The sequence below is a fragment of the Paraburkholderia sp. MPAMCS5 genome, from assembly GCF_036016995.1.
Lineage (GTDB): Bacteria > Pseudomonadota > Gammaproteobacteria > Burkholderiales > Burkholderiaceae > Paraburkholderia.
This window is the reverse complement of the sequence record NZ_JAYXBK010000005.1, coordinates 285681-342778: the sequence shown is the minus strand read 5'-3', so window position 1 is coordinate 342778 and position 57098 is coordinate 285681. Positions and strand designations below refer to the sequence as shown.

General features: G+C 64.4%; 48 protein-coding genes, 1 other RNA gene and 1 pseudogene (1 of these 50 only partly in view). 15 read left to right on the top strand and 35 right to left on the bottom strand.

Annotated elements, in window-relative coordinates:
- Positions 1 to 1321: the 5' portion of an AsmA family protein gene (locus VOM14_RS14430; RefSeq protein WP_327629386.1), read on the bottom strand. It extends 1289 nt beyond the left edge of the window; only the first 1321 of its 2610 coding nucleotides appear in the window; its start codon is at positions 1319 to 1321; its stop codon lies beyond the left edge, outside the window.
- A gap of 153 nt (positions 1322 to 1474) precedes the next feature.
- Between VOM14_RS14430 and VOM14_RS14425 the strand changes: the two genes are divergently transcribed.
- Both VOM14_RS14425 and VOM14_RS14420 read left to right on the top strand, forming a co-directional pair.
- Positions 1475 to 2185, top strand: a complete 711-nt coding sequence (locus VOM14_RS14425; RefSeq protein ID WP_327629385.1) for an ABC transporter ATP-binding protein — start codon at positions 1475 to 1477, stop codon at positions 2183 to 2185.
- Entirely contained in the window at positions 2182 to 2988 is an 807-nt protein-coding gene (locus VOM14_RS14420; protein WP_327629384.1) for an ABC transporter permease, read from the top strand. Before VOM14_RS14425 ends, VOM14_RS14420 begins: the two co-directional genes overlap by 4 nt.
- Before the next feature lie 56 nt (positions 2989 to 3044).
- On the opposite strand, the gene VOM14_RS14415 is transcribed toward VOM14_RS14420, so the two are convergent.
- Together VOM14_RS14415 and VOM14_RS14410 are read right to left on the bottom strand one after the other, a co-directional pair.
- Positions 3045 to 3608, bottom strand: coding sequence for a DUF6013 family protein (locus VOM14_RS14415; protein WP_327629383.1), 564 nt, complete (start codon positions 3606 to 3608; stop codon positions 3045 to 3047).
- Positions 3609 to 3862: 254 nt separating this feature from the next.
- A complete protein-coding gene (locus tag VOM14_RS14410) occupies positions 3863 to 4879 on the bottom strand; it encodes a zinc-binding alcohol dehydrogenase family protein (protein WP_327629382.1) in 1017 nt (338 codons plus the stop codon).
- 131 nt (positions 4880 to 5010) lie between these two features.
- Between VOM14_RS14410 and VOM14_RS14405 the strand changes: the two genes are divergently transcribed.
- A complete protein-coding gene (locus tag VOM14_RS14405; RefSeq protein WP_327629381.1) occupies positions 5011 to 5964 on the top strand; it encodes a LysR family transcriptional regulator in 954 nt (317 codons plus the stop codon).
- A gap of 33 nt (positions 5965 to 5997) precedes the next feature.
- On the opposite strand, the gene VOM14_RS14400 is transcribed toward VOM14_RS14405, so the two are convergent.
- The 4 genes from VOM14_RS14400 to VOM14_RS14385 form a co-directional block, all read right to left on the bottom strand.
- The gene (locus VOM14_RS14400; RefSeq protein ID WP_327629380.1) at positions 5998 to 6324 is read right to left on the bottom strand and encodes a hypothetical protein; all 327 of its coding nucleotides are present in this window, start codon (positions 6322 to 6324) and stop codon (positions 5998 to 6000) included.
- Between the two features lie 38 nt (positions 6325 to 6362).
- Entirely contained in the window at positions 6363 to 9182 is a 2820-nt protein-coding gene (gene ligD, locus VOM14_RS14395; protein ID WP_327629379.1) for a DNA ligase D, read from the bottom strand.
- 170 nt (positions 9183 to 9352) lie between these two features.
- Positions 9353 to 10375, bottom strand: a complete 1023-nt coding sequence (ku, locus tag VOM14_RS14390; RefSeq protein ID WP_327629378.1) for a non-homologous end joining protein Ku — start codon at positions 10373 to 10375, stop codon at positions 9353 to 9355.
- A gap of 794 nt (positions 10376 to 11169) precedes the next feature.
- The gene (locus tag VOM14_RS14385) at positions 11170 to 12402 is read right to left on the bottom strand and encodes a cytochrome P450 (protein ID WP_327629377.1); all 1233 of its coding nucleotides are present in this window, start codon (positions 12400 to 12402) and stop codon (positions 11170 to 11172) included.
- A 322-nt stretch (positions 12403 to 12724) separates the two neighbouring features.
- Here VOM14_RS14385 and serB point away from each other — a divergent pair, with 322 nt between their 5' ends.
- Complete coding sequence (serB, locus tag VOM14_RS14380; RefSeq protein WP_327629376.1) at positions 12725 to 13564, top strand: phosphoserine phosphatase SerB; 840 nt, start codon at positions 12725 to 12727, stop codon at positions 13562 to 13564.
- Between the two features lie 76 nt (positions 13565 to 13640).
- Here serB and VOM14_RS14375 read toward each other — a convergent pair whose 3' ends face one another.
- From VOM14_RS14375 to VOM14_RS14325, 11 genes are all read right to left on the bottom strand, one after another.
- Positions 13641 to 14825, bottom strand: coding sequence for a cystathionine beta-lyase (locus VOM14_RS14375; protein ID WP_327629375.1), 1185 nt, complete (start codon positions 14823 to 14825; stop codon positions 13641 to 13643).
- A 127-nt stretch (positions 14826 to 14952) separates the two neighbouring features.
- Complete coding sequence (locus VOM14_RS14370; protein WP_327629374.1) at positions 14953 to 15612, bottom strand: hypothetical protein; 660 nt, start codon at positions 15610 to 15612, stop codon at positions 14953 to 14955.
- Positions 15613 to 15651: 39 nt separating this feature from the next.
- Entirely contained in the window at positions 15652 to 16836 is a 1185-nt protein-coding gene (bktB, locus tag VOM14_RS14365) for a beta-ketothiolase BktB (RefSeq protein ID WP_327629373.1), read from the bottom strand.
- A 71-nt stretch (positions 16837 to 16907) separates the two neighbouring features.
- Entirely contained in the window at positions 16908 to 17843 is a 936-nt protein-coding gene (locus VOM14_RS14360) for a sugar kinase (protein WP_327629372.1), read from the bottom strand.
- Positions 17844 to 17846: 3 nt separating this feature from the next.
- Positions 17847 to 19238: a 30S ribosomal protein S12 methylthiotransferase RimO gene (gene rimO, locus VOM14_RS14355; RefSeq protein ID WP_327629371.1), complete on the bottom strand. Its 1392-nt coding sequence runs from the start codon at positions 19236 to 19238 to the stop codon at positions 17847 to 17849.
- Between the two features lie 181 nt (positions 19239 to 19419).
- On the bottom strand, positions 19420 to 20043 hold the full coding sequence (phaR, locus tag VOM14_RS14350; protein ID WP_327629370.1) for a polyhydroxyalkanoate synthesis repressor PhaR: 624 nt from the start codon (positions 20041 to 20043) through the stop codon (positions 19420 to 19422).
- Positions 20044 to 20170: 127 nt separating this feature from the next.
- Positions 20171 to 20911 (bottom strand): 3-ketoacyl-ACP reductase, encoded by a 741-nt coding sequence (locus tag VOM14_RS14345; protein ID WP_327629369.1) that lies wholly within the window; start codon positions 20909 to 20911, stop codon positions 20171 to 20173.
- 204 nt (positions 20912 to 21115) lie between these two features.
- Positions 21116 to 22297 (bottom strand): acetyl-CoA C-acetyltransferase, encoded by a 1182-nt coding sequence (locus tag VOM14_RS14340; protein ID WP_327629368.1) that lies wholly within the window; start codon positions 22295 to 22297, stop codon positions 21116 to 21118.
- A gap of 144 nt (positions 22298 to 22441) precedes the next feature.
- A complete protein-coding gene (gene phaC / locus VOM14_RS14335) occupies positions 22442 to 24313 on the bottom strand; it encodes a class I poly(R)-hydroxyalkanoic acid synthase (RefSeq protein WP_327629525.1) in 1872 nt (623 codons plus the stop codon).
- Between the two features lie 553 nt (positions 24314 to 24866).
- The gene (gene pgeF / locus VOM14_RS14330; protein ID WP_327629367.1) at positions 24867 to 25733 is read right to left on the bottom strand and encodes a peptidoglycan editing factor PgeF; all 867 of its coding nucleotides are present in this window, start codon (positions 25731 to 25733) and stop codon (positions 24867 to 24869) included.
- Complete coding sequence (locus VOM14_RS14325) at positions 25730 to 26968, bottom strand: RluA family pseudouridine synthase (protein ID WP_327629366.1); 1239 nt, start codon at positions 26966 to 26968, stop codon at positions 25730 to 25732. The genes pgeF and VOM14_RS14325 overlap by 4 nt, the downstream gene beginning before the upstream one ends.
- A gap of 38 nt (positions 26969 to 27006) precedes the next feature.
- Between VOM14_RS14325 and VOM14_RS14320 the strand changes: the two genes are divergently transcribed.
- Positions 27007 to 27867 (top strand): outer membrane protein assembly factor BamD, encoded by an 861-nt coding sequence (locus VOM14_RS14320; protein WP_327629365.1) that lies wholly within the window; start codon positions 27007 to 27009, stop codon positions 27865 to 27867.
- A 111-nt stretch (positions 27868 to 27978) separates the two neighbouring features.
- Here VOM14_RS14320 and rlmD read toward each other — a convergent pair whose 3' ends face one another.
- The 6 genes from rlmD to surE form a co-directional block, all read right to left on the bottom strand.
- Positions 27979 to 29409, bottom strand: a complete 1431-nt coding sequence (gene rlmD, locus VOM14_RS14315) for a 23S rRNA (uracil(1939)-C(5))-methyltransferase RlmD (RefSeq protein WP_327629364.1) — start codon at positions 29407 to 29409, stop codon at positions 27979 to 27981.
- Between the two features lie 67 nt (positions 29410 to 29476).
- Positions 29477 to 30253 (bottom strand): 3'-5' exonuclease, encoded by a 777-nt coding sequence (locus VOM14_RS14310; RefSeq protein ID WP_327629363.1) that lies wholly within the window; start codon positions 30251 to 30253, stop codon positions 29477 to 29479.
- A gap of 4 nt (positions 30254 to 30257) precedes the next feature.
- Complete coding sequence (rpoS, locus tag VOM14_RS14305) at positions 30258 to 31337, bottom strand: RNA polymerase sigma factor RpoS (RefSeq protein WP_327629362.1); 1080 nt, start codon at positions 31335 to 31337, stop codon at positions 30258 to 30260.
- An 11-nt stretch (positions 31338 to 31348) separates the two neighbouring features.
- On the bottom strand, positions 31349 to 32284 hold the full coding sequence (locus tag VOM14_RS14300) for a peptidoglycan DD-metalloendopeptidase family protein (RefSeq protein ID WP_327629361.1): 936 nt from the start codon (positions 32282 to 32284) through the stop codon (positions 31349 to 31351).
- A gap of 5 nt (positions 32285 to 32289) precedes the next feature.
- Positions 32290 to 33411 (bottom strand): protein-L-isoaspartate(D-aspartate) O-methyltransferase, encoded by a 1122-nt coding sequence (locus VOM14_RS14295; RefSeq protein ID WP_327629360.1) that lies wholly within the window; start codon positions 33409 to 33411, stop codon positions 32290 to 32292.
- Positions 33408 to 34166 (bottom strand): 5'/3'-nucleotidase SurE, encoded by a 759-nt coding sequence (gene surE, locus VOM14_RS14290; protein WP_327629359.1) that lies wholly within the window; start codon positions 34164 to 34166, stop codon positions 33408 to 33410. Before surE ends, VOM14_RS14295 begins: the two co-directional genes overlap by 4 nt.
- 221 nt (positions 34167 to 34387) lie before the next feature.
- Between surE and VOM14_RS14285 the strand changes: the two genes are divergently transcribed.
- A complete protein-coding gene (locus VOM14_RS14285) occupies positions 34388 to 35362 on the top strand; it encodes an NADPH:quinone oxidoreductase family protein (protein ID WP_327629358.1) in 975 nt (324 codons plus the stop codon).
- Positions 35363 to 35514: 152 nt separating this feature from the next.
- On the opposite strand, the gene VOM14_RS14280 is transcribed toward VOM14_RS14285, so the two are convergent.
- The 8 genes from VOM14_RS14280 to ffs form a co-directional block, all read right to left on the bottom strand.
- Positions 35515 to 36339 (bottom strand): ABC transporter permease, encoded by an 825-nt coding sequence (locus VOM14_RS14280; RefSeq protein ID WP_327629357.1) that lies wholly within the window; start codon positions 36337 to 36339, stop codon positions 35515 to 35517.
- Positions 36340 to 36396: 57 nt separating this feature from the next.
- Positions 36397 to 37209, bottom strand: coding sequence for an ABC transporter ATP-binding protein (locus VOM14_RS14275; protein ID WP_327629356.1), 813 nt, complete (start codon positions 37207 to 37209; stop codon positions 36397 to 36399).
- Positions 37210 to 37264: 55 nt separating this feature from the next.
- Positions 37265 to 38302 (bottom strand): ABC transporter substrate-binding protein, encoded by a 1038-nt coding sequence (locus VOM14_RS14270; RefSeq protein ID WP_327629355.1) that lies wholly within the window; start codon positions 38300 to 38302, stop codon positions 37265 to 37267.
- A 116-nt stretch (positions 38303 to 38418) separates the two neighbouring features.
- Complete coding sequence (locus VOM14_RS14265) at positions 38419 to 39687, bottom strand: CaiB/BaiF CoA transferase family protein (RefSeq protein WP_327629354.1); 1269 nt, start codon at positions 39685 to 39687, stop codon at positions 38419 to 38421.
- A gap of 87 nt (positions 39688 to 39774) precedes the next feature.
- Positions 39775 to 40371 (bottom strand): recombination mediator RecR, encoded by a 597-nt coding sequence (recR, locus tag VOM14_RS14260; protein WP_327629353.1) that lies wholly within the window; start codon positions 40369 to 40371, stop codon positions 39775 to 39777.
- Between the two features lie 175 nt (positions 40372 to 40546).
- The gene (locus VOM14_RS14255) at positions 40547 to 40873 is read right to left on the bottom strand and encodes a YbaB/EbfC family nucleoid-associated protein (RefSeq protein WP_006048866.1); all 327 of its coding nucleotides are present in this window, start codon (positions 40871 to 40873) and stop codon (positions 40547 to 40549) included.
- Between the two features lie 81 nt (positions 40874 to 40954).
- On the bottom strand, positions 40955 to 43729 hold the full coding sequence (gene dnaX, locus VOM14_RS14250; protein ID WP_327629352.1) for a DNA polymerase III subunit gamma/tau: 2775 nt from the start codon (positions 43727 to 43729) through the stop codon (positions 40955 to 40957).
- Between the two features lie 287 nt (positions 43730 to 44016).
- Positions 44017 to 44115, bottom strand: an RNA gene (gene ffs / locus VOM14_RS14245) — signal recognition particle sRNA small type.
- 426 nt (positions 44116 to 44541) lie between these two features.
- Between ffs and trxA the strand changes: the two genes are divergently transcribed.
- From trxA to VOM14_RS14210, 7 genes and pseudogenes are all read left to right on the top strand, one after another.
- The gene (gene trxA / locus VOM14_RS14240; RefSeq protein ID WP_006048864.1) at positions 44542 to 44868 is read left to right on the top strand and encodes a thioredoxin TrxA; all 327 of its coding nucleotides are present in this window, start codon (positions 44542 to 44544) and stop codon (positions 44866 to 44868) included.
- 235 nt (positions 44869 to 45103) lie between these two features.
- Positions 45104 to 46372: a transcription termination factor Rho gene (rho, locus tag VOM14_RS14235; protein WP_327629351.1), complete on the top strand. Its 1269-nt coding sequence runs from the start codon at positions 45104 to 45106 to the stop codon at positions 46370 to 46372.
- A 149-nt stretch (positions 46373 to 46521) separates the two neighbouring features.
- Positions 46522 to 47032, top strand: a pseudogene (locus VOM14_RS14230) (MFS transporter); the annotation flags it as partial.
- Positions 47033 to 47047: 15 nt separating this feature from the next.
- Positions 47048 to 47884, top strand: a complete 837-nt coding sequence (locus VOM14_RS14225) for a M90 family metallopeptidase (RefSeq protein ID WP_327629350.1) — start codon at positions 47048 to 47050, stop codon at positions 47882 to 47884.
- A 177-nt stretch (positions 47885 to 48061) separates the two neighbouring features.
- Positions 48062 to 48328 carry a type B 50S ribosomal protein L31 gene (locus tag VOM14_RS14220; protein WP_149673157.1) on the top strand — a complete coding sequence of 89 codons (267 nt, stop codon included), beginning with the start codon at positions 48062 to 48064 and terminating at the stop codon, positions 48326 to 48328.
- Between the two features lie 310 nt (positions 48329 to 48638).
- Entirely contained in the window at positions 48639 to 50396 is a 1758-nt protein-coding gene (locus VOM14_RS14215; protein ID WP_327629349.1) for an ArnT family glycosyltransferase, read from the top strand.
- A gap of 2 nt (positions 50397 to 50398) precedes the next feature.
- Complete coding sequence (locus VOM14_RS14210) at positions 50399 to 51778, top strand: MATE family efflux transporter (protein WP_327629348.1); 1380 nt, start codon at positions 50399 to 50401, stop codon at positions 51776 to 51778.
- 84 nt (positions 51779 to 51862) lie between these two features.
- On the opposite strand, the gene VOM14_RS14205 is transcribed toward VOM14_RS14210, so the two are convergent.
- On the bottom strand, positions 51863 to 52300 hold the full coding sequence (locus VOM14_RS14205) for a carboxymuconolactone decarboxylase family protein (RefSeq protein ID WP_327629347.1): 438 nt from the start codon (positions 52298 to 52300) through the stop codon (positions 51863 to 51865).
- The gene (locus VOM14_RS14200) at positions 52252 to 52764 is read right to left on the bottom strand and encodes a MerR family transcriptional regulator (protein ID WP_327629346.1); all 513 of its coding nucleotides are present in this window, start codon (positions 52762 to 52764) and stop codon (positions 52252 to 52254) included. The genes VOM14_RS14205 and VOM14_RS14200 overlap by 49 nt, the downstream gene beginning before the upstream one ends.
- 320 nt (positions 52765 to 53084) lie before the next feature.
- Between VOM14_RS14200 and VOM14_RS14195 the strand changes: the two genes are divergently transcribed.
- Positions 53085 to 53693: a ComEA family DNA-binding protein gene (locus VOM14_RS14195; RefSeq protein ID WP_327629345.1), complete on the top strand. Its 609-nt coding sequence runs from the start codon at positions 53085 to 53087 to the stop codon at positions 53691 to 53693.
- 59 nt (positions 53694 to 53752) lie between these two features.
- Complete coding sequence (locus tag VOM14_RS14190) at positions 53753 to 54322, top strand: YidB family protein (RefSeq protein ID WP_442955542.1); 570 nt, start codon at positions 53753 to 53755, stop codon at positions 54320 to 54322.
- Between the two features lie 152 nt (positions 54323 to 54474).
- Here VOM14_RS14190 and clpB read toward each other — a convergent pair whose 3' ends face one another.
- Positions 54475 to 57072 (bottom strand): ATP-dependent chaperone ClpB, encoded by a 2598-nt coding sequence (clpB, locus tag VOM14_RS14185; RefSeq protein WP_327629343.1) that lies wholly within the window; start codon positions 57070 to 57072, stop codon positions 54475 to 54477.
- Positions 57073 to 57098: the final 26 nt, after the last annotated feature.

Genomic DNA, 57098 nt, shown 5'->3' with positions numbered 1-57098 from the left:
GACGGCCTTCCGTGGCATACGGCGGCGTCTCGGGCAAGGTCACGCCCGTCAGCGAATAAAGCTTCGCCATGCTGCTGCCCTGCACCCACAGACGCAGATCCACGGCGGCGAGATGCGCCGGGTCCGTGATCGTGCCCACGAGGCCCACGTGCAGATCGCCGGCCTTGACGTCGGCCTGGACCGGGAACGGCCGGTTCGCGTCCTGCAACGCGAGCACGCCGCCCACTTTGCCGCTGCCCGACACCGGCGTCTTGTTGTAGGTGCCCTTCAAGGTCCAGCCGATTGCGTAAAGTGGAATCGGGCGTTGCGCGGCGCTTGCATTACTTGCATTACTTGCACCACTTGCACCACTTGCGCCACTTGCAGTGCCCGCACCATTCGCGCCGCTCGCGCCCGATGCCACCACTGCATCACGCGCGGCTTCGCTTGCGGTGCCGCTCGCGTTGCCCGTTGCGCTGTTGCTCGCGGCGCTGCCCGCGCTCCCGCTCGCGCTCGCGGCCTTCGATCCGCCCGCGACGAGCCCGCCCGAGGCACCCGTGGCCGGCGTCGTGCCGGAGGCCTGGATGTCGGTCGCGGACGCGCCGGAAGCCGCCGCCGCCGATGCCGCGGAAGCCGCCGAGGCGGCCTGCGCGTCGGCCTGGGCGCCGAGCTTCTGCGCGCCGGCCTTGCCGACCGCTTCCGCCGATGCCTTGCGCGACGCCTCTTCCTGCTGCTTCATCGCCTCGCCGATCGGAATCGGCTGGCCGAGCGTATCGACGGCCATTTGCACGTCGACCTTCTTCTGCTGGTCCGACAGCGCGATGTCGCCCTTCGCGAACACGATGTCGTGCAGATCGAGTTTCCACTGCGACGGCGTTTTCGACGACGGCAACTGGAACGTCCAGTTATTGCGTCCATCGAGCATGCGTTCGAGGTCGACGGAAGGATTGACGAGGTTGATCGCCGGAATCACGATATCGTGCGCGAGAAGCGGCAGCACCTCCACCTGGAAGTCGATTTCATCGAGCGTGGCGAACTGCGGGCGCTTCGCCCAGTCGGGATTCGCAATCGTAATGTTGGCCGCCGAGAAACGCGGCCAGGGCACCCAGCTTCGCCAGCCCGTTTCGCCGACCGAATGCCGCCAGCCCACCTTCAGATCGCCGTTGATCGTGAACTGCCGCCCGATAGCCTGCGTGACCTTGTCGTCGACGTACGGCCGGGCGCGGTTCCAGTCGAAGGTCAGAATGAAAATCGTCAGCGCCGCAATGAGAATGACGATGATCGCCACGATCCACGCAACTATCTTTCCGATCCGTCTTCCGATTGTGCTCGACCCTGCCATCAGGAAGCTCCCGCATTGTTCTTCATTGCCGGTAGGGCAGCAGATATTGTGCCCGCGAGCCGGTTGCCGGGACCGCGTTGGTGACTGCTTCGGATCCGCCTCAGACTTTATGATGCTGCATCGCTCAACACGTTCCTCACGCATCTCATCTTCATGACCGACGTTCCTCTCGTTCTCGCCGACAGCATCGTCCGGCGCGATGCCTCGCGTGGCCAGACGCTCCTCGAACCCACCACCTTCGCGCTCGACGCGGGCGACCGTGTCGCGATCACCGGGCCGTCCGGCTCCGGCAAGAGCGTGTTCCTGCGCTCGCTCGCGCTGCTCGATCCGCTCGATGCCGGACGCATCGTCTGGCGCGGCGCGCCGCTCGAGCGTGCCGCGATTCCGCGCTACCGGCGCAACGTCGCGTATATCAGGCAGCGGCCGGCGCTGCTCGACGGCACCGTCGAAGACAATCTGCGCTACCCGTTCGAATTGCACGCGTATCGCGACGTACGCTTTGACCGCGCGCATGCGGCGGGCCTGGCTGCGCGGGCGGGCCGCGGCGGCGACTTTCTCGACAAGCGCGCAAGCGAACTGTCAGGCGGCGAAGCGCAAATCACCGCGTTGATCCGCGTGCTGCAACTCTCGCCGCACGTGCTGCTGCTCGACGAGCCGACCGCCTCGCTCGACCCCGAGTCGTCGCGCGCCATTGAAGCACTGGTGCATGCGTGGTTCGATGCCGAGCCTCGCGCTCATGCGTCTATCTGGGTATCGCACGATCCGGCACAAGCCGCGCGCATGAGCGCGCGCCATCTGACCATGCGCGCGGGCGTGCTCGACGAGCGCCCGCTCGCGACCGTCCACGGAGAATCCCGCCCATGACACTGCAAAACCTGAGTCTCTGGGACGTCGCGATCGCCGCGTTGCTGATCGTCGTGAACGGCGCGGTGTCGGTCGCGCTCAAGCTCGATCTCGAACGCAAGCTCGCGTGGGCCGCGGTGCGCACCGTCGTGCAACTGCTCGCGATCGGCTACGTGCTCGGCTGGGTGTTCCGCTACGACCACTGGTTCGTCGTGCTGCCGCTGATGATCGTGATGACGCTGATCGCGGGCTTCGCGGGCGCGCAACGCGGCAGCCGCACCTACGCGGGACAGCGCGCGGACAGCGTGCTGTCGATCTGGGTCAGTTCGTGGCTCGTGGCGGCGATCGGGCTCTTCGTCGTGATCCGCATTCACCCGTGGTATGCGCCGCAATATGCGATTCCGATTCTCGGCATGATTCTCGGCAACACGCTCACGGGCGTCTCGCTCGGTATCGAGCGGATGACCGAGGAGTTGACCGCGCGCCGCGACCGCGTGGACATGGCGCTCGCGCTCGGCGCGACCCGCTGGGAAGCCGCGCAGGCGCCCGCGCGTCAGGCGGTGCGCGCGGGCATGATGCCGACGCTCAACCAGATGGCCGTGGTCGGCGTGGTGAGTCTGCCCGGCATGATGACGGGCCAGGTGCTGGCCGGCCAGTCGCCGTTGCAGGCGGTGCGCTATCAGATCGTGATCATGTTTCTGATCGCCGCGTCATCGGCACTCGGGACCGTGGGCGCGGTGCTGCTCACGTACCGGCGCCTGTTCTCAGCGGAGCATCGGTTTCTGTCGGCGCGGCTTATCGAGCGGACCGGCGCGCGGCGGTGACGCGCGCCGGCTGCGTTCATCGGTTCCGGTTCCGGCGATCGAAGCGTGTCAGCGCTTCAACGCTTCGCGCTGACCGTCACGACCGTGCCGTCGCTCAGCGTCAGCGTTTTCGTGCTGCCGTTCACCGGCATCGTAAAACGTAGCACCTGGCTTATGCTGACATCGTTCGGACACTTGATCGATTTACCGGCCGCCGTGACCGTTTTGGCGCCATCCGGCTTGTGCGCCTGGAAGCTCAATTGCACGGTCGCCGTGCCGTCTTCGCCGACCACCGGCGCGAGGCGGATCTGCGTCTGGCGGATCATCGCGCCGTTGGCGTCGAGCGGCAGCGACGCGTAGTTCGGGCACGTTTCCGTGGCCGGCACCGCGCCGCCGGGCGGCACGGTCTTCCAGGTGAAATCGTCCGACTGCCCCGAGCGGATCGTGCGGGTTTCCTGCGAATTGCCGAACTGTTTCGACGTGACGCGGACCGTGTAGCGAATCGGTCCGTCGAGAGCGGATTGCGACGTCACGGTGATCGGCGTTGCCGCGTGAGCGGCCGGCGTGACGAGGCCCGCAGCAAGCGCGCAAGCAAGAGAAGCGACAACTGAAACGGCGGAGAGTTTGAAGCTGGAGCTCATACTGTCACCTCGTTGTTGTGCCGCTGCGTGCCCGCTTCAGCGCGATTGCCCGCGCAAGGTCCACGCGGGTTCCTCACGGGTTCCTCACGGGTTCCGCGCAGGTTTCACGCGGCTTCGATACGGTCCGCTGGAGCCGTTCGCGGACGCGGGACACGCAACCGTTTTTGCATGATGCGCCACCAGTCTACCGCCAAGCGATGCCGCGCGCGCTGTCCGCGCATCGGGTGTTACCCCGCTTGCGCCGAGGCGCTTTATCAGAAGCCGCTCAGCACGAGCTTGCCGATCGCGTGTCCTTCTTCGAGCAGGCGATGCGCGCGGCGCAGATTCGCGGCGTTGATCGCGCCGAGGTGCTGCCCGACGGTCGTGCGCAATGTGCCTGCGTCGACGAGACGCGCCACTTCGGTCAGCAGCTTGTGTTGCTCGATCATGTCGGGCGTGCCGAACATCGAACGCGTGAACATGAATTCCCAGTGAAAGGCGGCGCTTTTCGCCTTCAGCAATTCGACGGGCACCGGCTTTTTGTTCTCCACGATCGTGCAGATGCCGCCTTGCGGTTTGACAAGCTCGGCGGCGGCCGGGAAATTCCGGTCGGTGTCGTTGAACATCAGCACGTAGTCCACTTGCGCGATGCCGAGCTTCTTCAATTGCGCGGGCATGTCGCCGAAGTGATCGACGATATGATCCGCGCCCAGCTCCGTCGCCCACTTCGCCGACTCGGGGCGCGACGCCGTCGCGATGACTTTCAGCTTCGCGAGCTGCTTCGCCAGTTGAATGCCGATCGAGCCGACCCCGCCCGCGCCGCCGAAAATCAGCAAGGTGCGGCCTTCGTGCGCGCCTTGCGGCGACACGCCGAGGCGGTCGAACAGCGCTTCCCACGCTGTGATCGCCGTCAGCGGCAACGCGGCGGCCTGCGTGAAATCGAGCGAGGCCGGCTTGCGCCCGACGATGCGCTCATCGACCAGATGAAACTCGCTGTTCGCGCCCGGCCGCGTGATGCTGCCCGCATAGAAGACCGGATCGCCGACCTTGAACAGCGTTACGTCCGGACCCGCCCCGACCACGGTGCCCGCCGCGTCCCAGCCGAGCACGCGCGGTTCTTTTTCGACGGCGTCTTTCGGCCCGCGCACTTTGGTGTCGACTGGATTCACGGAGATCGCTTCGACTTTCACGAGCAGATCGCGACCCGTGGCTTCGGGTTGCGCAATCTCGACGTCGATCAAGGCTTCGTCGTGATCGGCGGGCAAATAGCGGTGGAGACCGACGGCTTTCATATGCGCTCCTGTTGGTTGGGCGAGGTTGAAGTTCAAGCTGGGTTCGAAACCCGTTGACGTGATCGTAAGCCGCCTCTTTACTGTGAGAAAAGCAGCATAATCGCTGAAACATCTTTTTGATTTTCCGAAGAATGGACCTTCCGGCTTCCCCAGCGCGTGCTGCTTCCAACGAACGCGAGCGGCTCGATCTGCTCGACGTCGCGCTCTTCGTGCGGGCCGCGCTGCTCGCCAACGTGTCGGCGGCGGGCCGCGAATTCGGTTTGTCGGCGGCGGTGGCGAGCGCGCGACTCGCCCAACTGGAGAAGCTGCTCGGCGCCCGGCTGCTGCATCGGACCACGCGGCGCATCAGTCTCACGCAGGACGGCGAAGTGTTCATGGCGCGCGCCGAGGCGCTGCTCGATGCGGCCGCCGCCGCGCGCGCGTCGGTGGGTCGCGCAAAGGCCGAGCCGCAAGGCCGCTTGCGCGTGTCGATGCCGTCGTCGTTCGGGCGGCAGCATGTGTCGCCTGTCATCAGCGAATTCTTGCGCCGTTATCCGGGCGTGAGCGTCGATTTGCGCCTGACCGACCAACTGGTCGATCTCGTCGATGCCGGTATCGACGTGGCGATCCGCGTCGGCACGCTGAAGGATTCGTCGCTGGTCGCGCGGCGGCTCGCCGTGAACCGGCGTGTGTTGTGCGCGGCGCCCTCCTATCTCGCCGAGCGCGGCACGCCGCATCATCCGTCCGATCTGGCCGAGCACGAATGCATGATTCTGTCGGACCAGCGCGACTGGGCGTTCGACACGCCGGCGGGTCCGCTCGCCGTGCGCGTGAGCGGGCGCATCGTCGCCGATAACGGCGAAGTGATCCGCGACGCGCTGCTCGCCGGCTTCGGCATCGCCCTCAAATCGACGTGGGACGTGGCGCCGTTTCTGCGCAGCGGCGAACTGGTCAGCGTGCTGGACAGCTATCCGCTCGCCGGGAACGTGGCGATCTGGGCCGTGTATCCGAGCCGCGCGTTCGTGCCGCCGAAGACCCTCGCCTTCATGGATTTTCTCGCCGGCCATTTCGGCGACCCGCCTTACTGGGATGCCGAGCCGGCCTGAAGCACGCGCAAGCGGCTCTTGAAACGCCGCGAGTCAGCGCTTGCCGCTTCCCGCTCCGGGCGCCGTGTTGCCCGACTTCTTGCCCGGGTTCTTGCCCGAGTTGGCGTCGGCGTGCGCGTCGTTCTGCGTCTTTTCCTGATATTCGTCGCCACCGCGGCGGTCGGTGTCCTGCAATCCGCGCTCGAGGTCGCTATGCGCCTGCTTGCCCACCTGCCGCGCATCGTCCTCGTGTTGCGATTCCACGTCCTGGTCGCTCTCGTGCGGCAGCGGCGCGGCCGCTTCCTGCAACGAGCGCGGGTCTTTGTGTCCATGCGGATCGGCCTCTTTGCCGCCATCGGACGATTGCGGGGTGCTCTTCATAGCGCGCTCCTTTTCCGGTATTGAAGATTGCCGCGCGATCACGCTCCGCCGAGGCGCTTTCTCATTGCCGCGGTGATGCGTTGGCGCGTTTTGGGATAGTCGGCCCACGGATCGCGCTTCAGATTCGCGAGCCGCTCATGCAGGTTCTCGATATTCCACTGATCGCCGCCCGTGGTCGTCGCGACTTCGTCCCACGCGAGCGGCACCGAGACGCCCAAACCCGGCCGCGCGCGCAACGAAAACGCGGCGACTGTGCTGGAGCCGCGGTTATTGCGCAAATAATCGACGAAGATCTTCTGCTTGCGGTTCTGCGCGCCCATCTTCGCGCTGAAGTATTTGGGCAGTGTGCTCGCCATGTGCTGCGCGACGGCTTGCGAGAATTCCTTCACTTCGTCCCAGCCCGCGTGTTTGGCGAGCGGCACCACGACATGCAGGCCCTTGCCGCCGCTCGTTTTGCAAAACGACGTGAGACCGAGTTCGTCGAGCAGCGAACGCGTCAGTTGGGCGGCCTCGATCATCCGCTCCCAGCCGAGCGACGCGTCCGGGTCGAGATCGAACACGACGCGGTCGGGCTTCTCGATATTCGACGCCACGCCGTTCCACGTGTGGAATTCGATCGTGCCCATTTGCGCGGCGCCGACCAGCGCCTCGACGCTCTCGACGGTGATGAGCGGCGGATGACCCGGATCGAGCCCGGGATGTTGCGTGATATTCGGGATCGACAGCTTCTGGCTGTGCTTCTGAAAAAACAGCTCCCCGCCGATGTCCTCGGGCGCGCGCACGAGCGAGACGGGCCGGTCGGCCAGATGCGGCAACATCCATGGCGCGACCGACTCGTAGTACTGCACGAGGTCGATCTTGCGCGCGCCGGTGCTCCTGTCGATCACGCGATCGGGATGCGAGATGCGAACGCTGGCGATTTCCGCGGGCGAGGCGGCTTTTTTCGAGCTTGTCGCAGCGCTTTTGCTGGCGGCCCGCGTTTTTGCCCGCGCGGGTTCTTCCGCCGAGGTGCTCGCTGCGGATGCCGCTTGGTCTGTCTCGCTGGCCGCCTTTTTCGCAGCACGCTTCTTCGGGCTCGCGACAGACGCCGCGGCCTCGCTATCGGTTTGCTGTTGCACGTCGTCTCCTTTGCGGGGTGCTTCCTTGACGATCTGACGCGCCGGCTTGTCGCTGCGCAGACTCACGAACGATGCCTGGCGCACGATACCGTCGCTCGTCCATTCGGCGAAATTGCATTCCGCGACGAGCACCGGCTCGACCCAATGCACCGGCGTGCGGCTGCGCTCGCGCGGCGCGCTCGCGAACGGCATGCGCTGCGTTTCGTGCGCGTCGAGCGCCTGCTTCACCGAGCGCAGCAGCGCGGCGTCGAAACCGGTGCCGACGCGGCCGGCATATTGCAGCTTGCCCGTGCTGTCATGCACGCCGAGCAGAAGCGCGCCGAACGCCGCGCGGCTGCCCGACGGTTCCGAATATCCGCCGATCACGAACTCCTGGCGCCGCCGGCATTTGAGCTTGATCCACGTGGCCGAGCGGCCCGACAGATAGCCGCTGTCGCGCCGTTTGCCGATGATGCCTTCGAGCGCCATGTCGCATGCGCTTTTGAGCAGGTCGTCGGCGCTGAACTCGAAGTCGTTGGAAAAGCGCAGTACGCTGTCGTCGATGGGTTCGAGCAGCGCGCGCAGAATCGCGCGGCGCTGCTGAAGCGGCACGGCGCGCAGGTCGTAGCCGTTCAGATACGGCAAGTCGAACAAATAGATGACGATATCTTGCGGGCGGTTCGAGTCGAACGCGTTTTGCAGCGCCTGAAAGCTCGGCACGCCGTGCTCGTCCAGCACGACCGCTTCGCCGTCGAGCCACGCGCTCTCGACGCCGAATTGCCCGAACGCCTTGACCTGCTTCGAGAACTTGGTGGTCCAGTCATTACCGGCTCGCGTGAAGACATGCACGCCGCGGCTCTTTGCGCTCGCGTCGATACGCACGAGCACGCGGTAGCCGTCGAACTTGATCTCGTACGACCAGTCGTCGCCGGGCGGCGTGGCATCGACGAGCGTCGCCAGTTGCGGCTTGAGCGCGGCGGGCAGTCTGGCCTTCACCGCGCCTTCGATGGCGGGCCCGGCCGCGAGTTCGCGCAGCGACTCGCCGCTGCGCGTGGCGACGATGTCCGGACGCTTCGGGTCGCCGCGCGCCGATGCGGTTTTGCTCCTTGTCGCGGCAGCCGGCTTGTCCGCCGGCTTCTTCAGCTTCCGCTTGCCGGCCGGCGACGCGCCGTCGGCCAGCACGCTGCCGGGCCGCTCTGCGAGGATGTCGTACTCGCTTTCGTCGCGCGCTTCGTCGTCGCGCTCCTTGATGAGCAGCCACTGCTCCTTGTCGGCGTTGCCGCGCATGTGGCTGCGCACGAGCGTCCAGCCGCCGTGCAGCTTCTCGCCGTGCAGGTGGAATTTCAGCTTGCCCGCCCGATAGGCGCGCGCCGCCTCGGCCGCGCCGCCGACCGGCTCCCACGTGCCGCGATCCCACACGATCACGCTGCCCGCGCCGTAATTGCCGGGCGGAATCTCGCCTTCGAACGAGCCGTATTCGACCGGATGATCTTCCACGTGCACGGCCAGCCGCTTGACCGACGGATCGAGGCACGGCCCCTTCGGCACCGCCCACGAAAGCAGCGCGCCGTTCAATTCGAGCCGGAAGTCGTAATGCAGGCGGCGCGCGTGGTGTTCCTGAATGACGTACGACAGCCCCGCTTCCGCTTCGCGGCTCGCCGCGCCGCGAGCGCCGCGCTTGCGAGCCGCGCCGGTGCCCGCTGGCTCGGGCGTTTCGTCGAAGCGGCGCTTGCGGTTGTAGAGGTCGAGTCTGTCTGTCATGGCGAGGACTTCGTCGGGCTTCGAATGCAGTGTGTGATGGCGGTTTGGCGGTTTGGCGGTTTGGCGGTTTGGCGGTTTGGCGGTTTGGCGGTTTGGCGGTTTGGCGGTTTGGCGGTTTGGCGGTTTGGCGCGGCGATGCCGGGTGGCTCATGCCATGGCGCGCCGCTTCATTACGCCGCCGCGCGGCGCTTGCGCGCCGCCGTCGTGGACTTTGCCGCTGCTCGGCTCGCGCCGCCGCTGCCAGCTGAGCGCGGCGAGGACGTCGAACGCGTGGCGCGCGGCGCGCGGGGCTTCTTGCGCGGCGCCGTCGAGCCGCTGTCGTCGGCGGTATCGGTGTCTTCTTCCGCGGCCTCGTCGTCCGCGGCGCGTTTGCGCGTGCCGGCGGCGGGCCTGGTCTTGCCGCGCCCGAGGCTGCGTTTGAGCAGGTCGGAGAGATCGAGAATATCGGCCGATTGACGCGATTCGCGCGGAGCTTCGACTTCGGTGATTTCCTCCGTCTTGCCCTCGCGAACCTTGCGCTCGACGAGCGCCATGATGTCGTCGCGGAACGTGTCGTGATAATTCGACGGGTCCCACACGTCGCTCATGTCGTCGATCAGCTTTTTGGCCATGTCGAGTTCGCGCGCGCTGACGCCTGCTGCTTTCGTGCCCTCGGCGGGCAGCTTGAATTCGTCGAAATCGCGCACCTCGTCGGCCCAGCGCAGCGTATTCAGCGCGAGCACCGGGCCCACCGGAATCAGCGCCGCGAGATGCTGCTTGTTGTGCAGGACGACGCTCGCCACACCGACCTTGCCCGACGATTTCATCGCCTCGCGCAAGAGCGCGTAGACCTTTTCGCCTTTCCGGTCGGGCGCGAGAAAATACGGCGTGTCGAGATAGAGGAAGGAGATTTCGGGAGCATCGACGAACGCGAGGATATCGACCGTTTGCGTGGATTCGGGATTCGCCGCGCGAATTTCGTCGTCGGTCAGGACGACGTACTTGTCTTTCTCGTACTCGAAGCCGCGCACGATGTTCTCGCGTGCCACGTCTTTGCCGGTGCGCTTGTTGATCTGCTTGTAGCCGACCGGGTCGATCGTGCGCTTGTCGAGCAGATTGAAGCCGACTTTTTCCGACTTCGTCGCCGGATATAACTGCACCGGTACGTGGACGAGTCCGAAGCTGATCGCGCCTTTCCAGATCATATGTGCCATCGTGCGCTCCGCGTGGGGCTAGGACTTACAGGTTTACGCTGAAGCAGCAAGCGTGCCCATGGGGTGTGGCAATGCGCGGCATTGAGGGCGTTTTGCGGGCGCCCGCGGTGCGGTGTAAGTCTTGCATCGTGGTGGCAAAAAATACGGGTGGGCCCGGCGCGGAGGCCGGGGTTTCTGGTTTTGGTTTCTGGTTTTGGTTTGTTCGTTGGGTGTTACTGCTTTTGCTTGCGGTCTATTAGCGTTGCCCCTTTGCGGGGCGGCACTCACTTTCTTTGCGGCTGCAAAGAAAGTAAGCAAAGAAAGCGGCTCACACCGCCAGCTCATAAGCGGGCACCCTGGCTTGGAGTGGCCCATGGCTCATCTGGAATCGGTGTCGTCGCACACTCCGCACCTGTGACAAAGCCGTCATCCTTCCGGCGGCGCTGCCGCGCGCCGCCGCGGTCATTCTTAAAACCATGGGCAAACCAAGCGCACGGCGTTATGCAGGCCCTTCCGATGAGCACGCAGTGCGAGGCGGGAAGCATGACTGCCTTGTCACCAGGGCGGAATGTGCGAGGACACCGGTTCCAGATGATCCACTGCCCACTCCAAGCCCGGGGAGCCGCTTATGGGCTGGCGGTGTGAGCCGCTTTCTTTGCTTACTTTCTTTGCTTACTTTCTTTGCTTACTTTCTTTGCGGCCGCAAAAGTGAGTGCCGCCCAGCAAAGGGGCAACGCTAATAGACCGCAAGCAAAAGCAGTAACACCCAAACCCCGAAAAAAAACACCCCGCAACGCGGCCAATCCCCGCAAGCACTAAGCACACACAACCGGCACCGCTGCAAACCCCCGAAATCGCACGCGACCTCCCCGCACCGGCTCGCCGTCCAGGCGATAAACCGGAAAGCGCCGCACGAAACGGCCGATCGCAACGCGCGCTTCGAGCCGCGCGAGCGACAAACCCGCGCACTGATGGATGCCGAAGCCAAAAGCGAGATGCCGGTTCGGCGCACGGCGAATATCGAAGCGGTCAGGCTCGGCAAACTGCTCAGGGTCGCGATTGGCCGCGCCGATGCACAGCGTAATGGGCGTGCCGCGCGCCACCGGCGCACCGCCAATTTCGGTATCGACCGTGGTCATGCGGTTGCCGAGCTGGTTCGAACTCTCGAAGCGCAAACATTCCTCGACGGCCGATTCGATCAGCGCGGGCGCCTCCAGCAATGCCGCGCGCTGCTCCGGCCACTCGCATAGCGTGACGAGGCCGTTGCCGATCAGATTCGTGGTGGTTTCGTGACCCGCATTCAGAATGAAGATGCAGTTTTGCAGCAGCTCCGCTTCGGACAACTGCTCACCGCCGGCCTCGCCTTGAATCAGCCGCGTGAGGACATCGTGTTGCGGGTCGCCCGGTTCGCGCCGGCGCCGTGCGACCAGATCGCGCAAATAGTCGATGAAGTCGCTCACGGCGCGATTGCCGCGCTCCAGTTGCGCGAAGGTCAGCGACGGTTCGAGCGCGCCCAGAATGGCGAGCGACCAGTCACGCAACGGCGCGCGCTCCGCGTGCGGCACGTCGAGCAGATTACCGATGATCTCCACCGGAATCGCCGAGGCGAACTCGCTGATCAGATCGATGCGTCCGCGTTCGGCTGCGGCGTCCAGCAAGCCGTCGACGAGACGGACCAGTCCCGGCTCCATGGCCGCGATCGCGCGCGCGGTCAACGCGCCTGCGATCAGTTTGCGCACCCGCGTATGACGCGGCGGGTCGTTGAACACGAGACTCGTCGTGTGATGCGCGTAGAGCGGCGAGTCGCCGTACTTCGGCCCGAACTCGACGGTCTTGTCGGAACTGAAGGTTTTCGGGTCGCGGTAGACGGCCTGCACGTCGCGAAAACGCGTGAGAAAGAGTGAACCGTCGGGCATGTGTTTGATCGGCTCGTGTGTGCGCAGCGCGTGGTAAGCCGGATACGGATTCGCGTAGAACCCGGGGCTCAGATCGCGCAGATCGAAGTCGCGCGCGAGGGTGGCTGCGTCGCCGGCGGTCGCCGTGGGCATGTGTTGTCTCCAATGTTGTGATTCTTATTGTTCGGCGTGTCTTGCTTTTCAAGGCTCGTTATTCAAGCCCCCTTCGCCAAAGCCCGTTGTTCGGCGCGTCTCGCGAGCGAACTCCTCGCCATGCCCCTCCCGCGCGACAGCAACGCGCATTAAGGCGTCGTTCGATGCGTCAGTATGAACCGGGCGCGCTGGCATTGCACTGCCGCTCAACTGCGCTTTGCGTTTCTCCGGCGCAGCGCCGGCGCGTGCCCTCGACCCGTTACAATAGCGGGATTTTCCGCGCGAGCCGCGCGCCCGCCCTTTCCTGGTCAATGCGTCGTTCATGAACCTCGTCATCCAAAGCTCTGCGCCGATTTCCGCCGATCACCACAAAACGCTCGTCGCGCTCGCGCGCGGCTCGCACGTCACCCTTGTCGACGAGACCGCGATTCGCATTGCGGGCGCCGATCTCGCGCAGCGCGCCGACCTCGACGTCTATTGCGGCACGCATCGGCTGGACTACGCTTTTGTCGAAGCCAGCCGCCAGTTGCGCGACTTCGGGCTTGTCGCCATGGACATGGATTCGACGCTGATCACGATCGAATGTATCGATGAAATCGCCGACTTCTGCGGCCTGAAAGCCGAAGTTGCCGCGATCACCGAGGCTTCGATGCGCGGCGAAATCAAGGACTTCAACGAAAGCCTGACGCGCCGCGTCGCGCTGCTCAAGGGTCTGGACGCAAGCGCGCTCGAACGCGTCTACGAAGAACGCCTGCAACTCTCGCCGGGCGCCGAGCGAATGCTGGCGGGCGCGAAAGAAGCGGGACTGAAAACGCTGCTCGTCTCCGGCGGATTCAACTTCTTCACCGAAAAACTCAAGGCGCGGCTCGGCCTCGATTACACGCGCGCCAATACGCTCGAGATCGTCGACGGCAAGCTGACCGGCAAGGTGCTCGGCGAAATCGTCAACGCCGATGTCAAGGCGCGCACGCTGCGCGAGACCTGCGCGCAACTGCACATCGAGCCCTCCCGCGCGATTGCGATGGGCGACGGTTCCAACGACCTGAAAATGATGGCCGAAGCAGGACTTTCAATCGCGTTCCGCGCGAAGCCGGTCGTGCGCGAAGCGGCCAGCGTGTCGTTTAACTACGTGGGCCTCGACGGGCTGCTGCGGTTGTTCTAAATCTATCGGATAAAAAAAGCCCGCCGGGAATGCATCCCGGCGGGCTTTTTTTCACTGCGCCGACGGCAATATCAAATCACGCCAGCGCCGCGAGACATTGCTCGATATCGGCGCGCAGATCCGCTTCATCTTCGAGGCCGATGTAGAAGCGCACCAGCGTGCCGCGATGTGGCCACTCGCCTTCGGTGCGCATCGCGGCGACGTTGTACGGCATCACGAGGCTGTGCGCGCCGCCCCAGCTCCAGCCAATCGAGAAGAGCGCCAGCGACTCGCAGAACGTGTCAATTTGTCCGGCGCCGTAGCGCCCGTCGAACACGACTGAAAACAATCCGCCCGCGCCCGTGAAGTCGCGCTTGAAAAACTCATGGCCGGGACAGTCGGCCACGGCCGGATGCAACACCGCGGCAATTTCCGGCCGCGTCTTCAACCACTGCGCGAGCGCGAGCGCCGAACGGTCATGTTGCTCGAATCGCAGTTGCATGCTCGGCAGGCTGCGCAAAATCAGCGAACAATCATCCGACGACACGCCGATGCCCATGCGCATGCGCGCCGCTTTCAGCTTCAGATGCAATTCGCGATCGACCGTGATGGTCGCGCCCATCAGCACGTCGCCGCCGCCGGACTGATACTTGGTCAGCGCCTGCACCGAAATGTCGACGCCGTGATCGAACGGCCGGAAACCCAGACCGGCGGACCACGTGTTGTCGATCGCCGTCACGACGTTGCGCGCGCGGGCCGCGGCCGTGATCGCCGGAATGTCGGCCACTTCCATGGTCACGGAACCGGGCGCTTCGAGCCAGATGAGGCGCGTGTTCGGCTGGATCAGATCGGCGATGCCCGCGCCGATCATCGGGTCGTAGTAACGCGCGGTCACGCCGAAGTCGCGCGCCAGCCAGTCGCCGTGATCGCGGTTCGGGGAATAGACGTTGTCGGGAATCAGCACGTCGTCGCCGGATTTGACGAGCCCGAAGTACACATTCGAGATCGACGACAGCCCCGACGGCTGCAACAGCGCGTGATTGCCGCCTTCGATCGCGGCCAGGCGCTGCGCGAGAGCGAGCGACGTGGGCGTGGCATGCAGGCCGTAGCGCCACTGGGCGTCGTTTTTCCAGTCGAGCGCGCGCATCGTCGCGAGGTCGGGAAACACGACGGTCGAGGCGCGCGTGACCGGCGGCGAAAACGATTCGAAGCCCGGCGTGAGCTTGTCTTCCGCGTGCACGATGCGCGTTTGCAGCGCGCGTTTGGGTTTGGCTTGGGTCATGGTGAATTCGCTGAAAGCAGACGGAGCGGCGCACGGGGAACGCGGCGCCGCTCACGCAAGAGTAAACGAGCCGGCGAAATGCCGCCGTGCGCGGCGCAAGAACGGGGAAGGCTCGCGGCGGGCAGACTCACTCGCCGGTTTGCAGGTTGCTAACGCCGCCGACCGGATGCCCGCCGCCCTTCGCGGACGTGGAAGCCGACGTGGATGCCGGTGCGGGCGTGCCCGCCGCCGTGCCGCCCGCGCCGGCTTCCCCGCTTTTCGCGGATTTCCCGCCCGAGGCTGTCGGCACCGCTTGCCCGGCCGCCAACGGCTTCAGATCGAACGGCTGCGGCTCGGAATCGTCGACGTTCATGCGGTCGCCGGCCACGGAGCCATCGGCGGCGAACTTGCCGACCCAATTGCCGGTGATGTGCGTGCCGTCGTTCGATTCCTCGACTTCGAGCGTATCGCCGTCGCGGTCGCCCGCGATCAGGATCACTTCGCCCGTGTCCGTGAACTGATACTCGCCGTGCACGCCGGACGGATCGTCCTTCTTGGCTCCGAGCCGCAGCACGATCTGACGCGGCCCGAGCATGCCGCTATAGCGCGGGAATTTCGCGAATTCGGGGCTCGGCTTGAGCGGCAACTGGATCGGCGGCGGCGCCGCCAGCTCCTTGACGGCGTCGCTCTGCGCCCACGCTTGCGCGGGAAGCGAAGCCGCCGCGGCCATACACAGCAAAGCGGCGATGCTCAAGACTGTGGCGCCGCGCCGACGCGCCGCGCCCTTCACCGATTTCGATTCCTGCATCCTTTGATTCCTTATTGCCTGATACGGCTCGTTGCGGCTTCAGATCCGTTCGAAGATCGCCGCGATGCCCTGCCCGCCGCCGATGCACATCGTGACCAGCGCATAGCGCCCGCCGATGCGCTGGAGTTCGTACAGCGCCTTCACGGTGATCAGCGCGCCGGTCGCGCCGATTGGATGCCCGAGCGAAATGCCCGAGCCGTTCGGATTCACTTTGGCCGGGTCGAAGCCCAGTTCCTTGCTGACCGCGCAGGCCTGGGCGGCAAACGCCTCGTTGGCCTCGATCACGTCGAGATCGGCGACGGTCAGGCCGGCGCGCTCCAGCGCCTTGCGGCTCGCCGGCACCGGACCGATGCCCATGTAAGCCGGATCGACGCCCGCGTGCGCGTACGACACGAGCCGCGCCAACGGCTTGATGCCGCGCTGCTGCGCGACACTGCGCTCCATCAGCACGACGGCGGCGGCGGCGTCGTTGATGCCCGACGCGTTGCCCGCCGTGACCGTGCCGTTTTCCTTCGCGAACACGGGCTTGAGCTTCGAGAAATCTTCCGCCGATGCGTTCATGCGCGTGTGCTCGTCCGTGTCGAACACCACGTCGCCTTTCTTCGACGGGATCGTGACCGGCAGGATCTGATCCTTGAAATAGCCGCTCGTGATCGCGTGGGCCGCGCGGCGATGCGATTCGAGCGCGAGCGCGTCCTGGGCTTCGCGCGAAATGTCGTATTGCCGTGCGACGTTTTCGGCGGTCACGCCCATGTGGATCGACTGGAACGGGTCGTTCAGCGCGCCGACCATCATGTCGACGAGGCGCGCGTCGCCCATGCGCAGGCCGAAGCGCGCGGCGGGCATCGAGTACGGCGCGCGGCTCATGTTCTCCGCGCCGCCGCCGATCGCGATGTCCGCGTCGCCGAGCAACACGCTTTGCGCGGCGGAAACGATCGCCTGCAAGCCCGAGCCGCACAGGCGGTTCACGGTCAGCGCGGGCGTGTGCTGCGCGACGCCGCCGTTGATCGCCGCCACGCGCGCGAGGTACATGTCTTTCGGCTCGGTATGCACGACGTTGCCGAACACTACGTGGCCGACTTCGTCGCCGGACACCTGCGCGCGCGCGAGCGCCTCGCGCACGACGCGCGCGCCGAGATCGGTCGGCGGAAAATCCTTCAGACTGCCGCCGAATCCGCCGATTGCCGTCCGCACACCGCTCACCACCACTACGTCCCGTTGCATAGCTCGCTCCTCTTCTAGTTTCTCAAGATGATGTAGCCCGGCAAACACGCGCAGCGCGCGGCGCGCGGCGCTCAGCCCGCCAGAATCTGTTCGACCGCCGCGCGCGACGGGATCGGCGCGACCGCGCCGTAGCCTTGCGTGGACAGCGCGGCGGCCACGTTTGCGTAACGCGCCGCGGCAAAGGGATCGTCGCCCGCCACCATGCGCGCGATGAAGGCGCCGCCGAAGCAGTCGCCGGCGCCGGTTGCATCGACCGCATTGACCGTGTGACCCGGCACGACGCGCCGCTCGTCGGGCGTCGCGATATAGGAGCCTTCCTTGCCGAGCTTCAGCGCGACGACCCGAGGCCCGTGCGACAGCAGGAAATCGACGATCTCATCGCGGCCCGTCAAGCCGGTCAGTTCGGTGACGTCATCCCAGCTCGGCAAACAGATGTCGGTCTGACGGATCGCCTCCAGCATCACCGCGCGCGCCCGGTTGAGCGGCCACAGCTTCAGGCGCAGATTGGTGTCGAAACTCACGCGCACGCCGCTGGCGCGGGCATGCGCCATGGCTTCGAGCGCTGCGTCGCATGCGCTCAAGCTAATCGCGAGGCTGATGCCCGACAGATGGACGACCTTGGCCGCCGCGATCGCGTCGAGCGGCAGGTCATGCGGCGCATAACGGCTCGCCGCTGAGCCGGCGCGCAGATAGTCGAACGCGTGGCCGTGCGGACCGTGCGACACGAAATAAACACCCGTGGACGCGCCCGGATCGATCCGCACGAGCGCCGTCTCCACGCGCTCGCGCTCCCACAGATCAATCAGCAGCCGCCCGAAATGATCGGCGCCGACCGCCGACACGAAGCCGGTGCACGCGCCCTGCCGCGCCGCCGCGATGCAGAAATTCGACGTGTCGCCGCCAAAGCCCTGCAGATAGTTCGGCGCGTCTTTCGCCGACTGGTTGAACTCGATCATCGCCTCGCCGAGCGCGAGGATGTCCGGGCTAGCGAAGCGCTCTGCCGTCATTGCTCAGACCTCGCCCCACAGGTCGTGACCGTCGGCGCCGGTGATCTTCACCGACACGAAATCGCCGACCTTGTAACGCCTGGACGCCTTGGTCGCGGGCGCGATATACACGACACCGTCGATCTCCGGCGCGTCCGCCGCCGTGCGGCCGATGCCGCCGTCGGCATTGATTTCGTCGACCAGCACTTTGAGCGTCTTGCCGACTTTCTTCGCGATGCGTTTGGCCGACACTTGCTCGGCCACTTCCATGAAGCGCGCGCGGCGCTCCTCGCGCACTTCGTCGGGCAACGCGCCGTCGAGTTCGTTCGCCGTTGCGCCTTCCACCGGCGAATAGGCAAAGCAGCCGACGCGATCCAGTTCTGCCTCGCGGATGAAGTCGAGCAGCGTCTCGAACTGTTCCTCGGTCTCGCCGGGGAAGCCCGCGATAAACGTGCTGCGGATCGTCAGGTCCGGGCACATCTCGCGCCACGCCTTCACGCGCTCCATCACTTTTTCGGCGTTGGCCGGGCGCTTCATGCGCTTCAGCACTTCCGGATGCGCGTGCTGGAACGGCACGTCGAGATAGGGCAGCACGTGGCCCTTGTACGGGCCTTGAGCCATCATGGGAATGACTTCGTCGACGCTCGGGTACGGATACACGTAATGCAGACGCACCCATGCGCCATGTTGCGCGGCGAGCTCGCCGAGCGCGCCGACCAGATCGGTCATGCGCGTCTTGATCGGCTTGCCGTTCCAGAAGCCGGTGCGATATTTGACGTCGACGCCGTATGCGCTCGTGTCCTGCGAAATGACGAGCAACTCCTTCACGCCGGATTTGAAGAGGTTTTCTGCTTCGAGCATCACTTCCGCGACCGGACGCGACACGAGATCGCCGCGCATGGACGGGATGATGCAGAACGTGCAACGGTGGTTGCAGCCCTCGGAAATCTTCAGGTACGCGTAGTGACGCGGCGTGAGCTTCACGCCCGCGGCCGGCACCAGATCGACGAACGGATCGTGCGGCTTCGGCAGATGCGTGTGGACGTGCTGCATCACTTCGCCCAGCGCGTGCGGGCCGGTGACAGCCAGCACTTTGGGATGCACTTCTTCGATGAGGCCCGAGCCGCTCGCGCTCTTTTTCGCGCCGAGGCAGCCGGTCACGATCACCTTGCCGTTTTCGTTGAGCGCCTCGCCGATGGCGTCGAGGCTCTCCTGCACGGCTTCGTCGATGAAGCCGCAGGTGTTGACGACCACGAGGTCCGCGCCGTCGTACGTGCCGGAAATCTCGTAACCTTCGGCGCGCAGCTGGGTGATGATCTGCTCGGAGTCGACGAGCGCTTTCGGGCAGCCGAGGCTGACGAAGCCGACCTTCGGACTGGAAGGTGTCGGCGAGGTGGAGGGAGTGGTCTGCGACATAGGTGAATCCGGCGTATAGCGGTGACGTGGCGACAAGGGGAACGGTGCGGGAGGACTTCGGGAGCCGGAGGGCCATATCGCCCCGCTCCGCAGGCAAACGCCCCGCGCACGCAACCCGCCATTGTACCGCGCTCGCGGCGCCCAGTTCGACGCGAGGCCGCTACCGGAACCGCGGCAACCGTTACTTCTTCTCCGGCTCCGGATTCGCCTGCGGATTGGCCGGCGCCGCGGCGTTCGCGTTGCCCGGCGCATTCACGCCGCCAGCCGCCGAAAACGGGAAGGTGGCGAACATCGACTTGGCCTGGTTCTGCATCTGCTCCTGCATCTGCACGAACATGTTCTTGGACTGCTCGATGTAGCTCGTCATCATGCCTTGCATCATCGGCGCCTGCATGTTCATGAACTGCGACCAGACTTCGGGGTTCATCGCCTTGCCTTCGTACAGATTCTTTGACTGGTCGGCGAGCTTCGCCTGAATGTCGATGAAAGCCTGGATGTTCTTTTCCAGATACGTGCCCATCATGCCCTGCATCGCATGGCCGTAGAAACGGATGATCTGCGAAAGCATCGACGACGAGAACATCGGCAAGCCGCCGCTCTCTTCCTCGAGAATGATCTGGAGCAGGATCGCACGCGTCAGGTCCTCGTTGCTCTTCGCATCGATAACCTTGAAGTCTTCCTGGTCCAGAACGAGCTGTTTGACGTCCGTCAGCGTGATGTACGTGCTTGTCTCGGTATCGTAGAGCCGCCGATTCGGATACTTCTTGATCAATCGATCGGCTGCTTTCTTTGTAGTAGTAGTCATGTAACGCCTTTGAGCGCAAGTAGAGCACGGCGGCGTGCCGGCTGCGCAATCGGGCATTTGCGCAGCCGGCACGCCGCCGTAACCATCCGAGCCAAACGCGCTGCCTTGTGAGCGGCGCGCCTGTAACTCAGCCCATATGCAAACCGCCGTTCAGCGAGAAATCCGCGCCCGTGGAAAAACCCGATTCGTCCGACGCGAGCCACGCCACGATCGAGCCGATTTCGTCCGGCTGGCCGAGGCGGCGCACCGGAATCGTCGCAACGATCTTTTCCAGCACGTCGGGGCGGATCGACTTGACCATGTCCGTGCCGATGTAGCCCGGCGACACGGTGTTGACCGTCACGCCCTTGGTGGCCACTTCCTGCGCGAGCGACATCGTGAAGCCGTGAATGCCGGCCTTCGCGGTCGAGTAGTTGGTCTGGCCGAACTGCCCTTTCTGCCCATTCACCGACGAAATATTGATGATGCGGCCAAAGCCGCGCTCGACCATTCCGTCGATCACCTGTTTCGTGACGTTGAAGAGGCTGGTCAGATTGGTGTCGATCACCGCGGTCCAGTCTTCGTGCGTCATCTTGCGGAACACGACGTCGCGCGTAATGCCCGCATTGTTCACCAGCACGTCGATCTCGCCGACTTCGGACTTGACCTTGTCGAACGCGGCCTTGGTCGATTCCCAGTCGCCGACGTTGCCTTCGGACGCGACGAAGTCGAAACCGAGCGCCTTCTGCTCGTCGAGCCACTTCACGCGACGCGGCGAATTCGGACCGCAGCCCGCGATGACCCGGTAGCCTTCCTTGTGCAGCCGCTGGCAGATGCTCGTGCCGATGCCGCCCATCCCGCCCGTTACGTACGCAATTCGCTGTGTCATGAACTAGACTCCATTATCGTTTTCGAGGCGCCGACCGGCTACCTCTACCCTCGCCAGGATGCTTGATCCAGAGTGCCGCCGGGCGACCGGCCGGCGAGGCCGCTGTGGCCACGCGCCGCCTGCTGCAAAGCGGCGCGCGGCCAATACTGCTGACGCCTGCCGGCGCCTTTGCGCGCGCGGTGAGGCGCGCGCTCATTCTGATGATCAGACGCGCTCGACCGCCAACGCGACGCCCATGCCGCCGCCGATGCACAGCGAAGCCAGGCCCTTCTTCGCATCGCGCTTCTGCATTTCGTGCAGCAGCGTGACGAGAATCCGGCAGCCGGACGCGCCGATCGGATGGCCGATCGCGATCGCGCCGCCGTTCACGTTGATCTTCGACGTGTCCCAGCCCATCTGCTTGTGCACGGCGAGCGCCTGCGCGGCGAACGCTTCGTTGATTTCCATCAGGTCGAGGTCGGCCGGCGTCCAGCCCGCGCGCTCGAGGCAGCGGCGCGAGGCCGGCACCGGGCCCATGCCCATGACTTTCGGATCGACGCCCGCGTTCGCGTAAGCCTTGATGCGCGCAAGCGGCGTGAGGCCGAGCGCTTCCGCTTTCTTCGCGGACATGACCAGCACCGCCGCCGCGCCGTCGTTCAGACCCGACGCGTTGGCCGCCGTCACCGTGCCTTCCTTCGAAAAAGCCGGCTTGAGGCCAGCGAGCGATTCAGCCGTCACGCCATGACGCACGAACTCGTCGGTTGCGAAACGCAGCGGGTCGCCCTTGCGTTGCGGAATCTCGACCGGCACGATTTCGTCGTCGAAACGGCCCGCCTTCTGCGCGGCTTCCGCCTTGTTCTGCGACAGCGCCGCGAACGCGTCCTGCTGCGCGCGCGTGATGTCGAATTCCTTCGCGACGTTTTCCGCGGTCACGCCCATGTGGTACTGGTTGTACACGTCCCACAGGCCGTCGACGATCATCGTGTCGACGAGCTTCGCGTCGCCCATGCGGAAGCCGTCGCGCGAGCCCGGCAGCACGTGCGGCGCGGCGCTCATGTTTTCCTGACCGCCGGCGATCACGATGTCGGCGTCGCCCGCGATGATCGCGTTGGCCGCCAGCATCACGGCCTTCAGGCCCGAGCCGCACACCTTGTTGATCGTCATGCCCGGCACCGCGGAAGGCAGCCCCGCCTTGATCAGCGACTGGCGCGCGGGATTCTGGCCCGAGCCCGCCGTGAGCACCTGGCCCAGGATCACTTCGCTCACCTGCTCGGGCTTCAGCCCCGAGCGTTCGAGCACCGCGCGAATCACCGTCGCGCCGAGTTCGGGCGCGGCGATCTTCGCCAGCGACCCACCGAATTTGCCAACTGCCGTACGGGCGGCCGATACGATCACAACATCAGTCATTTCCATATCCTCTGGGCCTAACGGCTGACTACGCCGCGGCCCGTCAAGTTAAAAATCTCGTTGCTTGTCAAATCGCTAGCTGGTGCACCTTCGTGGGCGTCCGGCTCGTGCGAACGCCTCATTCATGTTGCCCGTTCGCCCGACTTACTCGCGCTGCCGCACGTAACGTCCCGGCGCCGGCTCGATCACCGGGAATTCCGCGGAACCGGCCGTGGCGCGCGGCTTCACTTTTTTTCCGCCGTACTGGTCAAGCCATGTGGTCCACTCGGGCCACCAGCTTCCGGGCGCTTCGCTCGCCTCGCCGAACCATTCGTCCGGGCTGTCCGGCAATGCTTTGGCCTCGCCTTCGATCTTCCAGTAACTGCGCTTTTTCTTCGCGGGTGGATTGATCACGCCAGCGATGTGACCGGACGCGCCGAGCACGAACTTCAACGGACCGTTCAAAAGCGGAACCGACGCGTAGGCGGTTTGCCACGGCACGATATGGTCTTCGCGCGAACCGTAGATAAAGGTGGGCACGTCGATCTTCGAGAGGTCGACCGGCTCGCCGCACGTGGTCAGTGCGCCCGGCTCGCGCAGACGGTTTTCGAGGTACGTGTTGCGCAGATACCAGACGTACATCGGGCCCGGCAGGCTCGTCGAGTCGCTATTCCAGTACAGCAGATCGAACGGCACCGGCGTGCGGCCTTTCAGGTAATTGTCGACGACGTAGTTCCACACCAGGTCGTTCGGGCGCAGGAACGAGAACGTGTTGGCGAATTCGACGCCGCGCATGAGTCCCGGCGGCACGCCGTTCTTGCCGCCGATGGTCTGCTCGCGCATCTGCACATGCGCTTCGTCCACGAAAATATCGAGCACGCCCGTGTCGGAAAAATCGAGCATGGCGGTGAGCAGCGTCATGGACGCGGCCGGATGTTCGCCGCGCGCCGCCGCCACCGCGAGCGCCGTGGCGAGCAGCGTACCGCCGACACAGAAGCCGAGTGTGTTGATCTGTTCGCGGCCGCTAATGCTGCTCGCCGTTTGAATCGCGGTGAGCACGCCTTCGCCGACGTAGTCGTCCCAGGTTTTATGCGCAATGGACGCATCCGCGTTGCGCCATGAAATCAGAAACACCTGATGCCCCGAATCGAGCGCGTGCGCGACGAGCGAGTTCTCAGGTTGCAGATCGAGAATGTAGTACTTGTTGATGCAAGGCGGCACGATCAGCAACGGCCGCTCGCGCACGGTGGCCGTGCGCGGCGTGTACTGGATCAGTTGCATCAGTTCGTTTTCGAACACCACCGAGCCTTCGGTGGTCGCGAGATTTTCGCCGACGACGAAACGCGATTCGTCCGTCTGCGAAATCTTGCCGCGCTGCATGTCGGCAAGCAGGTTCATCACGCCTTGCCGCAAGCTCTCGCCCTGACTTTCGAGCAGGGTCTTTTGCGCCTCGGGATTCAGCGCGAGGAAGTTGCTCGGCGCGGCCGCCGCCGTCCATTGCTGAACAGCGAAACGGATACGCTCGCGAACCTTCGGTTCGGCTTCGAGCGCGTCGACCATTTCCTGCAGATAGCGCGCGTTCAGCAGATACCACGCAGCGGTGAATGCATAAGCCGGCGTGGCACTCCATGCGTCCGCACTGAAGCGGCGATCCTTGAGTTCGGGCGCTTTCGGCGTGGAAGCGCTCGCCTGCTGGATCAGCGCCATGGCTTCGTGCGAATAATCGGCCTGGAGTTTGCGCAGACGCTCCGGCGAAATGGCCGCTGCGGGAATGTTCAACCCGGCGAGCGATGGCATGGCGGGCATGGAAGGCATCGCGCCCGCCGCCAGCTTGCTGAAATCGGGCATGCTTGCAACGCCGGGAAAGCCCGCGAAACCTGGAAAGCCTGGAAAGCCCGACGGCATTTGCGGCAAACTCCAGGGCGCGGCGCCCTGAAAGTGAGGCATGGCGAACGGCGCGCCGTTCATGCCATTCGCGCCGGGCTGCGCGCCGAGCGAACGCCACGCATTCATCCATGCGTCGATAAATTGCTGCATGCCCGCGGCCGGTGTCGCACCGCTCGTATCGGCCTGCTGCGTTTGCTCCTTCGAGGAGTCGGTGCTGGGAGATGCTGAGGAGTGAGAAGCTGCCATACCTGCTTTTGACCGGTAAGTCCTTGCGGACGGTTGAGAGGCAGGTTCCTGCGCACGTGGGCGATCGTTCGCGCCCTCGTCACGCCCTGTCCCATGTACGAGGAGCTGTGAGGAACATTCTTGCTCCCCATCGCAGGGCATGTCAATGCTTGTTCCCGATTTTGCCGCAGTGCGATACTTTTTTAATTATCGTTTTCCCTGTATCGCTAATCGCGCTTATCAGACATATGTCAACTGAATGGCGGAGGACGAATAAAACAGCTTATTGCAGCGCTTTATTCACATTTATGCATTTCGGAGGCACCCATTTTCGCGGCTTATTTATTCACACGCGAAGCGTCTCCGGCAGCGCAGCAAAAAAACAGCGGCCCGCGCGCGGAAAAGCGCGTCGTCGCGCTTTTCGATGTGTTTTCCCGAGGGGCGCCGCGCGTGAGCCGGATGCATCGCGCGAGGCCGATCAATCGGCGAGTGTCTGCGCCTGTGCGTCGAGCCAGATGAGCGCGGCCATGCGACCGGTCTCGCGATCGCGGCGATACGAATAGAAGCGCTCGGGTTGCGTGACCGTGCACAGATCGCCGCCGGCAATGTGCGTCACGCCGAGCCGCTGCAAGCGCAGACGCGCCAGCGCCGGAAGATCGGCAAGGTATTTGCCCGCGTTTTGCGGATGCTCGACGAACGCGCGCGCCGTGGCATCGCGTTGTGCGCCGTCCACGCCGTCCACGCTTTTCATGAAGGCGTCACGCACGTCCGGGCCGACCTCGAACGAGCCCGGTCCGATGCACGGACCGAGATACGCGTTCAGCGCGCCCGTTTCCACTCCGGCGAGTTCGGCGACGCGAGCAGCCGTCTGTTCGACGATGCCCGACGCGAGTCCGCGCCATCCCGCGTGCGCCGCGCCGACCGCGCGCCCTGCTTCGTCGCAGAACAGCACCGGCATGCAATCGGCCACCATCACGACGCAGGCGATGCCCGCCTGGTCGGTCACGCTCGCGTCCGCCTGCGTCGGCGCGCCGTTCGCGCGCGCCTCGGCAAGCGCGTCTTGCGCACGCACGATGCGCGCGCCGTGAACCTGATCGAGCCACGCGGCGTCGCTCACGCCGGCGAGCGCAAGCAGGCGCGCCCGATTCGCGGCAACCGCGGCGCGATCGTCACCGGAATTCATCCCGAGATTGAGGCCGCCGGGCTGGTGCGCGCCGTCGCGCCAGCGGCCGAACGGCGGCGCACTCACGCCGCCGTCGCGCGTGGTGACGAGCGCGCGCACGCGCGGCGCCACGTTCCATGCGGGTTGCACGACATCGGCAAAGCTCAGTTCGGGCAGGCTCATGCGTGATCGTCCTCGTCGTCCTGAAGAGAGTGGCCGGCTGCGTCGTCTTCATCGTCGTAGCCGTCTTCCTCATAGTACGTCTCGTCGAATTCGCCTGCATCGTCGCGGCCCAGACCGAGCGCCGCCGAGAGCGCCGCAATGTCTTCCGGCACATCCGCGCGCCATTGCATCGTGCGGCCGGTTTTCGGATGGATCAGCCCGAGGCGCCATGCATGCAGCGCCTGCCGCGCGAAGTCGCCGGGCAGCGGCGTGACCGAGCGCTTGCCGCGCGCGCGCCCATACACCGGATCGCCGAGCAGCGGATGGCCGATATGCGCGCAATGCACGCGGATCTGATGCGTGCGGCCCGTTTCGAGATCGCAGTGAATCGCGGTGACCGGCTGACGCTGCCAGATCGCCGATTCGACGCGCCGGAAATGGGTGCGCGCCGGCTTGCCCGACGCGCCCGTCACTACCGCCATGCGCGTGCGTTCGCGCGGATCGCGGCCGATTGGCGCGTCGATCGTGCCTTCTTCCGGCATGTTGCCCCACACGAGCGCGAGGTAGCGGCGCTTCACCGTGCGCGCCTGCAACTGGCGCACGAGATCGGTCTGCGCTTCGAGCGTGCGCGCGACCACCATCAGCCCCGAGGTCTCCTTATCCAGCCGATGCACGATGCCCGCACGCGGCAGTCCCGCCGCCGCGTCGCCATAGCGGTACAGCAGACCGTTCAGCACGGTGCCGCTCCAGTTGCCGGCCGCCGGATGCACGACCATGCCCGCCGGCTTGTTGATGACGACGAGCGTGTCGTCTTCATAAACGATATCGAGCGGCACCGGCTCGGGCGTGAAGGCGAGCTGCTCCGGCAAAAGGTCCGGCACAAGCTCGATGGTCGCGCCGAGCGGCACCGGCTGGCGGATCCTGGCCGGCTTGCCGTCGATGCGCACGCGCTCCGCCTCGATCCAGCTTTGCAGCCGGTTGCGCGAGAATTCGGGGAAAACGCGCGCGAGCACCTTGTCGAGGCGCTCGCCGGCGAGTTCGTCCGGCACGACGGCGCTGCGCGGCGTTTCGTCCGCGACGCGGTTGGCCACGGACGGCACCAGGCTCGCGGGAGCGGCTCGTCCGAGCGCGTCGGCGCCGAGGTCGTCGTCGAGGGAATCGACGCCCAACGCGTCGGAGGGGTCAGCGCTTACGCTATAATCTTCGTTGCTATTCCCGGCACCGGTTGCAGCGCCTGGAGTATTTGAGCGGGTCATTGAGTCTGGGTCACCTGGACGTAAAGCTAGACTGGAAAATGCGAGCCTTGAACACCATCACTAAAGCGGCGATCAATTTGAAGGCCATCAAGAACGCGGCCCGGAAAGTGGCCGGATACATTGCGTGTGCCGCAGCCGTCGCGGTTGTTGCGGCTTGCCACGGCCTGCCGGAGAAGACCGACGAAACGGCAACGTGGAACAACAACAAATTATATACGGAGGCGAACGACGCACTGAGCGGCGGCGATTTCGGCAAGTGCGCGAAATACTTCGAGATGCTCGAGGGCCGCGACCCGTTCGGTCACTTCGCACAGCAGGCGCAGATCAACGTCGCGTACTGCAGCTGGAAAGACAATGAAACCGCGGCCGCCGATCAGGCCATCGACCGCTTCATCCAGTTGCATCCGGATCACCCGGACATCGCGTACGCGTACTACCTGAAGGGCATGATCCACTTCAACGACGACCTCGGTCTGTTCGGCCGCTTCTCCGGCCAGGACATGAGCGAGCGCGATCCGAAGTCGCTGCGCGAGTCGTACGACGCGTTCAAGGTCGTCGTGGATAAATTTCCGAACAGCAAATACGCGCCGGACGCCGCGCAACGCATGCGCTATATCGTGAACGCGCTGGCGTCGCACGAAGTTCACGCGGCGGATTACTACTATCGCCGTGGCGCTTATGTGGCAGCGATCAACCGCGCGCAACTGGCGTTGAAGGAATACAAGAACGCACCGGCTATCGAAGACGCGCTGCACATCATGATGCTGTCGTACGAGAAGCTGAACCAGCCGCAACTCGCCGACGACACCAAGCGCGTGCTGGCCGGCACCTTCCCCGACAGCCCGTACATCACCGGTCATGCACGGCCCGGTAAGGAAAAGTCGTGGTGGCAGTTCTAAGCCGCACGGTATGCTGAAAGCACGCTGAAAAAGCGGCACCCAAGCAAAACGCCACGACCGAGGTCGTGGCGTTTTGTTTGGTGCGTTTTGCTTGATGCGTTCAGCGTCGGCTCAATCCCGCTCGAACAGCGCAATCGACTCCACATGCGACGTGTGCGGAAACATGTTGACCACGCCCGCGCCGACCAGCCGGTAACCCGCCTCGTGCACCAGCAACCCTGAGTCGCGCGCAAGCGTCGACGGATTGCAGGACACATAGACGATGCGCTTCGGCAGCGGCCCGTGGCCGCTCTGCGCGATCTCCGCCAACGCCTTCGCGACTGCCAGCGCGCCTTCGCGCGGCGGGTCGATCAGAAACTTGTCGAAGTGGCCGAGCGCGCGGATGTCGTCGGCGGTGACTTCGAACAGATTGCGGCAGGCAAACGACGTATGCCCCGCCACGCCGTTCAGTTCGGCATTGGCCAGCGCGCGCGAGGTCAGCACTTCGCTGCCTTCGATACCCACCACTTCCTTCGAAATGCGCGCGAGCGGCAGCGTGAAGTTGCCGATCCCGCAAAACAGGTCGAGCACGCGGTCCGTGCGCGCGGGCGCCAGGAGTCGCAGCGCGCGGCTCACGAGCACACGGTTGATCGCGTGATTGACCTGCGTGAAGTCGGTCGGCTTGAACGGCATACGGATGTCGTATTCCGGCAGCGTGTAGTCGAGCTGCACGTCGAGCGGATAGAGCGGCGTGACCGTGTCCGGGCCGCCAGGCTGGACCCAGAACTGCACCTTGTGCTCGTCGGCGAACTCGCGCAGCACCTGCTCGTCCGCTGCGGTCAGCGGCTCGAGGTTGCGCACCACGAGCGCCGTCACCGATGAACCGACCGCCAGTTCGAGCTGCGGCATGCGGTCGTAAATGGAAAGCTTGCGCACCATGAAGCGCAGCGGCATCAACATGGCCGACACATGCGGCGGCAGCACTTCGCAGGTTTTCATATCCGCGATGTAGCTGCTCTTTTTCTCGTGAAAGCCGATGCGCATGCCGCCCTTTTCAGGCAAAAAACGCACCGCCAGCCGCGCGCGATAACGATAGCCCCAAGCCGGTCCGTGAATCGGCCGGAACACCGTTTCCGGGCGCAGCTTCGCCAGATGCTGAAGGTTGTCCTCCAGCACGCGCTGCTTCACGGCGACCTGGGCGCGAATGTCGAGATGCTGCATCGAACAGCCGCCGCAAATATCGAAGTACACGCATTTCGGCTCGGTGCGCATCACGCTTTCGCGGAAAACCTGCACGACTTCGGCCTGCTCGAACTTCGGCTTGCTGCGATGCGTCGAATAACTCACGCGCTCGCCGGGCAGCGCGCCTTCGACGAAAATCACCTTGCCGGGCGTGCCGTCTTCGGTCTCGGTGCGGCCGACGCCGCGCGCTTCCATATCGAGTGAGACGATTTCGACGACCGGTTCATTGCCGGTAATGACATGTGGAGCAGCCGCGGCGGGCGCCTTGTGGTGCTTCGAGGGGCGCTTCGGCGAGCGACGATGGGGGGCAGTTCGGGACACCTGCAACTTCCTGACAAACTTGGGGAAAGGCGAGATTGTAGACGAAGCGCCGCGCCCGTCCACGCGACTACTGATCGAACGCCGCCAGATACTCCGCCCATTGCGGCGCCGCTTCGAGCGCGAGCGCGTTCTTGACCAGATTGATCTCGTCGGCATATTCGGCGGCGGAAAACGCGCCGCGAATCAGCTGGAAGCGGCAATACAGCAAATACGTATTGACGACGTCGGTCTCGCAGTAATTGCGGATTTCCTCGATGCGCCCTTCCTGAAACGCATGCCACACCTGGCTGCCGTCCATGCCCATCTTGCCCGGAAAGCCGCACATTTTCGCGAGCGCGTCGAGCGGCGCGTTGGCGCGCGCCTGGTACATGGCGAGCACGTCCATCAGGTCCGTGTGACGCGCGTGGTAGCGGCTGATGTAGTTGTTCCACTTGAACTCGCGGTCGTCTTCGCCGAGGTCCCAGAAACGGTAAGCGGCAATCCCGTTGACGAGCGCGCGATAGTTCAGCACCGGCAGGTCGAAACCGCCGCCGTTCCACGACACGAGCTGCGGCGTGTATTTCTCGATCACGCGATAAAACGATTGCACGAGTGCCGCTTCGCCGTCTTCGGGCGTGCCGAGCGAGCGCACGCGAAAACCGTTGTTGTCGCGAAACACGCAGGAAATCGCAGCCACCCGTTGCAGATGATGCGGCAGAAAATCGCCGCCAGTCTTTTCACGGCGCGCGGCGAAAGCGTGTTCGGCGACTTCGGCGTCGCTCATCGAGGCAGGCAAATCGTCGAGACGGCGGATGCCGGCGACATCGGGAATCGTCTCGATGTCGAAAACAAGAATCGGTGTCATCAAATTAGAGAACGGCGTCTTTCCGGACGCCGTTGGAGGCGAAGAAGCGCTTTAACCGCACGAGCGCTTCCTGTTGGATCTGGCGCACACGCTCGCGCGTGAGGCCCATTTCATCGGCCAGCTCTTCGAGCGTGGCAGGTTCGATGTGATTCAGACCGAAGCGGCGTTCGATCACATGGCGATGCTTGTCCGACAAGCGCGCGAGCCACGCGCGCGTGAGCGTTTCCAGTTCGCGATGCTGAACCTCCGCATCCGGCGACTGACTCTGGTCATCGGACAACAAGTCGAGCAAACTGCTGGCCGGGTCGAGATCGAGCGGCGCGTCGAGCGACGCCGTGTGCTCGTTCAGCGCGAGAATGTCGGTAACTTCGTCGGTGGTCTTGCCGGTCAGATAAGCGATGTCGTCGATGCTGGCGTCGCGGCGCTCGGCGGCTTCGCCGGAATTCATTGAATTCTTTTCCAGATGGCGCTTGGCGCGCAGCACCTGATTCAGCTCGCGAATCACGTGGACCGGCAAGCGCACCGTGCGTGCCTGGTTCATGATCGCGCGCTCGATGCTCTGTCGAATCCACCAGGTGGCGTAGGTCGAAAAACGGAAGCCGCGCGTGGGATCGAATTTTTCGATCGCGTGCATGAGGCCGAGGTTGCCCTCCTCGATCAGATCGAGCAGCGGCACGCCGCGATTCAGGTAACCCTTAGCGATGCTGACGACAAGCCGCAGATTGCGCTCGATCATGACCTGGCGCGCTTCGAACTCGCCCGCCTTCGCGAGACGCGAGTACTTCTGCTCTTCCTCGACGGTGAGAAGCGGCTTCACGCTGATGCGGTTCAGGTAGTGCTGAATCGTGTCGGCCGTGAGTTCGGCTTGCAGCAGCGCGCGGAAATCGTCGGCGTCAGGCGCGGCCTCGCTTGCGGCTTCGCGCGTGTCGCCGCCTTCTTCCGAGTTCTGGCGCTCGTCGAGCTCGCGCTCCTCGACGAGTTCCTCTTCCGCTTCGGAAGCGCCGCTGTCGTCCATCGAAGCGGACGTGGCATCGCTGATCGTTTCAGATTCGGCTTGCGGCAGGCGGCGCTTCGATTTCGGCATGGTCGTATCGCTTATTGCGGCGGCAAATACTTCAGTGGGTCGACAGGTTTGCCCTGCCGGCGAACTTCGAAATGCAACATCACGCGGTCTGCATCGCTGTTGCCCATCTCGGCGATTTTCTGCCCTTTTGTTACCGCGTCCCCTTCTTTTACCATCAAAGCGCGGTTGTGTGCATACGCCGTGAGATAAGTTGCATCATGCTTGATGATAATGAGATTGCCGTATCCACGCAGCCCATTTCCGGCATAGACCACGCGGCCGTCGGCGGAAGCCTTGACCGCCTCGCCTGCCGAGCCACCAATATTGACGCCTTTGTTTGTCGAATCGTTAAAAGTGCCGAGCAGCGGGCCGCGCACCGGCCACGAGAAGTTCACGTTGCCAGACGCGCCGGCCGTGGAGTCGCTTGCTGCGCCCGCACTCGACGGCGGCGTCAGCGCAGCGTTGTTCGCGGCCGCGCCGTAGAGCGGCGGCGCCGCGACGCCGGCTGCCGCGCCCGGCGACGTGCCGTTCAGCGGCGCCGTTTGCACCGCGCCATTGCTGCCGATCGGCGCGGTCGATACACCCGGCGTCAACGCGGCGGTGTTCGCGCCCGGCGGCACGACGCGCAGCAGTTGATCGACTTCGATCTGATTCGGGTTCGTGAGATTGTTCCACGTCGAAATGTCACGATAGTTCTGGCCGTTTTCGAGCGCGATCCGGTACAACGTGTCGCCCGGCTTCACGCGATAGTAGCCAGGCGGCGGCGGTCCGAGCGGCGCGGCCGGTTGCGACTGCGCAGCTTGTGTGCCGAGCACGTTGCCGCCGGAGCGATCGACGACGGGCGCCTGGTCGAGCCGGGATGCACACGCCGTCATCAACAGGGACAAGGCGAGCACGCACACGCTACGCTGGGTTACGGTCATGGGGACATTCAAGGTGGTTCTTTGCATCGCGCGCAACATACTCATCGGTGTCAAATCACTCCGGATTTTAAGGGTACAAAGAAAACGCGATCAAGCCGCGACTCGCGCCACTGCGCCGGTCCAAGACGCTCGACCAGCGTCAGCACCTGGCTCTGGCCTTCCTGCGAGCCGACCGGCGCGACCAGACGGCCGCCGATCGCGAGTTGTTCAAGTAATGCTTGCGGTACGTCGAGGCCCGCGGCGGCGATCAGGATCGCGTCGAACGGCGCCGCCGACGGCAGACCTAGACGTCCGTCGCCATAGTGCAGCCGGATGTTCGGAATTCGCAGCGGACGCAGATTTGTCTTAGCGCGTTCGGACAACGGCTTGATGCGTTCGATCGAATACACCTCGCGCGCGACCTGGCTCAGCACCGCCGCCTGGTAGCCGCAGCCGGTGCCGATTTCCAGCACGTTGTTCAGCGCGCGGCCCGCCGCGGCCAGCTCGATCATGCGCGCGACCACCGACGGCTTCGAGATGGTCTGGTGATGACCGATGGGCAGTGCGGCGTCTTCGTAAGCCTGCACCGCGAGGCCCGGATCGACGAACATGTGGCGCGGCACGACCGCCATGGCGTTCAGCACGCGCGGGTCGGCCACACCGTTTGCGCGCAGACGTTCGACCATCCGCTCGCGCACCCGTTCCGACGTCAGCGCCATGGCGCCGTTCAACGCGACATTCGGCGCGGCGCTGCGTTCGTTGGGCCACGTCGCGGATTTCGCCGCCGGCGCGGACTGCGACGCGGGTTTGCTGACCGTTCGCGCCGGCACGGACACCGCGGCCGCTGTTTGAGCCGACGATGCAGCGCGCCCGTTGGCGCTCTGCACAACAGCTCTCGCCGGCGCTTTTGCCGCAGGGGCGGCAAGCGGCTTGGGCGGCGCGATGACCGGCTGCTTTGCCGGCGTCTGCGCCTGGCTCTGACCGAGCCCCTGAGTGGGTGCTCTGCCCGGCTTCGCCTGCGTCCTGGCCGCCGCTCCCGGCAGATTCTTCTCCGCCTGCTGGCGCGCATTCAGCGCCGCGCTCGCCGCAAGCGCGGCCGCGCGCACTTCGCCCGGCCGGCCTTCGGGACGGCGCGGCTCGCGCACCAGATCCTCGAGGCCAAGCGGGAAGCGCTTCGCGCGCTCGCTCGTCATGAAGTGCCGCTGCCCGCGCGCGCCCAATCGCGCGCCGCCGGCAGCATTTGCGTGTGAGTCAGGTCGAGTTGCAGCGGCGTGATCGACACATGGCCATTGGCGACCGCGTGGAAATCCGTGCCCTCGCTCGCATCGCGTGCGCTGCCCGACGGCCCGATCCAGTAGATCGGCTCGCCGCGCGGATTGGTCTGGCGGATGACCGGCTGCGACGGATGCCGTTTGCCGAGCCGGGTGATGAGCCAACTGCCGAGCTGGTCGTACGGCAGATTCGGAATATTGACGTTCAGAAGCGGATGCCCCGGCAGCGGATTCGCGAGGTAATGCGCGACGATTTCCGCGGCGACGCGCACGGCGTCTTCGAGATGAACCCAGTCTTTATCGACGAGCGAGAATGCGATGGCCGGCACGCCGAACATGATGCCTTCCGTGGCGGCCGCGACCGTGCCCGAATAGAGCGTGTCCTCGCCCATGTTCTGACCGTTGTTGATACCGGACACGACGAGATCGGGCGTGTGGTCGAGCATGCCCGTCAGCGCGATGTGCACGGAATCGGTCGGCGTGCCGTTCACGTAGTAGAAACCGTTGGCCGAGCGCAGCACCGACAACGGCCGCGACAAGGTCAAGGAATTCGACGCGCCGCTGCAATTCTGTTCGGGCGCCATGACAGTGACATCCGCGAGCGGCTTGAGCGCTTCGTAAAGCGCGCCAAGGCCGGGCGCCAGATAACCGTCGTCGTTGCTGAGTAGGATTCGCATGCGGCGATTGTAACCGAGGAAAGAAGGCGCGCGAACGACACGGCGAGCATTGCCCGCGGGCGGTGCGAAGCAGATGCGCAAGGCTTGCCGCGCACGTTTGAAAAGCCTGCCGCGCGCCGCTCCCGGAGAGCGGCGACGTGTGTGAAAAGCATGAAAACGCACGCTCGTGCGGATGCTTTACACTCGAAGCAATTGCGAACCCTTGATCGAATGGAGACACGATGCGCGCGATTCGCTGTAATCAGTACGGGCCGCCCGAAAGCCTCACCGTCGAAGATCTGCCGGACCTCGAAGCGCCGCCCGGCCACGTCGTGATCGACGTGAGCGCCGCCTCCGTCAACTTTCCCGATGTGCTGATTATCCAGAACAAGTACCAGATGAAACCGCCGTTGCCGTTTACGCCCGGCTCCGAGGTCGCGGGCGTCGTGCGCGCGGTCGGCGCCGGCGTCACGCAGTTCTCGCCGGGCGCGCGCGTGGTCGCGTTCACCGGCTCGGGCGGCTTCGCCGAGCAGGCAATCGCGAGCGCGGACGCATGCGTGCCGCTCGCGGACAGCGTCGATCTCGAACTCGCCGCGGCATTCACGCTCGCGTATGGCACCTCGCATCACGCGGTCGTGGATCGCGGCGCGCTACAAGCCGGCGAAACGCTGCTCGTGCTTGGCGCGGCCGGTGGAGTCGGCCTCGCGGCCGTCGAGATCGGCAAGGCTCTTGGCGCGCGCGTGATCGCGGCGGCGTCGAGCGACGCGAAGCTCGCCGTCTGCGTGGAACATGGCGCGGATGCAACGATCAACTACAGCACCGAAGATCTGCGCGAGCGCATCAAGGCGCTCACCGGCGGCAAAGGTCCGGACGTGATCTACGATCCGGTCGGCGGCGCGTATGCGGAGCCGGCGTTTCGCAGCATCGGCTGGCGCGGGCGCTATCTGGTGGTCGGCTTTGCGAACGGCGAGATTCCGAAGCTGCCGCTCAATCTGATGCTGCTCAAGGGCGCGAGCGTGGTCGGCGTGTTCTGGGGCGATTTCGCGAAGCGCGAGCCCGAGCGCAATCACGCGGCGTTCGCGCAGATGGTCGGCTGGATCGGCGAAGGCAAACTCAAGCCGTACGTGTCCGCGCGCTATCGGCTGGAACACACCGGACGCGCGCTGCGCGATATGGCCGAGCGGCGCGTGATCGGGAAGGTGGTGATTACGCCGTAGCACTGGTTCGGGTCGAGGCCGAGTTTGCGCTTGAACTTGCGCTTGAACTTGCGACTGGACGCCGCACTTGAACCCGCGTCAGCGCAAACAAAAACAGCGTGTGGTGCGTCAGCCCACACGCTGTTTTTCATGAAGCTGCGCGCTCGTTGCGCCTACAGCTTTTCGGTATCGCCAGTCTTGGGTTGCCACTTCATCAGATGCCGCTCGCCCATGCCGACGATCGCATCCAGAACCAGCGCGAACGCGGTCAACACCAGAATGCCGGCGAACACGGTATTGATATCGAAAGTGCCTTCGGCTTGCAGGATCAGATAACCGACGCCGCGCGCCGAGCCGAGATATTCGCCCACCACCGAGCCCACGAACGCGAGGCCCACCGACGTGTGCAAGCTCGAAAACACCCAGCTCATCGCGCTCGGCAAATAGACGAAGCGCAGCAGCTGCTTGCCGTTCGCGCCGAGCATGCGCGCGTTCGCGAGCACGACCGGGCTGACTTCCTTCACGCCCTGATAGACGTTGAAGAACACGATGAAGAACACCAGCGTCACGCCCAGCGCCACCTTCGACCAGATGCCGAGACCGAACCACACGCCGAAGATCGGCGCGAGAATCACGCGCGGCATCGAGTTGGCGGCCTTGATATACGGATCGAAGAGCGCGCTGGCGAGCGGCGACAGCGCGAGCCACAAGCCGACGCCCAGCCCCACGCCGGTGCCGAGCACGAACGCGAGGACGGTCTCGACCAGCGTGATCCACAGGTGCAAATAGATCTCGCCGCTCGTGAACCATTCCCAGATCCGCTGCAGCACTTTCTGCGGTTCGCCGAAGAAGAAAGCGGCCTTGTTCGGGTCGTCGAAATAGAATGCCGGCAGGAGCGTGGGACTCGTCAGCACGTACCAGAGCACGAAGCACAGCACGAGCAGCAGCCATTGCCAGATCACCAGATTCGCCCGGTTCGGGCGCAACGTCTTCCACATGACTCGATTTGCCTTAGACGATTGATAGACGTAAAACGCGGCGCGCCCGGACAGCCGTCATACGGCGCTCAGTTGCTGCTGATAGCCCTTGAGCACTTCATCGCGCAGCACGCTCCAGATCTGCGCATGCAGCTCGACGAAACGCGCGTGCGAGCGGATTTCCGCGACGTCGCGCGGGCGCGGCAAGTCGATCGTGAATTCGCCGATGGGATGCGTGCCCGGTCCCGCCGACAGAACGACCACGCGGTCGGACATCGCAATGGCTTCGTCGAGATCGTGCGTGATGAAGAGCACCGCCTTGCGCTTGGCCGCCCACAGGTCGAGCAACTCGTTTTCCATGAGCTGGCGCGTCTGGATGTCGAGCGCCGAAAACGGCTCGTCCATCAGGATGATGTCCGGGTCGAGAATCAGCGTCTGCGCCATCGCGACGCGCTTTCTCATGCCGCCCGACAGTTGATGCGGGTAGCGGTCGCCAAAACCGCCGAGACCCACGCGCTTGAGCCACTCGTCGGCTTTCTCGCGCGCCTCGGCCGGCCGCACGCCGTGAAACGCGAGGCCTGCGATGACGTTGTCGATCGCGGAGCGCCACGGCATCAGCGCGTCGGCCTGGAACATGTAGCCCGCGCGCCGGTTGATGCCTGTCAGCGGTTCGCCGAACACGCTGATCGCGCCCGACGACGGCGCGAGCAAACCCGCGCCCACGTTCAGCAACGTGGACTTGCCGCAGCCGGTCGGCCCGACCACCGAGACGAACTCGCCAGGCGCGATTCGCAACGTGGTGTCCTTGACCGCGGTGTAACGCTGCGCGCGGTTGTCCCGCGCGGCGAACGTGCAGGTGATGTTTTCGAGCGCCAGAGCTGCAACGGTCATCGTTCGACTCGCTTGGTGGATCGGTTTCGGTGTGCGGTGCCGCGCGGCATCGCGTTCAGGCCTTCACGCTGGCGAGCGCTTTCTTGACGAAGTCGTTGGTCCACGTCTTCGACACGTCGATCGGCTTGCCCTGCACCGTCGCGTCGAACGCCTGCAAGGTCTTGAGCGACGTGGTGGGACCGTCCCCAGGCATCAGGCCGTCGGGCGACATGGCTTCTTTCACGTGCTGCCATGCGTCCAGGTACACCGCGCGGTCGCCGAGCAAATAGCTTTCCGGCACCGTGTTGATGAGTTCGGCGCCGGTTGCCGTCTGCAACCACTTGAGCGCGCGCACCATTGCATTGGTCAGCGCCTGCGTGGTGTTCGGATTCTTCGCGATGAAACCTTGCGAGGCATACAGGCAACCCGCCGGCATATCGCCGCCGAACACGCTGTGCGTATCGGCGAGCGTGCGCGTGTCCGACACGACGCGGATGTCGCCCGCGCGTTCGAGCTTGGTCATGACCGGATCGAGATTGGCGAGCGCGTCGATCTGTCCGGATTGCAGCGCGGCGATCGCGCCCGCGCCCGCGCCGACGCCGATGAACGCGACATCTTTCGCGGTCAGCCCGGCTTTGGCCAGCACGAAGCTCGCCATGATCGAAGTCGACGAACCCGGCGCGGTCACGCCGATTTTCTTGCCCTTCAAGTCAGCAATCGACTTGTAGTTCGGCATGGTTTTCTTCGACACCGCGAGCACGATCTGCGGCGCGCGTCCCTGAAGCACGAACTCGCGGAACGACTGCTTCTGCGCCTGCAACAGCAGCGTGTGTTCGAACGCGCCGGACACCACATCGGCACTGCCGCCCACCGCCGCCTTCAACGCTTGCGAGCCGCCCGCGAAGTCGGATATCTCGACGTCGAGTCCTGCGTCCTTGAAGTAATTGCGGCGCTCGGCGATCGTGAGCGGCAAGTAGTAAAAGAGGTTTTTCCCGCCGACCGCGATTGCCACTTTCGTGGTTTCGGGTTTGGCCTGCGCGAAGGCGAGCGGCGTGGCCGTCAGCGTGGCGCCCGCGAGCGCGGCCGTACCGGCGAGGAAGCTTCTGCGATGCATGTTGGTTGTCTCCGAGGCTCTTGCAGACTCTGGTCTGCGATTTTATTTGTTCGGCCGCGATGAGCAGGGCTCAGATTGCTCACCGCGATGATCCGCCGGTTATCCATCCAGGCCGCTCACACAATCTGTTGCGCGCGCAACCTTGCGATGTGGTCTGCATCATAACCTAGTGAATGCAGGACTTCATCCGTATGTTCACCCAGTTCCGGACCGAGCCAGCGCGTTTCGCCCGGTGTGCCGGACAGCTTCGGCGTGACCGCCGGCAACGTGATTTCGCGGCCGTCCTGCCACTTGAAGCGCTGGATCATCTGACGCGCCATGAACTGCGGATCGGCGAACATGTCGGCTACGCTGTAGATGCGTCCCACCGGCACGTCGGCGGCATTGAGCACCGCGAGCGCTTCGTCGATGGTGCGCGTGGCGAGCCACGCGGCAATCGCCGCGTCGATTTCCTGCGTGCGCGGCACGCGGCCGTCGTTGTGCGCGAGCGCGGCATCGTTCGCGAGATCCTCGCGTTCGATCGCGACCATCAGCCGCTTGAAAATCGGATCGCTATTGCCGCCAATCACGATGCTGCCGTCGCGGCACGGATAGGTGTTCGACGGCACGATGCCCGGCAGCGACGCGCCGGTGCGCTCGCGCACCATGCCGTACACGCCGTATTCGGGCACCACGCTTTCCATCATGTTGAAGACGGCCTCGTACAGCGCGACGTCGACGACCTGCCCCTTGCCGCCGTTCACCTGCTTGTGATGCAGCGCCATCAGCGCGCCGATCACGCCGTGCAGCGCCGCGATCGAATCGCCGATCGAAATGCCGATGCGCGGCGGCGGCAAATCCGGATAGCCAGTGATATGACGCAGGCCGCCCATCGACTCGGCAATCGCGCCGAAGCCCGGCCGGTCGCGATACGGTCCGCTCTGGCCGTAGCCGGACAGACGCACCATCACGAGCCCGGGGTTATCCGCCGACAGCACGTCATAACCGAGGCCAAGCTTCTCGAGCAAACCGGGCCGGAAATTTTCGACGACGATATCCGCTTCTTTCGCGAGACGCCGCACGATTTCCTTGCCCTCCTCGGCCTTCAGATTGATCGTGACGGATTTCTTGTTACGCGCCTGCACGGCCCACCACAGCGAGGTGCCGCCGACTTCCGGATAGAGCTTGCGCCACTTGCGCAGCGGGTCGCCGCCTTGCGGGTCTTCGATCTTGATGACGTCGGCGCCGAACTCGCCGAGAAAGCGAGCCGCGAACGGGCCCGCGATCAGCGTGCCGAGTTCCAGCACCTTCACGCCGGCCAGCGGGCCGGGTTGGCCGGGTTGGCCGGGTTGGCCGGGTTGGTTTTCTGGCGCATTGCTCGCGCCGGATTCGGGAGTTGCGCTCATAGTCTCCTTTGTCTTGTTCTGCTTCCGCTTCTGCTTCGCTTCCGTTCTTGCGACGGCGCGTGGCGAATCGTGCTTCGGCGCGCCGCGCTACATCGAGCGGCGATCGAGCATCGCGCGGGCGATCGTGCCGGCGTCGACGTATTCCAGTTCGCCGCCCACCGGCACGCCGCGCGCGAGGCGCGTGACGGCGAGGCCGCGCGCCTTCAACGTCTGGCCGAGGTAATGCGCGGTGGCCTCGCCTTCGTTGGTGAAATTGGTCGCCAGCACGACTTCCTTGACGACGCCGTCCGACGCGCGCCTGACCAGCCGGTCAAAATGGATTTCCTTCGGACCAATGCCGTCGAGCGGACTCAGGCGTCCCATCAGCACGAAGTAGAGGCCGCGATAGGTCAGCGTCTGTTCGAGCATGATCTGGTCGGCGGGCGTTTCGACGACGCACAGCAAGGTCGGATCGCGCTCGGGATCGAGGCAGACTTCGCAGATCTGCGCTTCGGTGAAGGTGTTGCACTTCTCGCAGTGTTGCAGATGCTCGGTTGCGAACAGCAACGCGCGGCCGAGCTTTTCGGCGCCGTCGCGGTCGTGTTGCATCAGGTGATACGCCATGCGTTGCGCGGACTTCGGCCCGACGCCGGGCAGCGCGCGCAGCGCTTCGACGAGCGCCGACAAGGCGGAAGGTTGTTTCATGCGAATCGGCGTCGAAGTGGATGGTGACCGGGCATGCGGGCCGGTGATGCGGTTGATTCTGTGTGAGCTTTCGGGTCGGCTTTCGGGCGATCTTTCGTGCGCAGATCGCGCCGGACACGCGCGGGCTGCGTCAGCAGCCATGACGCACCCGCTCCGGCTTTTTCAGCGGCGTCAATCAGAACGGCAGCTTGAATCCCGGCGGCAACGGCAGGCCCGAGGTCATGCCGCCCATCTTTTCCTGAGCCGTGGCCTCGGCTTTGCGGACGGCGTCGTTGAATGCCGCGGCGACGAGGTCTTCCAGCATGTCCTTGTCGTCGGCGAGCAGGCTCGGGTCGATCGACACGCGACGCACGTCGTTCTTGCAGGTCATCGTCACCTTCACGAGACCGGCGCCCGACTGCCCCTCGACTTCGATCTGCGCGAGTTGCTCCTGCATCTTCTTCATGTTTTCCTGCATCTGCTGGGCCTGTTTCATCAGCCCGGCGAGTTGACCTTTCATCATGGAAATGCTCCTTCTTGATAGCGTGAAATTCGGAAATCGCGCGCGCCAGTTTGCGCGCTTCCGGCGTAGTGGCGCGGCGAATCAGTGGACGGAGGACGCGCCGTTCGAGCTTGCGTCCGGAGTAATCGGGCGAATCGAGCCCGGCACGATGCTCGCGCCGAACTCGCGGATCAGCGACTGCACGAACGGATCGGCGCCGATCTCGCGCTCCGCTTCCTGCTGACGCCGCGCGCGCTGGGCGGCGTCGTGAGCGGCGGCGGTGCGGCGCGCCGGACCGACTTCGACGAGCACGTCGACATTCTGGCCGAGCTTGTCGGCCAGGGCACTTTTCAGTTTGGCGACCTGCGACGCTTCCGCGTATTGCGGCACCGGCACATTCAGTTTGAGCGTCTTGCCTTCGAGCGCCATCAGTTCGCTGTTGAACGCGAGCTGATACGAGATGCCCTTGAGCGGCAAGTCGACGGCGAGCGAGGGCCAGTCGCCCTTGAAGCCGAGTGGATCGAGCGGCACCGCCGGCGGCAGCGGACGCTGATCGACGATCGGCGCGGGCGCGGCCGGCGCGGCGACGCGGACATCGTCCGGGCCGCTGTCGAACACAGGCATGTAGTTGTCGTCGGGCGGACCGTAGTAGCCGTCGTCGGATGCGGAAAGCGGCATGTAGTCGTCGGGCGGCATATCGTCCCACGGAGGCACCGCCGAGCCACTTTGCTGCGAGTCCTTGCGTGCCGCCGACGGCGCCGCGGCGGACGTTGCCCGAGCGCCAGCGGCGGCCTCGGGTTGCGCCGCGCCGCGCGGGGCGCCGGGCGCCGGCACGGGAACCACCACGCGGGGCGCGGACGGTTTAGGCGTGACAGGCGCTGCGGTCTTCGCAGCCGATGCGGCGCTCGCGCGCCCACGGTCCGAAGAAACCTTCAGGCCGGCGCTGCGCAGAACGTCGAGCGCGGCGCTCGCGCCACTCGCGCGGCGCGCGGGCGTGCCGGATGATGCGGCGGGTTCGTTCGAGGCTTCGGTCAGCGCTTCGTTCCGATTGGCGGACGGAGCGGCCGCTTCGTTCGCGCGCGAAAGCGCGGCGGCCGCTGGTGCGCCGAGTGCGGCAGGCAGCGCCGATTCGGGGAGCACCGATTCGGGGAGTGTCGTCTCGGCAGCGGCAGATGCGGCGTCGGGCGTTGCGGCAGCCGGCGCGGTTTGCGACATCGGTGTATCGACGGCGCTCACCGCCGGCGTCGGATTTGCCGCGGATTCAGCGGGAGCGTCGTCCCACGGAGCCGGGTCCGGCGACGGGGCGACTGGCAAAGCGGAGGACGTGGCGCCGGCCGATGCCGATGCCGACGTATCGGTATGCAGAGGCGTCCGTCCTGAATCCGCGTTCTCTACGTTATCGACGGCCGGCGCGGAGTCGGCCCGAACGGCTGAGCTTGATGTGGCAGCCCCCGATCCCTGAGCGCCACGAGATTCCGCTGCCGATGGCGCGTCGCCTACGGCGGACTGCATCCGACCGGCGCTGCCGGCTTGCTCAGCAAGCCCAGCCGGTTTGGAAGGCGCCTTAGCGGCAAGCTCTCGCGACTCTCGAACGGGCGCACTAGCGATAGCAGCACCAGCGCCAGCGACCGCACCGCGCGATCCCGCCGCCACTTGCAGCGGCGAAGCGGAAATAGGCGAACCCAACGCCCCTCGCTGCGCGGCTACCGCCGGCGCCCCCGCCCGCTGCGCACCACTCGCGCCTGCCTGGCCCTGACGCCCCGCCCCCGCGGCTCCACCACCGCCTCCTGTCGGCGCGGGCTCGAAGGCCAGCATGCGCAACAGTGTCATCGTGAAGCCCGCATATTCATCGGGCGCGAGGCCCAATTCGCTACGGCCAATCGTCGCGATCTGATAGAACAGCTGGACCTGCTCGGCGCTAAGCGTCTCGGCAAAGCGGCGCAAATCCGCTGCCTCGGGCCACTCGTCCAATACCGACGACGGCGCGAACTGCCCCCAGGCGATGCGATGCAAGAGGCTCGCGAGATCCTGCAACGCGGTGGAAAACGACAGACTGCGCAGCGCCATTTCGTCCGCGACCGACAGCACCGCCGCGCCGTCGCCCTGCGCGAGCGCATCGAGCAAGCGAATCAGGTAGCTTTGATCGAGCGCGCCGAGCATGCCGCGCACGGCCTCTTCATTCACCTGATTGGCCGAATAGGCGATGGCCTGATCGGTCAGCGAGAGCGCGTCGCGCATCGAACCGTCGGCGGCGCGCGCGAGCAGGCGCAACGCCTGCGCCTCGTGCGGAACCTGCTCTTCGCCGAGAATGTGTTCGAGGTGCGAGACAATATGACCCGCCGGCATCTGCTTCAGATTGAATTGCAGACAGCGCGACAGCACCGTGACCGGAATTTTCTGCGGATCAGTGGTGGCGAGGATGAACTTGACGTGCGGCGGCGGCTCTTCCAGCGTCTTCAACATTGCGTTGAAGGCGTGGTTGGTCAGCATGTGCACTTCGTCGATCATATAGACCTTGAAGCGCGCATCGACCGGCGCGTACACCGCGCGCTCCAGCAGGGCCGCCATTTCGTCGACGCCGCGATTGCTCGCCGCGTCCATCTCGACATAATCGACGAAGCGCCCTTCGTCGATCTCACGGCACGCGCGGCACACGCCGCACGGCGTGGAAGTCACACCGCTTTCGCAATTCAGCGCCTTCGCAAAGATACGCGACAGCGTCGTCTTGCCGACGCCTCGCGTGCCGGTAAACAGATAAGCGTGATGCAGGCGGCCGCCGTCGAGCGCGTGCGTGAGCGCGCGCACCACGTGCTCCTGTCCGACGAGCGACGCGAAATCCTTCGGCCGCCATTTGCGTGCGAGAACTTGATAGGTCATCCGGAAATTGTATCAGTAACGATGCCGTGCAAAACCGATTCGAGCGGCCGCGCAAAAGCGTCCCGAGCCGCTCATCGAGCGTGGCTATCGGAGCCATAGAAAAAATAGCTGGGCGCACACCTGCGCTTGCGCCGCGGCGCGCAGGACCAAGGCAAGGAGCAAGGACGAAACAGAAGGATAACGCGGAGAAATGCGTGCAAAAGACAAAGCACGGGAATGCTCAGCACCTTGAACAGATGCGACTCAAGCAAACGCGGAGGGGCAAAGCAGAACAACAGAAAGAGGAAGGTGACGAGCCCGACCCTCGGCACTGGTGGAAAACGGCTGTGGCTGCTTCGTTCCCGACCTGACCAGGTTGACCATCCCTCCATGCGAGGAGGCCCGTCACGAAACATTCTATCACCGCTCGACTCTTCGTGCGACTGTTAATGCGACCAAAGTCGTGAGCGCGCGCCGAAATGCTGCCCTCGTTATCTTGCCGCGAGGTCGCGCCTCTCTTGAGTTTGTCCGCGAAGCTCCCACATAGGCTACGTCGCAGTTGATGAAACACGGTGGCACTTCACCGGCAGCCATCGGCCCCGCTGCCCCTGATGACTACTATCGCCCCCGGCAACGCATAGCGAATTAAGCTAAACTGCCGTACGGATGACCCGCAAGCGCGAGCCTTTCCGCCTATGCCGAACGGTCTCGACTTTTCGTGCGCAGACGGCAAGCACTCCGAGTGCGGCAAAGCGAACGGAAGTTTCCCTAGGTTTTGACGTATCGTGGCGAGCAATTCAGGCGGGCCTCGAACCGATAGAGGTATTCATACAATGAGCGAACAAATCAAGCATATTAGCGACGCATCGTTCGAACAGGACGTCGTGAAATCCGACAAACCCGTGCTGCTCGACTTCTGGGCCGAATGGTGCGGTCCGTGCAAGATGATCGCGCCGATCCTTGACGAAGTCGCCAAGGATTACGCCGATCGGCTGCAAATCGCCAAGATCAACGTCGACGAACACCAGTCCACGCCGGTGAAGTTCGGCGTGCGCGGCATCCCCACGCTCATCCTGTTCAAGAACGGTGCGGTTGCCGCACAGAAAGTCGGCGCACTGTCGAAGTCGCAACTCACGGCGTTCCTCGACGGCAATCTGTAAGACGTTGCGCGGGCGCGCTGCACGGTCCATCGAGACTCGCGCGCGCCTTCGCGCTCTGTTGTCGGCCGACAACATTTCTCACAAGAAAGATGCCGCGGCGCCCAACTGGCGGAAGCTGGCGTGTGCTATGCTAGAATCCGCAAAACGTCGAAAAGACGTGTAAGTCCTTGAGCGGTTCCGCTCACTTCTCCTCCCAGATTTCATTTCGTCGCACCTTCTCCTGCGGGTTCTCCGTATGCATTTATCCGAGCTTAAGACTCTGCACGTCTCCGAATTGATCGAGATGGCCAATGGCCTCGAGATCGAAAGTGCGAACCGCCTGCGCAAGCAGGAATTGATGTTCGCCATTCTAAAAAAACGAGCCAAAACAGGCGACACGATCTTCGGCGACGGCACGCTCGAAGTGCTGCCGGACGGATTCGGCTTCCTGCGTTCGCCGGAAACCTCGTACCTGGCCAGCACGGACGATATTTACATCAGCCCGTCGCAAATCCGCCGCTTCAACCTGCATACGGGCGACACGATCGAAGGCGAAGTGCGTACGCCAAAAGACGGCGAGCGCTATTTCGCGCTGGTGAAGGTGGACAAGGTCAACGGCCAGCCGCCGGAAGCCTCGAAGCACAAGATCATGTTCGAAAACCTGACGCCGCTGCACCCGAACAAGGTGTTGCTGCTCGAACGTGAAATGCGTGGCGAGGAAAACGTCACGGGCCGCATCATCGACATGATCGCGCCGATCGGCAAAGGCCAGCGCGGCCTGCTGGTGGCGTCGCCGAAGTCGGGCAAGACCGTGATGCTTCAGCACATCGCGCACGCTATCAAACAGAATCATCCTGACGTCAAGCTGTTCGTTTTGCTGATCGACGAGCGTCCGGAAGAAGTGACGGAAATGCAGCGTTCGGTGGCCGGCGAAGTGATCGCCTCCACGTTCGACGAACCGGCCGCGCGTCACGTGCAGGTCGCCGAAATGGTGATAGAGAAAGCCAAGCGCCTCGTCGAAATGAAGAACGACGTGGTGATTCTGCTCGACTCGATCACGCGTCTCGCGCGTGCATACAACACCGTCGTGCCGGCCTCGGGCAAGGTGCTGACGGGCGGCGTGGACGCCAACGCGCTGCAACGTCCGAAGCGCTTTTTCGGCGCGGCGCGCAATATCGAGGAAGGCGGTTCGCTGACCATCATCGGCACCGCGCTGATCGAAACCGGCAGCCGCATGGACGACGTGATCTACGAAGAGTTCAAGGGCACCGGCAACATGGAAGTGCACCTGGAGCGCCGCCTCGCTGAGAAGCGCGTCTACCCGTCGATCAATCTGAACAAGTCCGGCACGCGCCGCGAAGAGCTGCTGATCAAGCCCGAAGTGCTGCAAAAGATCTGGGTGCTGCGCAAGTTCATTCACGACATGGACGAAGTCGAGTCGATGGAATTCCTGCTCGACAAGATCCGCCAGACCAAGAGCAACTCGGAGTTCTTCGACATGATGCGTCGTGGCGGCGGCAGCTAAAAGCCGCGCGCGATACTTCGCAAAAAGCCGCTCGTCAGTCACGAGCGGCTTTTTTTCGCTCATTGCTTTTGTCCATCGGTCCCGCTCCGGGGCGCGGAGCGCAGTTCGCTGGTCACCGCACGCACACCTCGCCGCCAACCTGAACGCGGAAGTATGCGAATCTTCTGACACGCAAGAAGTGGATCATCGTGCCGTGCTTCGCAGTCGCCGCGATCGCGGCCGCGTGAATGACGCGCATGTCGCCGGCCACAGGCGAAGCGGCGCTCGTCGGGCCGCTCCTGTTGTGCTTCCTGCTGTTGCTGTTCATCGTGTTGTCGGTCGCCAACCTGACCTTCAGCATCTTCGCGATCGAGACGTTCACGCACGGCTACCGGCTCAAAAATATCGTGCGGCATCGATAAGTGCTGCATCAGGCGCGACTCGCGGAGTTTGCGAATCCGTACAATCCGTTGTTCCATAACTCGCTGGCCGCGCTGACCCGCGCGCCGTCCACCGCCGGACGCTCGCCGCCGGACGCGCATTCGCTCGCGGTCGCGGAAAATCAGCCGCACAGTTGCGCGGCAGGCGAGCTTTGCAGGCTCGCTCGACGGCTCCTATTTTTGGATCGACGTCGCGCTATGCGGCGGAATATTCGCCGCGTGGCAAAAACAGATCGACTAACGGTTTCATCGGACCATGCTTTCGAAACTCACTCAATGGCTCGGCGCCCGTCGGCGCGAGCGCGCGCTGCGCGACTACGCGATCGACGACGCGCTCTGGCAAACCACCCTCGACGGCTTGCCGTTTCTGGCGCATCTCGACGCGCCCGATCTCGCACGCCTGCGCGAGATGAGCAGCCTGTTCATCGCGCAAAAAGAATTTTCGACCGCGCACGAACTCGAACTGAGCGCCGCGATGACCGTGGCGATCGCCGCGCAGGCGTGCTTGCCCGTGCTGAATCTGAGCCTGGATCTGTATCGCGGATGGGTGGGCGTGATCGTCTATCCCGGCGAATTCGTGATCCGCAAAACGGTCGAGGACGAAGACGGTGTGGTTCACGAGGTCGAACAGGACGCGAGCGGCGAGGCATGGGAAGGCGGCCCGGTGGTGCTCTCGTGGGAAGACGCGCAAATGACGGACGCTCAGGACGCGTACAACGTGGTGATCCACGAGTTCGCGCACAAGATCGACATGCTGAACGGCGAGGCGGACGGCCACCCGCCGCTCGTGCGTCGCTGGCACGCGCCGCTCGACTCCGAGGCATGGGCGGACGTGTTCGATTCCGCCTACGACCAGTTCTGCGCGCGGGTCGACGCGGTGCCGCAGCGGCGCTGGACGCGTTTCGAGCGCGAATCGCTGATCGATCCGTATGCGGCCGATCACCCGTCCGAATTTTTCGCGGTATGCAGCGAGGCGCTGTTCGTCAGGCCACAGGCGTTCGAAGCGGAATATCCAGAGCTTTACCGGCTGCTCGCGCGATATTACCGTCAGGATCCGGCGCGGGCCGGTTTGACGTTCGTGCCGTCGCCATGACGCGGCCGTCACTTCAATCCAGGCGAAAAGCGGCCAAAAAACCTGACGGAATTCGTCAAGCGACTGATTTTCTGGCATAATCCCCGTTTTTCGACCATAGGCAAGTGGCTCGCGCCTAGATGCGGTTGCTGTAGCGGCTGCACGCGGGTTGGCTACCGCCAGATTAAAGGAAAGATCATGAAAGAAGGCATTCACCCGGATTACCGCGAAGTCCTGTTCATCGACATGTCGAACGACTTCAAGTTTGTGACGCGCTCGACCATCCAGACGCGTGAAACCGCTGAATTCAACGGCAAGACCTACCCGCTCGCCAAGATCGAAGTGTCGTCGGAATCGCATCCGTTCTACACGGGCCAGCAAAAGATCATGGACACGGCAGGCCGCGTCGAGAAGTTCAACAAGAAGTTCGGTGCACGTGCTACCGGCAAGGCAGCAGCGAAGTAATTACCGCTTCATCGTCCGCTTTGGCGGGCAGCGAAGCAGCAAAAAGGGCAGCGCGAGCTGCCCTTTTTTGTCGCCTGCGTCTGCCACTGCGTGCCCGCATGAAGGCACGACCGGCGCCCGGCGTTAGCGCCGCCGCTTCCGTCGCGCAACCGCGCATCGTATTAGCAGCATGCTCAACGCGGTTGCAGCCCATTACCGTCCGTGACGCGCATTGCGCCACCCGACTACAATGCCGGATGGTCCAACCAGGCCTTTCCAGCCGGGCGGGCCGCCCGGTGGCGGCCTTCGCTTATCCAATATCCCAAACCGCATGAGACCTGTCGTTCGCCTCACTGCTTCCGCGACCAGCGCCTTGCCGCGCTGGCTGCTGTTGACCATCTGTATCGTCTACGCATCGTTCGGACTGTTCGGCCGCGATCCGTGGAAGAACGAGGACGCAGCCGGCTTCGGCGTGATGTGGACCATGGCGAACGGCGGCGCGCACGACTGGCTGTTGCCGAATCTGGTCGGCAAATACCTGACCGAAGACGGCCCGCTCGGCTACTGGCTCGGCGCCAGCGCAATCCGCGCGCTCGCGCCGTGGGTCGATGCGAGCAACGCGTCGCGTGTCTTCACAGGTCTGCTCTTTTGCGCAGGCTGCGCGTTCATCTGGTACGCCGCCTACCTGCTTGGCCGGCGCGCCGAGGTGCAGCCTTTCAAATACGCGTTCGGCGGCGAGCCGGAACCTCGCGACTACGGCCGCACGCTCGCCGACGGCGCGCTCCTGATCCTGCTCGCCTGCTTCGGCCTCGCCGAGCGAGGTCACGAAACCACGCCGCAACTGGCGCAATTCGTCGGCATCGCGATGCTCGTGTACGGGCTCGTGCGTATGATCGACAAGCCGATTCAAGGCGCATCGGTCTGGGGCCTCGCCATTGGCCTCGTCACGCTCGCGAGCAGCCCGGTGCTGGTCGGCGCCCTGCTGCTCGGCACGTTCGCGATGACGCTGATCGTGCGCGAAACACGCTCGCGCTGGCTGCTGCTGGCAGGTCTGCCGATTGCGCTCACGATCGCCGTCGCGTGGCCGATTGCCGCGCTGGCGGCCTTTCCCGTCGATGCCGTCTGGTATCTGAACCAATGGGTTCACGTCAGCCTGAGTTCCTTCGCGGGGCCGCCCGGCTCGGTCGCCGCGTATGCGCTGAAAAACCTGCCGCTCTTCACGTGGCCCGCGTGGCCGCTCGCGCTCTGGGCCTGGTTCAGCTGGGCGGGCTTGCGCCGCGCACCGCACGTGGCGATTCCGCTTTCGGTGATCGGGCCGCTGCTCGTGCTCGTCATCCTGCAAAGCCATCAGTCGAACCGGCTGTATATGTTGCTGCTGCCGCCGCTCGCGGTGCTCGCGGCATTCGCGTTGCCCACGCTCAAACGCGGCGCGATCAACGCGATCGACTGGTTCGCGCTGCTCAGCTTTACGATACTCGGCAGCTTCGTGTGGCTCGTGTACGTGGCGGGGCTGACCGGTTTCCCGCATCCGCTCGCGCGCAACCTCGCGCGCCTCGCGCCGGGCTTTGCCCCGCAATTCAAGATTCTTTCGTTTGTCTGCGCGGTCGCGGTGACGGTCTGCTGGTTCGTGCTGGTGCAATGGCGTCTCGCGCGCCATCCGAAGGTGCTGTGGCGCAGCGTGGTGCTGTCGAGCGCAGGCACGACGCTGATGTGGGTTCTCCTGATGACCCTGTGGCTGCCGGTCGTCAACTACAGCCGGACCTACAAGGACGTCGCCGAACAGATCGCGAGCCATCTGCCCGAGGACTACACGTGCATTTCGCCAGTGCGGCTCGGCAATGCGCAGATCGCGACCTTCGCGTATTTCGGCGACATGCACTTCGCGTTCGATCAGGACTGCGACGTCATTCTGCGTCAGGACACGCAGGAATACGGCGAGCCGAGCGCGATGTCCGACTTCGTCTGGAAGCTCGTGTGGGAAGGCCGCCGCGTGGCCGACCGCGACGAACGCTTCCGTCTTTATGTGCGGATCGACCGTCCGAAGCCGCCGGTCGTCAAACGGCGCAACTGGCATAAGAAGCCTGGCTGACCATGCTCGCCGATGTACGGAAAATCGCCGGGCTCGCGTGGCCAGTGCTGATCGGGCAACTGGCGATCATCGCGTTCGGCGTGATCGACACGGCCATGGTGGGCCGTTATTCCGCTGTCGATCTCGCCGCGCTGGGCTTGGGCTCGTCGATTTATATTTCCGTCTACATCGGCCTGACCGGCATTCTCACCGCGCTCCAGCCGATCACCGCGCAGCTATACGGCGCGCGCCGCTATGCCGAGATCGGCGAGGAAGTCCGGCAAGCCTTGTGGCTCGCGCTGGCCCTCACCGTGATCGGCTTTCTGATTCTGTTCTTCCCCGGCCACCTGCTGCATCTCGCGCGCGTGCCTGAGGCGCTGCATGAGCGCACGGTCTCGTATCTGCGGATTCTGGCGTTCGGCCTGCCGGCCGGCCTCGTCTTTCGCGTCTACAGTTCGATCAGCAATGCGCTCGGCAAGCCGCGGCTCGTGATGATTCTGCAGATTGGCGCCCTGCTGCTCAAGGTGCCGCTCAATACGTGGTTTATTTTCGGCGGGCTCGGCGTACCGGCGCTCGGTGGGCCCGGCTGCGCGCTCGCCAGCACGATGATCAACTGGGCGCTCGCGATCCTGGCCTTGGTGCTGCTGATGCGCGTCGACATCTTCACGCCCTTCGCGATCTTCAGGCATTTCTGCTGGCCGGTCTGGCAGCGTCAGGCCGCGCAGTTGCGCCTCGGCATTCCGATGGGACTGTCCTATCTGATCGAAGTCACGTCCTACACGTTCATGGCACTCTTCATCGCGCGCTTCGGCACGACGACGCTCGCGGGCCATCAGATCGCCGGCAACATCGGCGCGGTGTTATATATGACGCCGCTGTCGATCGGCATTGCTTCGTCCACGCTCGTCGCTCAGGCGCTCGGCGCGCACCGCGCCGAGGCGGCGCGCACGCTGTCGCGTCACGGCATCATGATGGCCGTCGCAATCGCCTGCTGTTACGGCGCGATCATGCTGGTGCTGCGCCCCTACGTGATCGAAGGCTATACGCCGAACGCGCAAGTCGTGGCAGCGGCCATGCCGCTCGTGCTGATCGTCGTCGGCTATCACCTGTTCGACGCGTTGCAGATCACCACGGCGTTCGTGCTGCGTGCCTACAAGGTCGCCGTCGTGCCGACCGTGATCTATGCGCTCGCGTTGTGGGGCGTGGGGCTCGGCGGCGGTTATCTGCTCGGCTTCAACGTGACCGGCGACATCCCGGTCTGGCTGACCGGGGCGCGCGGCTTCTGGGTCGCCAATACGGCGAGCCTCGCGATTGCAGGCATCGGCTTGCTGCTTTACTGGCGCGTGGTGAGCAAGCGGCACGTGCGCGCCGCGACGGCGCTCGGGCAGGACGGCTTTGTTTGAGGGCTTTGTTTGAGGGCTTTGTTTGGCGTGGCTGTTTGAAGCCCGCGCCACGCGCCAAACCAACGCGCGTGCCCCTCGCCTCGCTCACGCCGCCTGCGCGACTTCGGCGCCGCTGTCCGCCTTCGTCTCTTTCGATACCCGGTCGTGCCGCTCGAAAATCTCGCGCGCCGCGAAGAGCGCATTCAGCGCCGCCGGAAACCCCGCATAAAGCGCCATCTGCATGAAGACTTCGACGATCTCCTCGCGCGTGCAGCCGACATTCAGCGCCGCTTCGATATGCACCTTCAACTGTGGTTGCGCGCATCCGAGCGTCGCGAGCGAAGCGATCGTCGCGATCTCCCGCGCGCGCAGATCGAGCTGCGGACGACTGTAAATATCGCCGAAACCGAATTCGATCAGAAGACGCGCGAAGTCCGGCGCAATCGGCGCGAGCGCGGCGATCACCTGCTCGCCTGCCAAGCCGTCGATTTCCTTCAGTTTGTCGAAGCCTTGCGTGTAGCGGTCGGTCGGTGCGTGGTCCATGGTGAGTCCTTTTCCGAGTGTGAAAATGATGACGTGTCGTCGATCTGCCGTGCCGCACCCGCCGCCGCACTTGCCGCCGCGGACGTCGCTAGGGCGGCTTCGCCGTCGTAGTACGCGATCTTGTCGATGATCGCGCCGAGGTTGGTCTGCAACCCGGCGATCCGCGCCAGCACCGCATCGCGATGCGCCACCAGCATGTCGCGGCGCGCGCCGACCGTCGGCGGCCCTTCGGCACGCAGCGCGGCAAACGCCTGCATGCCGGCGATCGGCATGCCGGTCGCCTTCATCCGCATCACGAACTGCAACCAGTCGAGGTCGGCCGGCGAATACAGTCGATGCCCCGCCTGCGTGCGGCCGACCGCGCGGATCAACCCGGCCTGCTCGTAATAGCGCAGCGTGTGCGTGGAGACGCCGATGGTTTCGGCGACTTGCCCGATAGTGAGTGCATTCGACGTTTTCGGCATGACAGGACTCAGGTTAGGACTTCGAGTGCACTCTAAGTCAAGCGCGCCGCGCTGTCATTTTCAGCGCGTACCTGGCGCTTATGACACGCGCGAAAATCGATACGATCGATCCGCTCATCAATCGACTCATAAGCGCCTCGTTACGAGGCAAAAGGTTTAAATATTGTCCAAAACGATTTACTTGCCATCAATCGATCGGTATAAATCGTCGGCGTTCGCAAATCAGGGCGCGCATTTGTCCTATGCTTAAGCGCAGCGCCTGCTGACAGAATGCGTCGCCCGTTCCCGGCCAACTTTTTGCCATCCATGGAGTGCTTGCCATGCTGAAGAAGCTTCTGCTGCTGTGTGTTGCTGTGGTCTTGTCGCTGTCGGCGGGATTTGCGTCCGCCGTCGAAGTCAATACCGCCGATCAGGCGGCGCTCGAATCCGTCAAGGGCATCGGCCCGGTGCACGCGAAGGCGATCATCGACGAACGCACGAAGAACGGCCCGTTCAAGGACGCCGACGATCTGGCCGCACGTGTCAAAGGCATCGGCAACAAGTCGGTCGTGAATCTGGAAGCAGCGGGCTTGACGATCAACGGCGCGTCGACGCCGCCGACGGGCGCGAAGGCCGCCGCGAAGTCCGCGAGCACGAAGACCGCGCCTGCCGCAACGGCTGCCGCGTCCACCACCACCGCCACCGCCGCCGCGACGGCAACGCCGGCCGCGCCTGCCGAGGCTTCCGCCACGAAGGCCTCGAAGTCATCGAAGAAGAAAGGCAAGGCAGCGGCCTCCGAAGCTGCCCCGGCATTCGCGCCGGCCACAACCGCCGCGGCGCCCGCCGCCAGCGCAAGCGCGCCTGCCGATGCATCCGGCACGAAGGCATCGAAGAAGAAAGCGAAGAAGAGCAAGGCTGCGTCCGCGGCGGCAGCATCGGGCGGCGCCTGAAGTCCCTGCGCAAGCCAATTCATTAACCTGGCAAGGTCGAGCGGCCGCCGCGACGTTGCGTGCCGTCATCGCGCTTCGGCGCGTCACGGACACTTCGGCGTCGCGCCGCGGCACGCCTTCCTTCCCCCGACGCCGCGCAACCGCGCGGCGCATCACCCGCCGACGCGTCGTCCGCGTGTCGGCACTCAAGAGAGACCGTCATGAGCCTACTCGACACCCTCGGTTCCCTGGTTGGCAAATCGCCCGAAGGCGGCAGCCAGCAAGCGCTGATCGCAGCCGCACTCGAATTCGTCAATAACCAGCCGGGCGGCCTGAACGGCCTGATCCAACGCTTCCAGGACAAGGGCCTCGGCGACGTCGTGTCGTCGTGGGTCAGCAACGGCGAGAATCAGCCGATTGCCGCCGATGCGTTGCATAGCGTGCTCGGCAACGAAGCCGTGACCAACCTCGCGGCGAAAGCCGGCGTGCAACCGGATCAGGTCACCGGCCTGCTGTCGCAGATTTTGCCGCACGTGGTCAACGCCGCGACGCCGGAAGGCGAAGTGCCGGCCGAAGGCAAACTGAATGCGACGACCGTGCTGGGCGCGCTCGGCGGCCTGTCCGCCCTGTTCGGCAAGGGCACTGCCTAAGACACGTCAATCGCATAATCAGGCCGCGCGAGCCACGCCTCGCCGGCTCGGCGGCCGAAAAAAAGCGGCAACGAAGTCACCTTCGTTGCCGCTTTGTCATATGCGCGCGTTTCGGCGTGGCGCCGCAGCGTCACCTCGCGCGTCGAATCGCGTCAATGCACCACGCGTTCGAACACCAGATTGCCGTCTTCGAGTTCGACCGGAATCACGTCCTTCGGACCGAACTTGCCGGCCAGAATCAGCTTCGCGACCGGGTTCTCGATCTCCTGCTGGATCGCGCGCTTCAGCGGCCGCGCGCCGAACAGCGGGTCGTAGCCGACCTTGCCGACGTGCTCCAGCGCGTCCTCCGACACCACCAGTTGCATGTCGAGCTTGGCCAGCCGTTCGTGCAGACGCTGCAACTGAATCCGCGCGATGGACTGCACGTTCGAGCGGTCGAGCGCATGGAACACCACGACGTCGTCGATCCGGTTCAGGAACTCGGGCCGGAAGTGCAGCTTCACTTCTTCCCACACGGCGTCCTTCACCGCCTCCTGCGGCTCGCCGACCATCGACTGGATCACCTGCGAACCGAGGTTCGAAGTCATCACGATCACCGTGTTCTTGAAGTCCACGGTACGGCCCTGGCCGTCGGTCATGCGGCCGTCGTCGAGCACTTGCAGCAGCACGTTGAACACGTCCGGATGCGCTTTCTCGATTTCGTCGAGCAGGATCACGCTATACGGCTTGCGGCGCACGGCTTCCGTGAGGTAGCCGCCCTCCTCATAACCGACATAGCCCGGCGGCGCGCCGATCAAACGGGCGACGCTATGCTTCTCCATGAACTCGCTCATGTCGATCCGGATCAGATGATCTTCCGAATCGAACAGGAACGACGCCAGCGCCTTGCACAACTCCGTCTTGCCCACGCCGGTCGGTCCGAGGAACAGGAACGAGCCGTACGGACGATTCGGGTCCGACAAACCGGCACGCGAGCGACGGATCGCATCGGCCACCGCGCTAATCGCCTCGTTCTGGCCGATCACGCGCTCGTGCAGCTTTTCTTCGATCTGCAGCAGCTTTTCGCGCTCGCCCTGCATCATGCGCGAGACCGGAATGCCCGTGGCGCGCGACACGACTTCAGCGATTTCCTCCGCGCCGACCTGCGTGCGCAACAGGCGCGGACGCGTCGGATTGTTCTGCTCCTTTGCCTCGGCTTGCGTCACTTCTTTCAGTTGTGCCTCGAGCCCCGGCAGCTTGCCGTATTGCAGCTCGGCGACCTTTTCGAGCTTGCCTTCACGCTGCAAGCGCGTGATTTCGGCGCGCGTCTTGTCAATATCTTCCTTCAGTTGCGCGCTGCCCTGCACCGCGGCTTTTTCCGCGGTCCAGATTTCTTCGAGGTCCGAATATTCGCGATCGAGCCGCTCGATTTCCTCTTCGATCAGTTGCAGACGCTTTTGCGACGCTTCGTCCTTCTCTTTCTTGACGGCCTCGCGTTCGATCTTCAACTGGATCAGGCGGCGGTCGAGCCGGTCCATCTCTTCCGGCTTCGAGTCGATTTCCATCTTGATCTTCGAAGCGGCCTCGTCGATCAGATCGATGGCCTTGTCCGGCAGAAAACGGTCGGTGATATAGCGATGCGACAGTTCGGCCGCCGCGACGATCGCAGGGTCCGTGATGTCCACGCCGTGATGCAGCTCATACTTTTCCTGCAAGCCGCGCAGAATCGCGATCGTGGCCTCGACCGTGGGTTCGTCGACGAGCACCTTCTGGAAGCGGCGTTCGAGCGCGGCGTCCTTCTCGATGTACTTGCGGTATTCGTCGAGCGTGGTCGCGCCGACGCAGTGCAGCTCGCCGCGCGACAGCGCCGGCTTCAGCATGTTGCCCGCGTCCATCGCGCCCTCGGCCTTGCCCGCGCCGACCATCGTGTGAATTTCGTCAATGAAAACGATGGTCTGTCCTTCGTCTTTCGCGATGTCGTTCAGCACGGCCTTCAGACGCTCTTCGAACTCGCCGCGATATTTCGCGCCGGCCAGCAGCGCAGCCATATCGAGCGACAACACGCGTTTGCCCTTGAGCGTTTCCGGTACCTCGCCATTGACGATGCGCTGTGCGAGCCCTTCGACGATCGCAGTCTTACCGACGCCCGGCTCGCCGATCAGCACCGGATTGTTCTTGGTCCGACGCTGAAGAATCTGAATGGAGCGGCGGATTTCGTCGTCACGGCCGATCACCGGGTCGAGCTTGCCGGCCCGCGCGCGTTCAGTCAGATCGACGGTGTACTTTTTCAGCGCCTCGCGCTGGCTTTCGGCGTCCTGGCTATGCACCTGCGATCCGCCGCGCACCGCGGCAATCGCGCTTTCGAGCGACTTGCGCGACAAGCCGTGCTGACGCGCGAGCCGGCCGACTTCGCCTTTGTCGTCCGCGACCGCGAGCAGGAACATCTCGCTCGCGATAAACGTGTCGTTCAGCTTCTGCGCTTCCTTGTCCGCCTGATTCAGCAGACCGGTCAGCTCGCGGCCGATCTGCACGTTGCCGTCGGTGCCCTGCACTTGCGGCAGACGCGTGATGGCCTCGTCGAGCGCGGTTTTGAGCGCCTGTACGTGCACGCCGGCGCGTGAAAGCAGCGAGCGCGCCGAGCCGTCCTGTTGCGCGACGAGCGCCGACAGCACGTGAACCGGCTCGATGTATTGATTGTCATGGCCGACCGCGAGACTCTGCGCGTCCGCCAGTGCTTCCTGGAATTTAGTGGTGAGTTTGTCGATTCTCATTCGAGACCTCCAATTTCGATTACCAC

What these genes read in the sequence shown, in the direction of transcription:
- VOM14_RS14425 (WP_327629385.1), top strand. Translation starts at nt 1,475, where the DNA reads ATGACCGACGTTCCTCTCGTTCTCGCCGACAGCATCGTCCGGCGCGAT.
- VOM14_RS14420 (WP_327629384.1), top strand. Translation starts at nt 2,182, where the DNA reads ATGACACTGCAAAACCTGAGTCTCTGGGACGTCGCGATCGCCGCGTTG.
- VOM14_RS14415 (WP_327629383.1), bottom strand. Translation starts at nt 3,608, where the DNA reads ATGAGCTCCAGCTTCAAACTCTCCGCCGTTTCAGTTGTCGCTTCTCTT.
- VOM14_RS14410 (WP_327629382.1), bottom strand. Translation starts at nt 4,879, where the DNA reads ATGAAAGCCGTCGGTCTCCACCGCTATTTGCCCGCCGATCACGACGAA.
- VOM14_RS14405 (WP_327629381.1), top strand. Translation starts at nt 5,011, where the DNA reads ATGGACCTTCCGGCTTCCCCAGCGCGTGCTGCTTCCAACGAACGCGAG.
- VOM14_RS14400 (WP_327629380.1), bottom strand. Translation starts at nt 6,324, where the DNA reads ATGAAGAGCACCCCGCAATCGTCCGATGGCGGCAAAGAGGCCGATCCG.
- ligD (WP_327629379.1), bottom strand. Translation starts at nt 9,182, where the DNA reads ATGACAGACAGACTCGACCTCTACAACCGCAAGCGCCGCTTCGACGAA.
- ku (WP_327629378.1), bottom strand. Translation starts at nt 10,375, where the DNA reads ATGGCACATATGATCTGGAAAGGCGCGATCAGCTTCGGACTCGTCCAC.
- VOM14_RS14385 (WP_327629377.1), bottom strand. Translation starts at nt 12,402, where the DNA reads ATGCCCACGGCGACCGCCGGCGACGCAGCCACCCTCGCGCGCGACTTC.
- serB (WP_327629376.1), top strand. Translation starts at nt 12,725, where the DNA reads ATGAACCTCGTCATCCAAAGCTCTGCGCCGATTTCCGCCGATCACCAC.
- VOM14_RS14375 (WP_327629375.1), bottom strand. Translation starts at nt 14,825, where the DNA reads ATGACCCAAGCCAAACCCAAACGCGCGCTGCAAACGCGCATCGTGCAC.
- VOM14_RS14370 (WP_327629374.1), bottom strand. Translation starts at nt 15,612, where the DNA reads ATGCAGGAATCGAAATCGGTGAAGGGCGCGGCGCGTCGGCGCGGCGCC.
- bktB (WP_327629373.1), bottom strand. Translation starts at nt 16,836, where the DNA reads ATGCAACGGGACGTAGTGGTGGTGAGCGGTGTGCGGACGGCAATCGGC.
- VOM14_RS14360 (WP_327629372.1), bottom strand. Translation starts at nt 17,843, where the DNA reads ATGACGGCAGAGCGCTTCGCTAGCCCGGACATCCTCGCGCTCGGCGAG.
- rimO (WP_327629371.1), bottom strand. Translation starts at nt 19,238, where the DNA reads ATGTCGCAGACCACTCCCTCCACCTCGCCGACACCTTCCAGTCCGAAG.
- phaR (WP_327629370.1), bottom strand. Translation starts at nt 20,043, where the DNA reads ATGACTACTACTACAAAGAAAGCAGCCGATCGATTGATCAAGAAGTAT.
- VOM14_RS14345 (WP_327629369.1), bottom strand. Translation starts at nt 20,911, where the DNA reads ATGACACAGCGAATTGCGTACGTAACGGGCGGGATGGGCGGCATCGGC.
- VOM14_RS14340 (WP_327629368.1), bottom strand. Translation starts at nt 22,297, where the DNA reads ATGACTGATGTTGTGATCGTATCGGCCGCCCGTACGGCAGTTGGCAAA.
- phaC (WP_327629525.1), bottom strand. Translation starts at nt 24,313, where the DNA reads ATGCAGCAATTTATCGACGCATGGATGAATGCGTGGCGTTCGCTCGGC.
- pgeF (WP_327629367.1), bottom strand. Translation starts at nt 25,733, where the DNA reads ATGAGCCTGCCCGAACTGAGCTTTGCCGATGTCGTGCAACCCGCATGG.
- VOM14_RS14325 (WP_327629366.1), bottom strand. Translation starts at nt 26,968, where the DNA reads ATGACCCGCTCAAATACTCCAGGCGCTGCAACCGGTGCCGGGAATAGC.
- VOM14_RS14320 (WP_327629365.1), top strand. Translation starts at nt 27,007, where the DNA reads ATGCGAGCCTTGAACACCATCACTAAAGCGGCGATCAATTTGAAGGCC.
- VOM14_RS14310 (WP_327629363.1), bottom strand. Translation starts at nt 30,253, where the DNA reads ATGACACCGATTCTTGTTTTCGACATCGAGACGATTCCCGATGTCGCC.
- rpoS (WP_327629362.1), bottom strand. Translation starts at nt 31,337, where the DNA reads ATGCCGAAATCGAAGCGCCGCCTGCCGCAAGCCGAATCTGAAACGATC.
- VOM14_RS14300 (WP_327629361.1), bottom strand. Translation starts at nt 32,284, where the DNA reads ATGAGTATGTTGCGCGCGATGCAAAGAACCACCTTGAATGTCCCCATG.
- VOM14_RS14295 (WP_327629360.1), bottom strand. Translation starts at nt 33,411, where the DNA reads ATGACGAGCGAGCGCGCGAAGCGCTTCCCGCTTGGCCTCGAGGATCTG.
- surE (WP_327629359.1), bottom strand. Translation starts at nt 34,166, where the DNA reads ATGCGAATCCTACTCAGCAACGACGACGGTTATCTGGCGCCCGGCCTT.
- VOM14_RS14285 (WP_327629358.1), top strand. Translation starts at nt 34,388, where the DNA reads ATGCGCGCGATTCGCTGTAATCAGTACGGGCCGCCCGAAAGCCTCACC.
- VOM14_RS14280 (WP_327629357.1), bottom strand. Translation starts at nt 36,339, where the DNA reads ATGTGGAAGACGTTGCGCCCGAACCGGGCGAATCTGGTGATCTGGCAA.
- VOM14_RS14275 (WP_327629356.1), bottom strand. Translation starts at nt 37,209, where the DNA reads ATGACCGTTGCAGCTCTGGCGCTCGAAAACATCACCTGCACGTTCGCC.
- VOM14_RS14270 (WP_327629355.1), bottom strand. Translation starts at nt 38,302, where the DNA reads ATGCATCGCAGAAGCTTCCTCGCCGGTACGGCCGCGCTCGCGGGCGCC.
- VOM14_RS14265 (WP_327629354.1), bottom strand. Translation starts at nt 39,687, where the DNA reads ATGAGCGCAACTCCCGAATCCGGCGCGAGCAATGCGCCAGAAAACCAA.
- recR (WP_327629353.1), bottom strand. Translation starts at nt 40,371, where the DNA reads ATGAAACAACCTTCCGCCTTGTCGGCGCTCGTCGAAGCGCTGCGCGCG.
- VOM14_RS14255 (WP_006048866.1), bottom strand. Translation starts at nt 40,873, where the DNA reads ATGATGAAAGGTCAACTCGCCGGGCTGATGAAACAGGCCCAGCAGATG.
- dnaX (WP_327629352.1), bottom strand. Translation starts at nt 43,729, where the DNA reads ATGACCTATCAAGTTCTCGCACGCAAATGGCGGCCGAAGGATTTCGCG.
- trxA (WP_006048864.1), top strand. Translation starts at nt 44,542, where the DNA reads ATGAGCGAACAAATCAAGCATATTAGCGACGCATCGTTCGAACAGGAC.
- rho (WP_327629351.1), top strand. Translation starts at nt 45,104, where the DNA reads ATGCATTTATCCGAGCTTAAGACTCTGCACGTCTCCGAATTGATCGAG.
- VOM14_RS14225 (WP_327629350.1), top strand. Translation starts at nt 47,048, where the DNA reads ATGCTTTCGAAACTCACTCAATGGCTCGGCGCCCGTCGGCGCGAGCGC.
- VOM14_RS14220 (WP_149673157.1), top strand. Translation starts at nt 48,062, where the DNA reads ATGAAAGAAGGCATTCACCCGGATTACCGCGAAGTCCTGTTCATCGAC.
- VOM14_RS14215 (WP_327629349.1), top strand. Translation starts at nt 48,639, where the DNA reads ATGAGACCTGTCGTTCGCCTCACTGCTTCCGCGACCAGCGCCTTGCCG.
- VOM14_RS14210 (WP_327629348.1), top strand. Translation starts at nt 50,399, where the DNA reads ATGCTCGCCGATGTACGGAAAATCGCCGGGCTCGCGTGGCCAGTGCTG.
- VOM14_RS14205 (WP_327629347.1), bottom strand. Translation starts at nt 52,300, where the DNA reads ATGGACCACGCACCGACCGACCGCTACACGCAAGGCTTCGACAAACTG.
- VOM14_RS14200 (WP_327629346.1), bottom strand. Translation starts at nt 52,764, where the DNA reads ATGCCGAAAACGTCGAATGCACTCACTATCGGGCAAGTCGCCGAAACC.
- VOM14_RS14195 (WP_327629345.1), top strand. Translation starts at nt 53,085, where the DNA reads ATGCTGAAGAAGCTTCTGCTGCTGTGTGTTGCTGTGGTCTTGTCGCTG.
- clpB (WP_327629343.1), bottom strand. Translation starts at nt 57,072, where the DNA reads ATGAGAATCGACAAACTCACCACTAAATTCCAGGAAGCACTGGCGGAC.